General features: G+C 65.1%; 56 protein-coding genes and 1 riboswitch (1 of these 57 only partly in view). Of the genes, 16 read left to right on the top strand and 40 right to left on the bottom strand.

The features are described 5' to 3' along the window. The 5 genes in view from cobD to cobO are tightly spaced (each overlapping or abutting the next) and all read right to left on the bottom strand, a layout consistent with a single transcriptional unit that may run on beyond the window. Window positions 1-350, bottom strand: partial view of a threonine-phosphate decarboxylase CobD gene (gene cobD, locus CFE50_RS10910; protein ID WP_286733446.1) — the beginning only. 640 nt of this gene lie to the left of the window's left edge; the window shows 350 of its 990 coding nt (coding positions 1-350); it begins with the start codon at window positions 348-350; its stop codon lies off the left edge, out of view. Next, entirely contained in the window at window positions 343-1,251 is a 909-nt protein-coding gene (gene cbiB / locus CFE50_RS10905; RefSeq protein ID WP_027596930.1) for an adenosylcobinamide-phosphate synthase CbiB, read from the bottom strand. The genes cobD and cbiB overlap by 8 nt, the downstream gene beginning before the upstream one ends. Next, window positions 1,248-1,898 carry a 5,6-dimethylbenzimidazole synthase gene (gene bluB, locus CFE50_RS10900; RefSeq protein WP_027602691.1) on the bottom strand — a complete coding sequence of 217 codons (651 nt, stop codon included), beginning with the start codon at window positions 1,896-1,898 and terminating at the stop codon, window positions 1,248-1,250. Before bluB ends, cbiB begins: the two co-directional genes overlap by 4 nt. Continuing rightward, window positions 1,895-3,193, bottom strand: coding sequence for a cobyrinic acid a,c-diamide synthase CobB (locus CFE50_RS10895; RefSeq protein WP_286733441.1), 1,299 nt, complete (start codon window positions 3,191-3,193; stop codon window positions 1,895-1,897). Before CFE50_RS10895 ends, bluB begins: the two co-directional genes overlap by 4 nt. Further along, entirely contained in the window at window positions 3,187-3,813 is a 627-nt protein-coding gene (gene cobO, locus CFE50_RS10890; protein WP_007159228.1) for a cob(I)yrinic acid a,c-diamide adenosyltransferase, read from the bottom strand. Before cobO ends, CFE50_RS10895 begins: the two co-directional genes overlap by 7 nt. A 96-nt stretch (window positions 3,814-3,909) precedes the next feature. Then, a riboswitch (cobalamin riboswitch) is annotated at window positions 3,910-4,105 on the bottom strand. A gap of 97 nt (window positions 4,106-4,202) precedes the next feature. Between cobO and CFE50_RS10885 the strand changes: the two genes are divergently transcribed. The 4 genes from CFE50_RS10885 (at window position 4,203) to CFE50_RS10870 (ending at window position 6,717) form a co-directional block, all read left to right on the top strand. After that, complete coding sequence (locus tag CFE50_RS10885; protein WP_077172171.1) at window positions 4,203-4,532, top strand: four-helix bundle copper-binding protein; 330 nt, start codon at window positions 4,203-4,205, stop codon at window positions 4,530-4,532. 165 nt (window positions 4,533-4,697) lie between these two features. Beyond that, window positions 4,698-5,066: a YggL 50S ribosome-binding family protein gene (locus CFE50_RS10880; protein WP_007159230.1), complete on the top strand. Its 369-nt coding sequence runs from the start codon at window positions 4,698-4,700 to the stop codon at window positions 5,064-5,066. 69 nt (window positions 5,067-5,135) lie between these two features. Next, a complete protein-coding gene (locus tag CFE50_RS10875) occupies window positions 5,136-5,969 on the top strand; it encodes a metallophosphoesterase family protein (RefSeq protein ID WP_286733435.1) in 834 nt (277 codons plus the stop codon). Between the two features lie 130 nt (window positions 5,970-6,099). Then, on the top strand, window positions 6,100-6,717 hold the full coding sequence (locus tag CFE50_RS10870) for a DedA family protein (RefSeq protein ID WP_042135867.1): 618 nt from the start codon (window positions 6,100-6,102) through the stop codon (window positions 6,715-6,717). Here CFE50_RS10870 and CFE50_RS10865 read toward each other — a convergent pair. The 9 genes from CFE50_RS10865 to ttcA all read right to left on the bottom strand — a co-directional run bounded on the left by CFE50_RS10865 (window position 6,714) and on the right by ttcA (window position 14,947). Next, entirely contained in the window at window positions 6,714-8,960 is a 2,247-nt protein-coding gene (locus CFE50_RS10865; RefSeq protein ID WP_286733432.1) for a xanthine dehydrogenase family protein molybdopterin-binding subunit, read from the bottom strand. The genes CFE50_RS10870 and CFE50_RS10865 overlap by 4 nt on opposite strands. Continuing rightward, complete coding sequence (locus tag CFE50_RS10860) at window positions 8,957-9,439, bottom strand: (2Fe-2S)-binding protein (RefSeq protein WP_042135871.1); 483 nt, start codon at window positions 9,437-9,439, stop codon at window positions 8,957-8,959. Before CFE50_RS10860 ends, CFE50_RS10865 begins: the two co-directional genes overlap by 4 nt. A 2-nt stretch (window positions 9,440-9,441) precedes the next feature. Next, window positions 9,442-10,668, bottom strand: a complete 1,227-nt coding sequence (locus tag CFE50_RS10855) for a cytochrome c (RefSeq protein ID WP_286733429.1) — start codon at window positions 10,666-10,668, stop codon at window positions 9,442-9,444. Window positions 10,669-10,947: 279 nt separating this feature from the next. Beyond that, window positions 10,948-11,268, bottom strand: a complete 321-nt coding sequence (locus CFE50_RS10850; RefSeq protein ID WP_007159236.1) for a hypothetical protein — start codon at window positions 11,266-11,268, stop codon at window positions 10,948-10,950. 54 nt (window positions 11,269-11,322) lie between these two features. After that, window positions 11,323-11,859 (bottom strand): C40 family peptidase, encoded by a 537-nt coding sequence (locus tag CFE50_RS10845; protein ID WP_286733425.1) that lies wholly within the window; start codon window positions 11,857-11,859, stop codon window positions 11,323-11,325. Between the two features lie 96 nt (window positions 11,860-11,955). Next, complete coding sequence (locus tag CFE50_RS10840) at window positions 11,956-12,594, bottom strand: C40 family peptidase (RefSeq protein WP_081875203.1); 639 nt, start codon at window positions 12,592-12,594, stop codon at window positions 11,956-11,958. Window positions 12,595-12,690: 96 nt separating this feature from the next. Next, a complete protein-coding gene (locus CFE50_RS10835; protein ID WP_241808123.1) occupies window positions 12,691-13,455 on the bottom strand; it encodes an SIR2 family NAD-dependent protein deacylase in 765 nt (254 codons plus the stop codon). Continuing rightward, window positions 13,452-14,123 (bottom strand): DNA-3-methyladenine glycosylase I, encoded by a 672-nt coding sequence (locus CFE50_RS10830; RefSeq protein ID WP_286733421.1) that lies wholly within the window; start codon window positions 14,121-14,123, stop codon window positions 13,452-13,454. The genes CFE50_RS10835 and CFE50_RS10830 overlap by 4 nt, the downstream gene beginning before the upstream one ends. After that, complete coding sequence (gene ttcA / locus CFE50_RS10825) at window positions 14,123-14,947, bottom strand: tRNA 2-thiocytidine(32) synthetase TtcA (protein WP_027602682.1); 825 nt, start codon at window positions 14,945-14,947, stop codon at window positions 14,123-14,125. The genes CFE50_RS10830 and ttcA overlap by 1 nt, the downstream gene beginning before the upstream one ends. A 97-nt stretch (window positions 14,948-15,044) precedes the next feature. Here ttcA and CFE50_RS10820 point away from each other — a divergent pair, with 97 nt between their 5' ends. Both CFE50_RS10820 and CFE50_RS10815 read left to right on the top strand, forming a co-directional pair. Beyond that, complete coding sequence (locus CFE50_RS10820) at window positions 15,045-15,653, top strand: DNA-J related domain-containing protein (RefSeq protein WP_144945968.1); 609 nt, start codon at window positions 15,045-15,047, stop codon at window positions 15,651-15,653. A gap of 31 nt (window positions 15,654-15,684) precedes the next feature. After that, complete coding sequence (locus CFE50_RS10815) at window positions 15,685-16,185, top strand: SprT family zinc-dependent metalloprotease (RefSeq protein WP_255211827.1); 501 nt, start codon at window positions 15,685-15,687, stop codon at window positions 16,183-16,185. Window positions 16,186-16,232: 47 nt separating this feature from the next. Here CFE50_RS10815 and CFE50_RS10810 read toward each other — a convergent pair whose 3' ends face one another. Both CFE50_RS10810 and htpG read right to left on the bottom strand, forming a co-directional pair. Beyond that, on the bottom strand, window positions 16,233-16,970 hold the full coding sequence (locus CFE50_RS10810; RefSeq protein WP_286733419.1) for a dienelactone hydrolase family protein: 738 nt from the start codon (window positions 16,968-16,970) through the stop codon (window positions 16,233-16,235). A 55-nt stretch (window positions 16,971-17,025) separates the two neighbouring features. Then, window positions 17,026-18,930: a molecular chaperone HtpG gene (gene htpG / locus CFE50_RS10805; RefSeq protein ID WP_027596948.1), complete on the bottom strand. Its 1,905-nt coding sequence runs from the start codon at window positions 18,928-18,930 to the stop codon at window positions 17,026-17,028. A gap of 200 nt (window positions 18,931-19,130) precedes the next feature. On the opposite strand from htpG, the gene CFE50_RS10800 reads away from it, so the two are divergent. Further along, on the top strand, window positions 19,131-19,412 hold the full coding sequence (locus CFE50_RS10800) for a hypothetical protein (protein WP_027596949.1): 282 nt from the start codon (window positions 19,131-19,133) through the stop codon (window positions 19,410-19,412). A gap of 55 nt (window positions 19,413-19,467) precedes the next feature. On the opposite strand, the gene brnQ is transcribed toward CFE50_RS10800, so the two are convergent. From brnQ to sdhC, 10 genes are all read right to left on the bottom strand, one after another. Then, window positions 19,468-20,811: a branched-chain amino acid transport system II carrier protein gene (gene brnQ / locus CFE50_RS10795; RefSeq protein WP_286733415.1), complete on the bottom strand. Its 1,344-nt coding sequence runs from the start codon at window positions 20,809-20,811 to the stop codon at window positions 19,468-19,470. A 205-nt stretch (window positions 20,812-21,016) separates the two neighbouring features. Next, a complete protein-coding gene (sucD, locus tag CFE50_RS10790) occupies window positions 21,017-21,904 on the bottom strand; it encodes a succinate--CoA ligase subunit alpha (RefSeq protein WP_027596951.1) in 888 nt (295 codons plus the stop codon). Next, window positions 21,904-23,070 carry an ADP-forming succinate--CoA ligase subunit beta gene (sucC, locus tag CFE50_RS10785; RefSeq protein WP_007159249.1) on the bottom strand — a complete coding sequence of 389 codons (1,167 nt, stop codon included), beginning with the start codon at window positions 23,068-23,070 and terminating at the stop codon, window positions 21,904-21,906. Before sucC ends, sucD begins: the two co-directional genes overlap by 1 nt. Before the next feature lie 184 nt (window positions 23,071-23,254). Beyond that, complete coding sequence (lpdA, locus tag CFE50_RS10780; RefSeq protein ID WP_286733411.1) at window positions 23,255-24,691, bottom strand: dihydrolipoyl dehydrogenase; 1,437 nt, start codon at window positions 24,689-24,691, stop codon at window positions 23,255-23,257. 80 nt (window positions 24,692-24,771) lie between these two features. Then, entirely contained in the window at window positions 24,772-25,992 is a 1,221-nt protein-coding gene (odhB, locus tag CFE50_RS10775) for a 2-oxoglutarate dehydrogenase complex dihydrolipoyllysine-residue succinyltransferase (protein WP_007159251.1), read from the bottom strand. Between the two features lie 42 nt (window positions 25,993-26,034). Then, a complete protein-coding gene (locus CFE50_RS10770; protein WP_286733407.1) occupies window positions 26,035-28,866 on the bottom strand; it encodes a 2-oxoglutarate dehydrogenase E1 component in 2,832 nt (943 codons plus the stop codon). A gap of 185 nt (window positions 28,867-29,051) precedes the next feature. Continuing rightward, window positions 29,052-29,756, bottom strand: coding sequence for a succinate dehydrogenase iron-sulfur subunit (locus CFE50_RS10765; RefSeq protein WP_007159253.1), 705 nt, complete (start codon window positions 29,754-29,756; stop codon window positions 29,052-29,054). An 11-nt stretch (window positions 29,757-29,767) separates the two neighbouring features. Next, window positions 29,768-31,540 (bottom strand): succinate dehydrogenase flavoprotein subunit, encoded by a 1,773-nt coding sequence (gene sdhA / locus CFE50_RS10760; protein WP_027602679.1) that lies wholly within the window; start codon window positions 31,538-31,540, stop codon window positions 29,768-29,770. Between the two features lie 3 nt (window positions 31,541-31,543). Beyond that, window positions 31,544-31,912, bottom strand: coding sequence for a succinate dehydrogenase, hydrophobic membrane anchor protein (gene sdhD, locus CFE50_RS10755; protein ID WP_027596955.1), 369 nt, complete (start codon window positions 31,910-31,912; stop codon window positions 31,544-31,546). Then, entirely contained in the window at window positions 31,906-32,292 is a 387-nt protein-coding gene (gene sdhC, locus CFE50_RS10750; RefSeq protein WP_026083585.1) for a succinate dehydrogenase, cytochrome b556 subunit, read from the bottom strand. The genes sdhD and sdhC overlap by 7 nt, the downstream gene beginning before the upstream one ends. A 347-nt stretch (window positions 32,293-32,639) precedes the next feature. Between sdhC and gltA the strand changes: the two genes are divergently transcribed. Beyond that, window positions 32,640-33,920: a citrate synthase gene (gene gltA / locus CFE50_RS10745; protein WP_027596956.1), complete on the top strand. Its 1,281-nt coding sequence runs from the start codon at window positions 32,640-32,642 to the stop codon at window positions 33,918-33,920. A 134-nt stretch (window positions 33,921-34,054) separates the two neighbouring features. Here the strand turns inward: gltA and CFE50_RS10740 are convergent, their stop codons facing one another. The 6 genes from CFE50_RS10740 to ppsA all read right to left on the bottom strand — a co-directional run bounded on the left by CFE50_RS10740 (window position 34,055) and on the right by ppsA (window position 40,512). Beyond that, a complete protein-coding gene (locus CFE50_RS10740; RefSeq protein WP_007159258.1) occupies window positions 34,055-35,110 on the bottom strand; it encodes an OmpA family protein in 1,056 nt (351 codons plus the stop codon). 100 nt (window positions 35,111-35,210) lie between these two features. Then, window positions 35,211-35,795 carry an RNA polymerase sigma factor SigX gene (gene sigX, locus CFE50_RS10735; protein ID WP_007159259.1) on the bottom strand — a complete coding sequence of 195 codons (585 nt, stop codon included), beginning with the start codon at window positions 35,793-35,795 and terminating at the stop codon, window positions 35,211-35,213. 55 nt (window positions 35,796-35,850) lie between these two features. After that, window positions 35,851-36,675 carry a mechanosensitive ion channel family protein gene (locus CFE50_RS10730; protein WP_027596957.1) on the bottom strand — a complete coding sequence of 275 codons (825 nt, stop codon included), beginning with the start codon at window positions 36,673-36,675 and terminating at the stop codon, window positions 35,851-35,853. After that, on the bottom strand, window positions 36,676-36,939 hold the full coding sequence (locus tag CFE50_RS10725) for a CrfX protein (RefSeq protein WP_286733400.1): 264 nt from the start codon (window positions 36,937-36,939) through the stop codon (window positions 36,676-36,678). A gap of 48 nt (window positions 36,940-36,987) precedes the next feature. Then, entirely contained in the window at window positions 36,988-37,989 is a 1,002-nt protein-coding gene (gene cmaX / locus CFE50_RS10720) for a divalent cation transporter CmaX (RefSeq protein ID WP_074584430.1), read from the bottom strand. Window positions 37,990-38,142: 153 nt separating this feature from the next. Next, window positions 38,143-40,512, bottom strand: coding sequence for a phosphoenolpyruvate synthase (gene ppsA, locus CFE50_RS10715; protein WP_007159263.1), 2,370 nt, complete (start codon window positions 40,510-40,512; stop codon window positions 38,143-38,145). A 126-nt stretch (window positions 40,513-40,638) separates the two neighbouring features. On the opposite strand from ppsA, the gene ppsR reads away from it, so the two are divergent. Then, on the top strand, window positions 40,639-41,457 hold the full coding sequence (ppsR, locus tag CFE50_RS10710; protein WP_007159264.1) for a posphoenolpyruvate synthetase regulatory kinase/phosphorylase PpsR: 819 nt from the start codon (window positions 40,639-40,641) through the stop codon (window positions 41,455-41,457). A 49-nt stretch (window positions 41,458-41,506) separates the two neighbouring features. After that, the gene (locus CFE50_RS10705; RefSeq protein ID WP_027596959.1) at window positions 41,507-42,136 is read left to right on the top strand and encodes a LysE family translocator; all 630 of its coding nucleotides are present in this window, start codon (window positions 41,507-41,509) and stop codon (window positions 42,134-42,136) included. Between the two features lies 1 nt (window position 42,137). Here CFE50_RS10705 and CFE50_RS22815 read toward each other — a convergent pair whose 3' ends face one another. From CFE50_RS22815 to CFE50_RS10675, 6 genes are all read right to left on the bottom strand, one after another. Next, window positions 42,138-43,202, bottom strand: a complete 1,065-nt coding sequence (locus tag CFE50_RS22815) for a hypothetical protein (protein ID WP_502694697.1) — start codon at window positions 43,200-43,202, stop codon at window positions 42,138-42,140. A 102-nt stretch (window positions 43,203-43,304) separates the two neighbouring features. Beyond that, on the bottom strand, window positions 43,305-43,805 hold the full coding sequence (locus CFE50_RS10695) for a GNAT family N-acetyltransferase (protein ID WP_286733396.1): 501 nt from the start codon (window positions 43,803-43,805) through the stop codon (window positions 43,305-43,307). A gap of 84 nt (window positions 43,806-43,889) precedes the next feature. Then, complete coding sequence (locus tag CFE50_RS10690) at window positions 43,890-46,292, bottom strand: TonB-dependent siderophore receptor (RefSeq protein WP_286733395.1); 2,403 nt, start codon at window positions 46,290-46,292, stop codon at window positions 43,890-43,892. A 389-nt stretch (window positions 46,293-46,681) separates the two neighbouring features. Beyond that, window positions 46,682-48,679, bottom strand: a complete 1,998-nt coding sequence (locus tag CFE50_RS10685; RefSeq protein ID WP_286733394.1) for a CHASE2 domain-containing protein — start codon at window positions 48,677-48,679, stop codon at window positions 46,682-46,684. A gap of 10 nt (window positions 48,680-48,689) precedes the next feature. After that, on the bottom strand, window positions 48,690-49,322 hold the full coding sequence (locus tag CFE50_RS10680; protein WP_286733393.1) for an OmpA family protein: 633 nt from the start codon (window positions 49,320-49,322) through the stop codon (window positions 48,690-48,692). Next, window positions 49,319-49,768, bottom strand: coding sequence for a FecR family protein (locus tag CFE50_RS10675; RefSeq protein ID WP_241808107.1), 450 nt, complete (start codon window positions 49,766-49,768; stop codon window positions 49,319-49,321). The genes CFE50_RS10680 and CFE50_RS10675 overlap by 4 nt, the downstream gene beginning before the upstream one ends. 267 nt (window positions 49,769-50,035) lie before the next feature. Here CFE50_RS10675 and CFE50_RS10670 point away from each other — a divergent pair, with 267 nt between their 5' ends. Then, window positions 50,036-50,602 (top strand): histidine phosphatase family protein, encoded by a 567-nt coding sequence (locus CFE50_RS10670; RefSeq protein ID WP_286733390.1) that lies wholly within the window; start codon window positions 50,036-50,038, stop codon window positions 50,600-50,602. Between the two features lie 6 nt (window positions 50,603-50,608). On the opposite strand, the gene CFE50_RS10665 is transcribed toward CFE50_RS10670, so the two are convergent. Then, window positions 50,609-50,995, bottom strand: coding sequence for a DUF1090 domain-containing protein (locus tag CFE50_RS10665; RefSeq protein ID WP_286733388.1), 387 nt, complete (start codon window positions 50,993-50,995; stop codon window positions 50,609-50,611). A gap of 48 nt (window positions 50,996-51,043) precedes the next feature. Next, window positions 51,044-51,853: an inositol monophosphatase family protein gene (locus CFE50_RS10660; RefSeq protein WP_286733386.1), complete on the bottom strand. Its 810-nt coding sequence runs from the start codon at window positions 51,851-51,853 to the stop codon at window positions 51,044-51,046. 305 nt (window positions 51,854-52,158) lie between these two features. On the opposite strand from CFE50_RS10660, the gene CFE50_RS10655 reads away from it, so the two are divergent. The 5 genes from CFE50_RS10655 to CFE50_RS10635 form a co-directional block, all read left to right on the top strand. Continuing rightward, window positions 52,159-52,599 (top strand): hypothetical protein, encoded by a 441-nt coding sequence (locus CFE50_RS10655; protein ID WP_241808103.1) that lies wholly within the window; start codon window positions 52,159-52,161, stop codon window positions 52,597-52,599. 152 nt (window positions 52,600-52,751) lie between these two features. Beyond that, on the top strand, window positions 52,752-52,997 hold the full coding sequence (locus CFE50_RS10650; RefSeq protein ID WP_241808102.1) for a hypothetical protein: 246 nt from the start codon (window positions 52,752-52,754) through the stop codon (window positions 52,995-52,997). Window positions 52,998-53,140: 143 nt separating this feature from the next. After that, complete coding sequence (locus tag CFE50_RS10645) at window positions 53,141-53,455, top strand: hypothetical protein (RefSeq protein WP_027602668.1); 315 nt, start codon at window positions 53,141-53,143, stop codon at window positions 53,453-53,455. Between the two features lie 215 nt (window positions 53,456-53,670). Continuing rightward, window positions 53,671-54,996 (top strand): ABC transporter substrate-binding protein, encoded by a 1,326-nt coding sequence (locus CFE50_RS10640; protein ID WP_027602667.1) that lies wholly within the window; start codon window positions 53,671-53,673, stop codon window positions 54,994-54,996. A 122-nt stretch (window positions 54,997-55,118) separates the two neighbouring features. Continuing rightward, window positions 55,119-55,866 (top strand): carbohydrate ABC transporter permease (locus tag CFE50_RS10635; RefSeq protein ID WP_286733380.1); only part of this gene is annotated, 748 nt, incomplete at its 3' end.

Here is a 55,866-nt window from a genome sequence, read left to right as displayed (position 1 = left end):
CCTGGCTCGTCCCACTCCAGCACCTCGTGCCCGGCGCGACGCCAGGCCAGGGCATGCTCGGCATAACAGGGCGCCAGCACCGCGACCCGCGCGGATGGGCGCAGGGTCGGCAGCGCCTGGATGGCGGCCTGGGAGCCGGCCACCGGCAGCGCCGCGCTGGCCCGGTAGCAGGCGCAGGCGGCTTCCACCAGGCCGTCGTCGGGCTCGGGCAGCCGTGCCCAGGCACTGGCGGGAATCTCCGGCAGCGGCCAGGGCCAGGGAGCCAGGCCGGTGGACAGGTCCAGCCAGTCACCCAGGGGAATGTCGTAGGTACGCGCCGCGCGCCTCAGGCGACCGCCGTGCTCAAGCAAGCAGCAGTCCTCCCAGGGCGATCAGCGCGGTCCATAACCAGGCGCCACGGCGGACCAGTTTCAGGGCGCGGGTGATGGCCAGGAAGGTCGGCGCCGGACCGCGGCCCAGCACCGGGCGCTCGTGCCACTCGCCGTGGTAGCGGGCCGGACCGCCCAGGCTCACGCCCAGGGCACCGGCACCGGCTGCCATCACCGGGCCGGCGTTGGGGCTGTCCCACAGCGGCGCCTGAGTCCGCCAGCTCTCGATGGCGCTCCAGAAGCGGCCGAGGCCGGCATAGGTCAGGGCCACCAGCCGCGCGGGGATATAGTTGAGGACATCGTCCAGGCGCGCCGCGGCCCAGCCGAAACGCTCCAGGCGCGGCGTGCGATAGCCCCACATGGCGTCCAGGGTATTGGCCAGGCGATAGAGCACCACGCCCGGGGCGCCGAGCAGGGCGAACCAGAACAGCGCGGCGAAGACGGCATCGCTGCCGTTCTCCAGCACCGATTCGGTGGCGGCGCGGGCCACGGCGGTCTCGTCCAGCTCGCTGGTTTCGCGACTGACCAGATAGCCGACCCGGCGCCGCGCCTCGGGCAGGTTGTTGCGTTGCAGGGCGCGCGCCACCGGCTCGGCGTGCTCGCCCAGGCTGCGCAGTCCCACGGCCAGATACAGCGCCAGGGGCTGGATGATCCAGGCCAGCCAGCCGATCTGGCAGAGCAAGGCGGTGAGCAGCACCCAGGGCAGCACGGCGAGGCTCCAGGCCATCACGCCATGGCTGCGCCAGCCGCGCCCGCCGGGATTGAAGCGGGCCTCCAGGCTGTCGGCCAGGCGCCCGAACAGGACCAGGGGATGGGCGCGGCGGGGTTCGCCGAGCAGCAGGTCGAGCAGCATGCCGCCGACGACCGCGAAGGCCAGCATCATGGCTTCTGGCCCCAGCGGTTCTCGAAGACCAGCTCCTCCAGTGGCCGCCCCTGACGCCAGCCCTCCTCTTCCAGCATGGGCCGCGGATAGAAGGCTTCCACCGGCCCCAGGCAGAGGATGGCCGCCGGCTGGGCGCCTTCCGGCATCTCCAGCAGGCTGCGCACGGCTTCCGGTTCGAACAGCGACACCCAGCCCATGCCCAGGCCTTCGCAGCGGGCCGCCAGCCAGAGATTCTGGATGGCGCAGGACAGCGAGGCGAGGTCCATCTCCGGCAGGGTACGGCGGCCGAAGACGTGGGCTTCGCGGCCGTCCATCAGCGCCGCCACCAGCACCTCGGCGCAGTCGAGGATGCCCTGCACCTTGAGCTTCATGAAGTCGTCGCTGCGCTCGCCCAGGGCCTCGGCGGTGGCGCAGCGCTCTTCTTCCACCAGTTCGTGCAGGCGCTGGCGCAGGGCCGGATCGCTGATGCGCAGGAAGCGCCAGGGCTGCATCAGCCCGACGCTGGGCGCCTGGTGCGCGGCACCGAGCAGACGGGCGAGTTGTTCGGGAGGCACCTCGCCACCGCAGAAATGGCGCATGTCGCGGCGCTCGGCGATGGCTCGGTAGACGGCGGCTTGTTCGGCGGGGGTATAGGGGGTCGTGGTCACGGCTTGAGCATCGCGGCGGCCGCGGCGGGTGCCGACGGCATGTAGAAGTGAATATAGCTGGCGGTGAGGCGACCGTCTCGGTAGACCGCCTCGGCCACAGCCTTGCCGTTGGGGCACAGCCCGCGCGCCCAGGGCGTCTCGGGTGACTCCAGGGCGGAGTGGTGATAGGTGTGGCCGCGCAGGGTGCCCTGTGCGAAGTCCACCGACTGCAGGGCCAGGGCGGTGAGTCGCGCCTGCATCCGCGCGCTGCCCGGCAGCAGCCCGAGCAGGCTGGCGGATTCGCCGGCCTTGTCGGTCAGTTCGTCGAGCAGATAGAGCATGCCGCCGCACTCGGCGAGGATCGGCTTGCCCGCCGCGTGGTGGGCGCGGATGGCCGCGCGCATGCCCAGGTTGTTGGACAGCGTCTGCAGGTGCAGCTCGGGATAGCCGCCCGGCAGATAGAGGCTGTCCACCGCCGGCAGCGTCGTGTCGGCCAGCACGGAAAAGAACTTCAGCTCGGCGCCCAGGGCGTGCAAGAGATCCAGGTTGGCCTGGTAGATGAAGGCGAGCGCCGCATCCCGGGCCACGCCGATCCGCACCCCGGCCAGCAGCGGCTCGACCGCGGTCGGCTCCGGCGCGGTGAAGGCCACCAGCGGCGGCAATTCGATGTCGGAACTGGCGCCCAGGGCATCGGCCGCCATGTCCAGACGGCGATCCAGGTCGGTGACCTCGTCGGCCTGGATCAGCCCCAGGTGACGACTCGGCAACTCGATGCCGGCATCGCGCGGCAGACTGCCGAAGAAGGTCATGTCCGCCGGCAGGCTGCCGCGGATCAGCTGGGTCTGTCGCGGACTGCCGCTGCGGTTGGCCAGCACCCCGGCGAAGGGCAGGCTCGGCCGGTAATGGGCGAGGCCATAGGCCAGGGCGCCAAAAGTCTGCGCCAGACCGGCGGCGTCGATCACGCCCAGCACCGGTACGCCAAAGCGCTCGGCGAGGTCAGCGGCCGAGGGCTGACCGTCGAACAGCCCCATGACGCCTTCGATGAGGATGAGATCCGCCTCCCCCGCCGCTTCCCACAGCAGGCGCCGGCTCTCGGCCTCGCCGATCATCCACAGATCGAGCTGGTAGACCGGCGCGCCGCTGGCGCGGGCCAGGATCATCGGATCGAGAAAGTCCGGGCCGCACTTGAACACCCGTACCCGCCGCCCCTGGCGGGCGTGCAGCCGGGCCAGGGCGGCGGTGACGCTGGTCTTGCCCTGACCGGAGGCCGGGGCGGCGATCAGCAGCGCCGGGCAATGCCGCGTCTCGCCTACCATTCGATACCCTGCTGGGCGCGGACGCCGGCCTGGAAGGCGTGCTTGACCAGGCTCATGTCGGTCACGGTGTCGGCGGCCTCGACCAGCGCCGGCGGCGCACCGCGGCCGGTCACCACCACGTGCTGATGGGCCGGACGCCCGGCCAGGTCGGCCAGCACCTGGTCGACCTCCAGATAGCCGTGCTTGAAGGCGATGTTGAGCTCGTCCAGCAGCACCAGGCCGATGGCCGGATCGCGCAAGAGTTCCACCGCCACCGCCCAGGCCGCGGCCGCCGACTGCAGGTCGCGGGCCCGGTCCTGGGTGTCCCAGGTGAAGCCCTCGCCCATGACGTGATAGCGCACCTCGTCCGGAAAGCGCTTGAAGAACAGTTGCTCGCCGGTATCGCGGCGGCCCTTGATGAACTGCACCACCCCCACCTTCATGCCGTGGCCGAGGGCGCGCGCCGCCATGCCGAAGGCGGAGCTGCTCTTGCCCTTGCCGATGCCGGTATGGACCAGCAGTAGGCCGCGTTCGTCCTGGGCTTCGGCGATGCGGGCGTCGATCACCGCCTTCTTGCGCACCATGCGCGCGCGGTGGCGCTCGTCGCGCTCGGGGCTGGTCGAATCGGGGGTGTCGGTCATGGATGGTTCTCCGGGTGCGGGCGCGGCGGAGAAACGGGCAGAGACGCCGCCCGCGCAAGGCAGGTGGCGACGCCGCGCGACGCCCTCCGCATCGCCGAGATGAACGCAAGCGTGGCCGGTCTCCGGGCTGGTGAGCCGATGCCCTAAGGGCATCCGCTGCGCCCCTTCCCGGCCAGGGCCAGTGGGCATCGCGCAGCTACTGCTCAACTACCGTTGCGGGGGCAGCGCCGGCTCGACCGGCTTCCCTGTTTCACCCCGCTCCAGGCGGGGCACCACGTGCAAGGGCGCAGGGTACGGACTAGCCGGGAGAGCGTCAATCGATGGCGCCGCCCGAACTCGACGTCGCGCGGACGGGTCCACCCTAGACACCCACCGCCAGGAGCTACCGGATGAACGATGCCACCCTCGCCGCCTGCATCAAGGCCTGCCTCGATTGCGCCGCCGCCTGCGAAACCTGCGCCAGCGCCTGCCTGGGCGAAGCCAATCTGGACATGATGCGCGACTGCGTCCGCCTGGATCGCGATTGCGCCGACGCCTGCCGCCTGGCCGCCACCTTCATGCAGCGCGGCAGCGACCGCATCGCCGAAGCCTGCGCCCTGTGCCTGGCCACCTGCCGTGCCTGCGCCGCCGAATGCGGCAAGCACAAGGCCGAACACTGCCAGGCCTGTGCCCGGGCCTGTGAGGCCTGCGCCGACGCCTGCGCGGCCATGGCCGCCTGAGGTGGTTGCCGATAACCGCATCCGCTGAGCGCCAGCTCCAGTGCTGCGCGCTCTGGTCGCAGCCGAATCCCGCACAGGAAGCCGCCGCTCGGGCGTTCGGCATTGGCATTACCCGGCGACGCCAGGGATAATGCCCGCCCTTTCATCGATATCCAGGCCTTCGCCATGACCGATACCAACCAAGATCCCCGTTTGAGCCGCATGAAGCGTCGCCTGCGCAAGAAGCAGTACCTGGGCGAATTCCAGGAACTGGCCTTTGAAATCAAGGTGAGCTTCAAGAACGAACTCAGCGAAGACGATCTGGACACCTTCCTGGGCGACTTCATCGACTACGTCGAAGAACGCAAGCTGGACTACATCGGCGGCTTCGACAACGCATGGGTCGAAGGCACCATCATGGCCAACAAGCGCTACACCTCGCCCACCGCGGAAGACCGTACCGCGCTGCTGGACTGGCTCAAGGCCCGCGCCGAAGTCGGCGAAGCCAATGCCTCCGAGCTGCATGATGCCTGGCATCACGACGGCGAAGTCTAACTAGCCCTCGCCGGATAGCTTGGCGTCCGTTGCGGTCGTAAAGGGGAATCCGTTGGAAACCAGGTCCTCATGACGACCCTCCTGCAAATCTCCGATACCCACTTCGGCACCGAGCAACCCGCCGTGGTCGCGGCCCTGGAAGCCCATGTCCGCGAACACGGCGCTGATGTCCTCATCCTTTCCGGGGACATCACCCAGCGCGCCCGCCGCGAGCAATTCGCCGCCGCCAAGACCTTCGTCGAACGCCTGGAAAGCTACGGCATTCCCCGCACCCTGGTGATCCCGGGCAATCACGACCTGCCGCTGTATAACATCTTCGCCCGCTTCCTGACGCCCTATGGCAACTATCGCCGCCATTTCGGCCAGGACCTCGAGCCCAGTTTCGAAAACGACGAGCTCTTGCTGGTCGGACTCAACACCACCGCCCCGCAACGCCACAAGGATGGCTCGGTGAGCACCGCGCAGATCGAACGCGTGGCCGAGCGCCTGCGCCGCGCCGGTCCAAGCAAGCTGCGCATCGTCATCGCCCACCAGCCCTTCGGCGCCCTCGAACTCAGCGACCTGAGCAATCTGCAGCACAATGCCGATCACGCCCTGGCCACCTGGGCCGATGCCGGCCTGGATCTGGTGATGGGCGGCCACATCCACCTGCCCTATGTGCTGCCGCTGAGTCGCCAGTACCCCAGCCTGCCCCGCGAGGTCTGGATCGTCCAGGCTGGCACCGCCCTCTCGTCGCGCGTGCGCGGCACCTCGCCCAACTCCTTCAATCGCCTGCTGGTCGGCGAAGGGGCGGAAAAGACCGTGGACGTGGAGCGTTGGGACTTCCAGGGCGATCGCTTCGTCGTCGGCGAGCGTCACGCACTGCGCTGGCAGGCCGCACAGGACGCCCTGGCAGAAGGGTGAGGCGTCCGATCGGGACGCCGATGCGCGCTCCTGCGCACTTCCAGCAATGGAAATTGATTCAAGCTGTTGAAACGGCTGGCAGGCCACGGGCGCCGCGTAGTCTTAGGACTTTCGGCAAGAGTGGCCTCCCATGGAATCCCTGACGCAATCGCTGCTTGGCTTTATCGAAACCCACCAGGCCTGGGCACCGCTGCTCGTCGGCCTGCTCGCCTTTGGCGAGTCCCTGGTGCTGCTGGGCGTCTTCATTCCGGCCACGGCCCTGCTGCTGGTGGTCGGCGGCCTGGCCGGCTCCGGGGTGCTCTCGCCGGTGCCGCTGGTACTGGCCGCCATCGTCGGCGCCATCCTCGGCGACATCTGCTCCTATATCATCGGCCGCTGGCTCGGTCCCAGCATCGTCCACCGCCCGCCCTTTCGCCGCTATCGCAAGCAGGTGGCCAGGACCCGACTGTTCTTTCGCCGCTATGGCTTCTTCGCGGTCTTCGGCGGGCGCTTCCTGACCATGATCCGCAACACCGTGCCCCTGGTGGCCGGGATGATGGCGATGAACCAGCTGCGCTTCCAGTCGGCCAACGTGCTCTCGGCCATCGTCTGGGCGCCACTGATGATGGGCCCGGGTTATCTGGCGGCCAAGGGCGCCAACCACTTCAGCTTCGCCGGCAACGAGTCGCTGTGGATCGGCGCGGCGGTGGTCGCCGTGCTGGGCGCCGGCGCCGCGCTGTTCTTCAAGCAGCGGCTGAAACGCGCCTAGCGACGGGCGGCCAGCGCCTCGCGCAGACGCTGGCGATTCAGCGGTACCTCGCGCAGGCGCAGACCGGTCGCCGCCGCCACGGCATTGGCGATGGCCGCGGGGATGGCGGCGGTGGTGGCCTCCCCGGCCCCCACTGCCGGCTCGTCCGGCCGATCGATCAGCTCCAGTTCCAGCTCGGGCAATTCGTTGAAGGTCAGCGGCGGATAGGCGCCCCACTCCAGGCTGGTCACTCCCTGGTGATCGAAGCGCACCGCCTGCTTGAGGGTCCGGGCGATGCCCTGTACTACGCAGCCTTCCAGCTGATTGCGCAGGCCATCCGGATTGACGATCAGCCCGCAATCGTGGGCCACCACCACCCGGGTGACGCGGATCCCCGCCGCCTCGCTCACCGCCACCTCGACCACCGCGGCGACATAGGCGTTTTCGTTTTCATAGCGCAGGAAGGCCAGGCCCTGACCTTTCGCCAGGGCGCCGTCCCAGGCCTTTTCCTGCCGGGCGGGCGGTCGCCAACCGGCCTTGGCGGTGGCGGCCTGCAGCACCGCCCGCGCACGAGGATCCTGCAGATAGCGCAGGCGGAATTCCAGCGGATCGACCCCGGCCGCCAGGGCCAGCTCGTCCATGAAGGATTCGTTGGCGAAAGTATTGCCGACCGCCCCCAGGGCGCGCAGGGCCGAGGGTCGCAGCGGCGAATCCCCGGCTTCCAGCCAGTGGGTCGCCACCTGGACATTGAGCAGGTCGTAGTCCAGCGGCGCATTGCGATTGCCACCGCCCCGCCCACCCTTGAGCGGCAGGTTGTAGGCCAGTTGCCCGGCGAGCAGCGCCGCCTTGCCGGTCTGGCCGTTGGGCCGGGTCAGGTGGGTGGGCGTCCAGTTGGTGAAACGCCAGGCCAGCAGATCGCCGGCCGCGCTCAGGCCGCCGGCCAGACGCATCAGCATGGCCGGCCCCTTGGGATTCCAGCCGTGTTCGTCGGCGCGACTCCATTGCACCCGCACCGGACGGCCACACAATTTGGACAGCAGCGCCGCATCGGCTGCTGCGTCATCGGCGCCGTTATGGCCATAGCAGCCCGAGGCCTGCTGGTAGATGACATGGATGCGGTCTTCCGGCAGTGCCAGCAGATCCGCCAGCGCCGCCCGGAGCTGATAGACGCCCTGGGTACCGCTCCAGACGGTGGCGCCGTCGGCACGCACGTCCGCCACCGCGCAGGAGGGACCGATGGAGTCGTGATTCTGGTAGGGCCAGCGATACTCGGCGTCCAGGCGCCGGGCGGCGCTCGCCAGCTCCCCCGCGACATCGCCGGCCTCCTGCTGGAGGTCGGCCGGTCCGGCCTTGGCTTCCAGCAGGGCATAGAGTTCGCCCGGTAGCGGCAGGTCCGGCACCAGGCTCCAGTCCACCCGCAGCGCCGCCGCGCCCTGGCGCGCCAGCCAGGGCTGCTCGGCCACCACCGCGACGAAGGCGCCCTCGTACACCAGCTGAGCGCCCGCCGGCAGCGCGCTGGCATCGATACCGCGACCACTCACCCCCGCCAACCGCGCCGAGCCGATGCAGGGCGGCCGCACCACGCAACCGTGCAGCATGCCGGGAAGGCGCAGGTCGTGGACGTAATCAAAGCTGCCAAACAGCTTGGCCGGGATGTCTTCCCGCGGCACCGAGGTCCCGACCAGGCGATAGTCCTTGACGGCGCGGGTACGCACCGCCTGGTTGACCAGCCGCCCCAGCGGCCGTCCGCCCACCAGCTCGCCATAGCTGACGAAACGCCCGGTGGGATCGCCACGATAGACCACCCGGCCATCCACCGTGTCCACCACCGCCAGATCCAGCCCCAGGCGCCGCGCTCCTTCCAGAAACAGGAATTGCCGCGCGCTGGCGGCGGCCTTGCGCAATTGGGCGCCGCCCACCTGCAGGCTCTTGCTGCCGGCGGTGATGCCCTGGTCGGGTGTCAGCCGGGTATCGCCCTGGATCAGCCGGGTGGCGGCAAAGGCCACGCAGAGTTCCTCGGCCACGATCTGCCGCAGCGCCGTGCTGACCCCAGTACCCAGTTCCACCTTGCCGCTGTAGACAATGACCTGGCCCTGGGCATCCACCGCCAGCCAGGCATCCAGTTGGCGCTGATCGAGGGTCTTGGCCAGACTCGCAGTGTCAGTAGGTGCGGGCAATACCTGGGCGGCGACCGGTCGCTGCAGGCTGAAGCCCAGCAGCAGCACGGCGCTGCCGCCGAGAAAGGTGCGGCGGGACAGCGTCATGCCGGGGCCTGCCCGTCGCGCAAGAGCACCGCCGCCCGTTTGACCGCGCGCAGGATGCGATAGTGGGTCCCGCAGCCACAGAAATTGGCCGCCAGCGCCTGGCGGATCTGCGCATCGCTGGGATCCGGCACCCGGGCGAGCAGCGCCTGGGCGGTCATCACCATGCCAGGAATACAATAGCCGCACTGCGCCGCCTGCTCTTCGATGAAGGCCCTTTGCAGCGCGTGCGGCGCCGCTGGCGTGCCAAGGCCTTCCAGGGTCAGCAGCTCGCGACCGGCAAAGGACGCCGCCGGCAGCAGACAGGCACGCACCGGCTTGCCATCCGCCAGCACCGTACAGGCACCACACTCGCCCAGGCCGCAGCCGAATTTCGGCCCCTTGAGGCCCAGCTCGTCGCGCAGGGCGTCCAGCAGAGGCATGCGTGGATCAACGTCGAGCTGTCGCGACTCGCCATTGACCTTGAGTTCGAGGACCGCCACCGCTAGTGCTCCCGTTCGCGCGCCGCCGCCACGTCCTCGGGACGAATATCAGCGGCGTGACCACCAAAGCGGCGGCCGATGTAGGTGGCCAGATCGGCCAGTTGCCTATCACTGAGCAACGCCCGATAGGCTGGCATGAAGGCGTGCTCGGTACGCCCCTGGCGGTCGAGCCCGTCGAGCAGCACGCGCACCAGGTTGGTCCCCGCCGGATCGCGCACCGCCGAATAGTTGCTGAAGGAGCGCGGATAGGGACCGGCCGGCCCCCTGTCGTCCGGCGCATGACAGCTGGCGCAGGCGGATTGCAGCAAGGCCGCACTCTCCGCCTCGGCGGCGGTGAGCGGTCCGGCCTCCCCAGGCGGCTGCACCTCGGCACGCGCTGGCACCGCTCCGGGCTGCGCCGGCAAGGTCCGCAAATAGGCGATCAGGGCCCCGAGATCCGCATCGTTCAGATGGCGGGTACCGCCGCTCACCACCTCGGCCATGGGTCCCGCCGCCACGGCTTCGCCGCGCTGATGCCCTTCGCGCAGATAGCTGGCGAGCTTGGCATCGCCCCAGCCGCCGAGGCCGCGCGGATCCGCGGTGAGATTCCAGGCGGTCCAGCCCTGCTGGGTCGCACCGGCATAGGCCCGGCCGCTGTCGAGCCCCTGACTCCAGGTCCGCGGCGTATGGCATTCCTGGCAATGCCCGACCGCCTCGGCCAGGTAGGCGCCCCGCGCCACCTGCGCATCGGCAGTAACCGGTAACGGACCCGGCGTGAAGTTGAGCCATTTCCAACCGCGGATCAGCGCGCGCTGATCGAAGGGAAAGCGCAGGGCGTTGGCGGGCGGCGCATAGGGCACCGGTCGCTGGATCTGCAGATAGGCGAAAATGGCGGCGACGTCCTCGTCGCTCAAGCGGGTAAAGGCCGTATAGGGAAAGGCGGGATAGAGCTGCTCACCATCGCGCCCCAGCCCGTCGTGCAAGGCTCGGCGAAACTCGTCCGCCGTCCAGTCGCCCAGGCCGTGCTCGCGATCCGGCGTGATATTGCTTGAGTAAAGACGGCCAAAAGGCGTATCGAAGGCGACACCACCGGCGAAGGGTGCACCGTCGGGACGGGTATGACAGCCCTGGCAGTTGCCCAACCGGGTCAGGTATTCGCCCCGCGTCAGGGTCGCCTCGTCGGCGCGCACCGGCGCGGCCTTGGACAGGAGCAGCATCCCCGCCAACAGGGGCAGGGCCAGGGATCTCATCAGCTCTCCTCTTGAGGTCGAACCGGACGGGCGGATTCCGCCGTGGCGTTGCCGTCATCCTAATCGCAGCGGCAAGCGCCCGTGGCGTTCGCCCCTGGAGGTGAGATGCAGGCGACAGTTTCGGCCCGCACGTCAACTGCGGCCTTTACAATCCTGCTCCATTCCGGCTGCGCCCTGGCGCGAGAGCTGTGAGTCGCCAGCAACCACCGATTCTGATTACCCGCACTCAGGACAGGAAGGAAGACCTCCCACGCCCAAGCACTATAGGGGTGGTATTACTCAACGCTTGGGCACGAAGCCATCGGGCTTGGCCGCCAGCCAGTCGACGAACTGGCGAATGCGTGCATCGCTGAGCAGCAACTCGCGGCTGTTGTATTCCAGCGCCAGGGTCTTTTCGTCGAAGGTCTGGTGGATATGGTTGTGGCAGGGTCGGCAGACCCAGAGGGTGGCGGTGATCCGGCTGACGCGGTCGAATCTCTTGCGCACGTAGGCCTTGTCGTGCAGCGAGCGAGGGATCAGGTGATGGCGGGTGAGCGGCGCCGCCCTACCACACAGCTCGCAACGAGCCGGCTGGGGCGGCAGACGTATCGCCTGGGGCATGATGGGCTCCGCACGGGCTGGATGCCTATTCGAGCGGCCCGGGCGGAACGGGGTTCAATAGCCGCCGGCGAGACTCGGCGTGACCAGCACGCGCTTGGCCTGCAGATAGCTGTTCTGCCAATAGGGCTTGGCCAGGCTGTCCAGGCGCACCGTCCCGCCAGTGCGCGGTGCATGGACGAAGCGCCCTTCCCCGACGTAGATGCCGGCATGGCTGACCTGACGTCCACCGGCGGTGGCGAAGAAGATCAGATCACCGGGCTGCAGGGCATTGCGCGCCACATTGGGCGAGCCGAGGGTGATCATCTCGCGGGTCGAACGCGGCAGGGTCACCCCGGCCGCATCGCGATAGACGTAGCCGATCAGGCCGCTGCAATCGAAGCCACCCGCCGGGGTATTGCCGCCGTAGCGATAGGGAGTGCCGACCAGGCCAATGGCCCGAAAGAGCACATCGTTGGCGGCCTGGGCCTGACTTTCCAACAGGGGGCGAGAAACGACCGGGGCGACCGGTGCGGGTGCCTGGGGCGGCCTGCCGGCACAGGCGGTCAGCAGCACGAAGGCGCAATACAATCCGAGGCGAGCCGCATGCGGCATTGGAGACATCCTTAGTTATCCATCGATCACCGTCGGCCTGCCACGCAGCCTCGACGGGTCCTCGAAGCGCACCGGCGAAGATCGCGGCGACACGCCTCAGCGCAATACGCGCTTGCCTTCCAGGAAACTCACCTTCCAGTACTGGTCGTCCAGGCTGTCCACCCGCACCCCGCCACTGCGGCGACTGGAGGAATGGATGAACTTGCCCTCGCCCATGTAGATACCGGTGTGACTGACCCGGCCACGGCCGTTGCTATTGAACAGCAACAGATCGCCAGGTTCCAGATCGTTCTTGCTGACTACCGGTACTTCGAGATCGATGATCTCGCGGGTGGAACGCGGCAGGGTCATGCCGGCCCGCTCGCGAAAGACGTAATTGACGAAACCGCTGCAATCGAAACCGGCCAGGGTGCTGCCGCCGCGGCGATAGGGCGTGCCCACCAGCTGGGTGGCACGATTGAGGATCTGGTCCGCCAGATTCGGCAGCGCCTGACGCGGACCGACCTCGCGATCCCAATCCAGTTGATGCGGCGACTGGGTATGGGGGAAGACCGGACGTTGCTGAGCGCTCTCGGTCTCCACCGCGGCGGAACCGTTGCCAGCACCACCCAGACCATGCAGCGAGGCGGTCTGGAAGGTCCGGGAGGTAGAGGACTGATCAGGGGCAACGGCGATGTCAGGACTTTGCGGCGCACTCGCACAGGCGGCGAGCAGACAGACAAAAGACAGGGGCACGAGGGGTGCGAAGCGTTTCCTTGGCATGGGCACGACCGTGTCGTTTTCTCAAAGTATCGACACCTTGCCGACCTGGATCACAGATGGCAAGTTTTTTTAGCCTTCGATGTGACTCAAAAGCCGAGGAAGGACGTCTACGGCCCTTTTTTTGATCTGAACGGTCGCCAAGCCGCTCAGCGACGAGCGGTCCGGATTGATTTCGATGAGGTCACCACCCTGCGCCAGGGTCTGGTCAATCGGCGCCTGAATATAGCCGAAGGCGGCCGTGGTGCCGACGGCGATCACCAGGTCGAAGCCCTCCTCCATCGCCTCCTGCAGACGTTGCAGCTCAGTGGCCGGCAGGGCTTCCTCGAACAGCACCACCGGTGGCCGCAGGATGCCGCCGCATGCGGGACAGCGCGGCGGCAGCGGACCGGCCAGGTGATCTTGGGCATCCGCGACCGTCTGCGCGCAACTCATGCAGGCGAGCGGCTCCAGTTGTCCATGGATCTCGATCAGCCGCTCTGGCGGAAAGCCTGCCTGCCGATGAAAGCCGTCGATGTTCTGCGTCAGCACCCAGCTGCCGGGGTGACTGACACCGAAGTCGGTGATCGCCTGGTGCGCCGCATTGGGCCTGGCCGCAGCGCAGGCCCGGCCGAGTTGCGCCAGGTAGCGCCAGCAGAGCTCCGGACGCTGCCGGAGCATGCTGCCCGAGAGCGCCGCCTCGATGGGGATGCCCTCTTCGGTGAGGCCGTTGTACAGCCCGCCCAGGCCCCGATAGGTCGGCAGTCCCGAATCGGCGGACAGCCCCGCCCCGGTGATGAACAGCACCCGACCGGCCCGCTGCAGCAGGCCTTGGGCACGCACCAGGGCGTCGGTCAATGATTCACCGTCAGGGCCAGCATCACCGACAGCTGGCAGAGCGGGCGGCCGCTCTGTTCCTGCCAGAGGTTGAAGGCCTCCTGCATCTTCTGCCGATCGCGCTTGGCGGTGGGCGCCTTGTCGAGGATGTTCTGCGCCTTTAGCGCCGTCACCACGTCGTCGGTCGCCAGAAAGGTGTCCTTGCCGGCCATGCGCAGGAAGTGCTGCGCCGACAGGCCACCCAGCTGATTGCCACGCTTGGTCAGCAGCTCCCAGAGGCCGACGATGTCCTGGGTCGGCCAGTCGGCCAGCAACTGGCCGAAGCTGCCGCGACTGCGCTGGAAGTCCAGCACCATCTGGGCGTTGATCGGCACGCTGCGCAACTTGCCCAGGTGGCGGATCAGCCGGGCGTCCTGCATCAGCCGTTCCAGACGCTCGCCGCCCATGAGCACCACCTTCTCCGGATCGAAGCCGAAGAAGACCTCCTCGAAGGCCGGCCACTTGGCGTCCACTAGGCTATGCTTGAGTCCGGCGCGAAAGATGCGCCGGGTCAGCAGCGACAGATAGCGGTCATCGCCCACGGCCGCCAGGCTGGCGGCGTCCACCGGTTGCGGCAGCCGCGCCTCCAGGGCCGCGCGGGAGCCGCAGCGATTGAGAGCGTATTCGAGCAGCCAGGCGTAGTCCCGCATCAGAGATTCATCACCTGGACGAAACGCGGCGTGGCGCTGTCATCGATCCTGAGACTGGCGAAATCGAACAGCTCGCGATCGGCCAGTTGCGAGGGCACCACGTTCTGCAGGGCGCGGAACATGATCTCGGTACGCCCCGGCGTCTTGCGCTCCCACTCCAGCAGCATCTCCTTGACCACCTTGCGCTGCAGGTTCTCCTGGGAGCCGCAGAGGTTGCAGGGAATGATGGGGAATTCGCGCAGGACGGCGTAGGCCTCGATGTCCTTCTCGTTGCAATAGGCCAGCGGTCGGATCACCACGTTGCGCCCGTCGTCGGCGCGCAGCTTGGGTGGCATGGCCTTGAGCGTGCCGCCATGGAACAAATTGAGGAAGAAGGTTTCTACCATGTCGTCGCGATGATGGCCGAGCGCCATCTTCGTCGCGCCGATCTCGTCGGCGAAGGTGTAGAGGATGCCCCGCCGCAGGCGCGAGCACAGCGAACAGGTGGTCTTGCCCTCGGGAATCTTTTCCTTCACCACGGAATAGGTATCACGTTCCAGAATGTGGTACTCGACCCCCAGCTCCTTCAGGTACTGAGGTAAAACGTGTTCAGGAAAGCCCGGCTGCTTCTGGTCGAGGTTGACCGCCACGATCTCGAAGCGAATCGGTGCGACCTTCTGCAAGTAGAGCAGCATGTCGAGCAGGGTGTAGCTGTCCTTGCCACCGGACAGGCAGACCATGACCTTGTCGCCGTCCTCGATCATGTTGTAGTCGGCGATGGCTTCGCCGGTAAGACGGCGCAGGCGTTTCTGCAGCTTGTTCTGGTTGACCGAAAGGGTGCCCATGGATGAATCCGCGAAAGGAAAAAACGAAAGGCGGGCATTTTACGCGCAAAGCGTCCGCCGCCCTACCCCAAACGTCAGTCCATGGCGACCGGCAGCCATGAGCGAAGCCCAGGCGCTCATGACGGCGCTCCACCAGGAACTGCTCAGGGCCCAGTCCAGCCTGTCGGAGTACGAATTGCTGCAGGCCTTGCGCCGGGCGGGATCACCGCTGATCCCACCGCGCCCGGTGACCGACAACTACGAACTCTTCCGCCTGCACTTTCGCGTGTTCAACGCCCTCTACCGGCTGCGCGATCAACTCCGCGCCGAGCAACGCGCCGAACTGGTCATCAGCGCCCTGCGCATCGAATTGCGCCCCTATCTGCGCGCCCGTGCCGGGCTGGTGGTGGCCGATCCGCTACGCGCCTACTACCTCGATGTCACCCAGCTGGAGACCACCACTCCGGAAGACGTGGCCAACCTGCTCAATCACTTCTGGGCCCTGGTCAACGGTGAGTCCGAACTGCTGGAGGCCCTGCGCCTGCTGGGACTCGATCGCTCGGCGGACTATGGCCAGATCCGCCGCCGCTATCGCCAGCTCGCCAGCCGTCATCACCCCGATCACGGTGGCAGCACCGGCCGACTGCAGGCCATCAATGCCGCCATGGATACGCTGAGGCGGCACTACGGCCACCAGCCGACCGCGGACGCTAGGGCGCAGGCATGAGCTTCGGCATAATCACCCGCCTCGCCAGAGGTTGCCCATGCCTGAACAACTCACAGCCCGGGTCGAAGACTGCTATCGGCAGGCCGAGGCCTTCTTCAAACGCCGCTTCCCTCGCCCCGAGGTCAGCCTGGCCCTGCGTGGCCAGCGCGCCGGTGTCGCCCATCTCACCGAGAATCGGCTGAGATTCAACCGGCAGCTCTATCAGGAAAATCGCGCCCACTTCCTCGAGCAGACCGTCGCCCACGAGGTGGCGCACCTAGTGGCGCATCAGCTGTTCGGTGGCGGCATCCGCCCCCATGGCGAGGAGTGGCAGCTGATCATGCGCGGGGTCTATGGCCTGCCGCCGGATCGCTGCCATACCTACGAATTGCCGCAACGGGCGCGCACCCTGTACCTGTATCGCTGCAACTGCCCCGACGGCCGCTTCGAATTCACCGCCCAGCGTCACGCGCTGGTGCGCAAGGGACGGCGCTATCTGTGCCGGCGCTGCCGCGGTCCGCTGGACTTCACCCAGGAAGTCATCCGCGGCTGATCCTGCCGGCTCCGATCCGGGTTCCGGCAGGCAGGCTGCAGAAGCCCTCAGCCCTGGGCGAAGACTTCGTCGAACAGGTTGTGCATCGCCAGGAAGGCGCGCTTGGCCACCACCGGGTGGTACTGCTGCTTGCCCGGATTGTTGGCTTCGGGATCGGTGAAGGAATGCACCGCGCCACCATAGCTCAGCAGTTGCCAGTCCACCTGGGCAGCATCCATCTCCTGGCGGAAACCGGTGAGTTGCTCGTCCGGCACCAGCGGATCGGAGGCGCCGTGCAGCACCAGCACCGGGCCGGTGATCCGGGCGGCATCAGCCGGGTTGGGCGTATCCAGATTGGCGTGGAAGGTCACCACGGCGCTCAGCGCCGCGCCGTCACGGGCCAGTTCAAGCGCCGCGCAGCCACCAAAGCAGAAGCCGATGGCGGCGATCTGATGGACATCCACCGCCGCCGTCTCGGCCTGGGCGATCAGGGCCGCATAGGCCGCCTGCATGCGCTGGCGCAGCAACGCACGATCGCCGCGGATCGGCGTCATGGCCGCCAGGGCTTCGTCGGCATTCTGCGGACGCACGTTGCGACCATAGAAATCCACCACCAGGTAGGCCAGGCCGTCGGCCTCGGCCAGGCCCTTGGCCTGCTCGACGGCGCCATGGGACACCCCCATCCAGTTGGGCGCCAGGAGCACGCCCGGGCGGGTGGGATTGCCGCTGGTGGCATACACCAGCTGGCTCTCGAACGGTTGGCCATCGATTTCGTAGGCGACGGGTTTTACAGTGACTTCGACCATGGGGTCCTCCAGAAGGTGGATAGAAAGAAGCCCGCCGAGGCGGGCTTCTTCGTTGTTAAGCGGACAATTCCACCAGCAGTTTGTTTAACCGGCGGACATAGGCGGCGGGATCCTTGAGGCTGTCGCCCGCGGCCAGCGCTGCCTGATCGAACAGGATGTGCGACAGGTCGGCGAAGCGGTCCTCGTCAGGCTCGCCATCGAGTTTCTCGATCAGCGGGTGCTGCGGATTGATCTCGAAGATCGGCTTGGAATCCGGGGCCTTCTGGCCGCTGGCTTCCAGGATCCGGCGCATCTGCAAGCCGAGGTCCTGCTCGCCGATGGCCAGGATCGCCGGCGAATCGGTCAGGCGATGGGAGACGCGGACTTCGCTGACCTGGGCCTCCAGGGCCTGCTTGAGGCGCTCGACCAGGCCTTCCTTGGTCTTGGCGACCTCTTCCTGGGCCTGCTTGTCTTCTTCGCTGTCCAGCTTGCCGAGATCCAGATCGCCACGGGCGACGTCGACGAAATGCTTGCCGTCGAATTCGGTGAGATAGCTCATCAGCCACTCGTCGATGCGATCGGTCAGCAGCAGCACCTCGACACCCTTCTTGCGGAAGACTTCCAGGTGCGGGCTGTTCTTGATCTGCGCGTGGCTCTCGCCGGTCAGGTAGTAGATCTTGTCCTGACCTTCCTTCATCCGGCCGATGTAGTCGGCCAGGGACACGTTCTGGGCATCGTCGCCGTTGTGGGTCGAGGCGAAGCGCAGCAGGCCGGCGATCTTCTCGCGGTTGGCGAAGTCTTCCGCCGGACCTTCCTTGAGCACCTGGCCGAAGTGGCCCCAGAACGACTGGTACTTCTCCGGCTCGCTCTTGGCCAGCTTCTCCAGCATGTCCAGCACGCGCTTGGTCAGCGCCGACTTCATGGAGTCGATCACCGGATCCTTCTGCAGGATCTCGCGGGAGACGTTGAGCGACAGGTCGTTGGAATCCACCACACCCTTGATGAATCTCAGGTACAGCGGCAGGAACTGGTCGGCCTGGTCCATGATGAAGACGCGCTGCACATAGAGCTTGAGGCCCTTGGGCGCTTCGCGCTGGTACAGATCGAAGGGCGCGCGGGCCGGCACGTACAGCAGCGAGGTGTATTCGAGCTTGCCCTCGACCTTGTTGTGGCTCCAGGTCAGGGGATTCTCGAAATCATGGCCGACGTGCTTGTAGAACTCCTGGTAGTCCTCGTCCTTGAGTTCGGTACGCGGACGGGTCCAGAGCGCGCTGGCGCGGTTGACGGTTTCCCACTCGGCTGCGGCCGGCTGCTCGTCCTCGCCACCCTGCTGCTCCTTCGGCAGCTCGATGGGCAGGCCGATGTGGTCGGAATACTTCTTGACCACGTTGCGCAGGCGCCAGCCATCGGCGAATTCGATTTCCTCGGGCTTGAGGTGCAGCACGATGCGGGTACCGCGCTCGGGCTTGTCGATGGTCGCGACCTCGAACTCCCCTTCCCCCTTGGACGACCAGTGCACGCCCTCGGCGGCCGGCTGGCCGGCGCGACGGGTGTAGACATCCACCTGGTCGGCGACGATGAAGGCCGAATAGAAGCCCACGCCGAATTGACCGATGAGGTTGGAATCCTTCTTCTGGTCACCGCTGAGATTCTTCAGGAAATCGGCGGTGCCGGACTTGGCGATGGTGCCGAGATGAGCGATCACCTCTTCGCGGCTCATGCCGATGCCGTTGTCTTCGAGGGTGACCGTGCCGGCCTCCTTGTCGAAGCTCAGGCGAATCTTCAGCGTATCCCCGCCTTCGAGCAGTTCGGGCTTGGACAGGGCCTCGAATCTGAGCTTGTCGGCCGCGTCGGAGGCGTTGGAAATCAATTCGCGCAGGAAGATTTCCTTGTTGGAATACAGCGAGTGAATCATCAGGTGAAGCAGCTGCTTCACTTCGGTCTGGAAGCCTAGGGTTTCCTTTTGAGTCTCCACACTCATGCTACGAACTCCGCTATCGATAGGTACGCACCAGATGCCTGGCGATGTCGCGGAGATGGGGGCGCGCGGTGACATTTCAACCTTGGCGCGCTCGGTTCGCGATGCAGGTAGGAATTTGCGCGATGCTCGGGCTAGACGCGGAACTTAACTTTTAACGGTGCGCTCGAACAGCTGTCGTGTAGTTCATAAGGAGAAAACACATGAAAAAGCCCTTCGCCATCGCCCTGCTCTTCACTGCCGCCTTCGGCCTCGCCGCCTGTGACAAGCCTTCCGAAAACAAGGCTCAGGATGCTGCCAAGACCGAACAGAAAGCCCAGGAAAACCTGAACAAAGCCGCTGAGCAGAGCAACAAGGCTGCCGAGCAGCGCAACGAAGCTGCCAACGAAGCTGCCAAGGAGCAATCCAAAGGCGAAGCCACTTCGGTCAGCCCGGCCACTGGCACCACCAACGGCACCGCGCCGGCTACCCAGCCCAAGCCGTAAGCCGATCGGATATGAAAAAAGCCCGCTGTTGCGGGCTTTTTTATGGGCGACTGATTCAGAAGCGCGAGGGATCCGGCTCGGCTTCAGCCTCGGGCGCGCGCCCGCCACGTCTCACACTTTCTAGGGCCAGGGCGACGAGCCCCACCACTACGGCCGGCAACAGCCAGCCCAGCCCCGAGTCAGCCAGCGGCAGCCACTGCACGGCACCACTCAGGTAGGGCACCGTCAGGTGCGCGGCCTGCAGGCCATCGAGGATACCGAAGGCCAGGGCCACCAGCAGCACCGGGCCGAGGATGCGCCCGGGCGCCGCCCAGCGGGCGGTAAAGAAGCTCAGCACCACCAGGGCAATGCAGGGCGGATAGATGGCGGTGAGGATCGGCACCGAGATCTGGATCAGCTGCGTCAACCCCAGGTTGGACACCAGCAGCGAGAAGGCCGCCAGCAGGACCACCAGACTGCGATAGCTGAACGGCAGGAATTCACTGAAGAATTCCGCGCAGGCGCAGGTCAGGCCCACCGCCGTGACCAGACAGGCCAGGGTGATCAGTACCGCCAGGAAGTCGCTGCCGACGCTGCCGAAGGTATGCTGCACATAGGCATGCAGCACCTCGGCGCCATTGCTGGCATGGGGCACCAGCACCCCGCTGCCGGCGCCGAGCTGGAACAGACTCAGGTAGACCAGCACCAGCCCGACGCCGGCGATCAGGCCGGCGATGATGGTGTAGCGCGTCAGCAGCTGCGGCGCGGTCACGCCCCGGGCGCGAATGGCGTTGACGATGACGATGCCGAACACCAGGGCACCCAGGGTATCCATGGTCAGGTAGCCGTTGACGAAGCCCTGGGACAACGCCCGCGAGGCGTAGTCCGGCGCCGCCGTGACAGGTCCGCCCGCCGGCCAGAACAGCGCCGCACCGCCCAGTACCGCCAGCGCCAGGATCTTCAGCGGACCGAGAAAACGGCCCACGGTGTCGAGCAGGCGTCCCGGATAGAGCGAGACCACCAGCACCACCAGGAAGTAGGCCAGGCTGTAGAGGAACAGCGGGATCGGGCCATTGCCCAGCAGTGGCGCGACGCCGACCTCGAAGGACACCGTGGCGGTACGCGGCGTGGCGAACAGCGGACCCACCGACAGATAGCAGACGATGGCCAGGGTGCGCGCGGCGGTCTGGCCGAGCGGCTTGCTCAGGGCGTCCATGCCGCCGCCGACTCGCGCCAGGGCGATCAGCGTCAGCACCGGTAGGCCGACCGCGGTCAGCAGGAAGCCCAGGGCGGCGCTCCAGACGTGCTCGCCGGCCTGCAGGCCGACGATCGGGGGAAAGATGATGTTGCCCGCGCCGACGAACAACGCGAACGTCATGAATCCAAGGGCCAGGACATCCCGGCTTTGCAAAGCTTTCATGGAAGGCAGTACCAGCAATGAGGAAAACGAGGCAGCCCGCCCTCATGGGAGCAGGTCTTGGTGGGGCCACGGCGTGGCCGTTGGAGCGGAAGGTTGCCATCCTAACGAATTACCGGCGAAAAGGCAGCCGGCAGCTGATGAGGCGTCATGGCGGCGCCCATGAAAAAGGCCGCCCGAAGGCGGCCTTTTCTGCAGTCAGTCAGGCTCAGGCCTTCTTGACTTCCCAACCGGTCAGCTCGGCCAGGGCCTTGCCGATGTCGGCCAGGGAACGCACGGTCTTCACACCAGCGTCCTGCAGGGCGGCGAATTTCTCGTCCGCAGTGCCCTTGCCGCCGGAGATGATGGCGCCGGCGTGGCCCATGCGCTTGCCGGGCGGTGCGGTGACACCGGCGATGTAGGACACCACCGGCTTGGTCACGTTGGCCTTGATGAAGGCCGCGGCCTCTTCTTCAGCGCTACCGCCGATCTCGCCGATCATCACGATGGCTTCGGTCTGCGGATCTTCCTGGAACAGCTTCAGGATATCGATGAAGTTCGAGCCCGGGATGGGGTCGCCGCCGATGCCCACGCAGGTGGACTGGCCGAAGCCGGCGTCGGTGGTCTGCTTCACGGCTTCATAGGTCAGGGTGCCGGAACGCGACACGATACCGACCTTGCCCGGCAGGTGGATGTGACCGGGCATGATGCCGATCTTGCACTCGCCGGGGGTGATGACGCCGGGGCAGTTCGGGCCGATCAGGCGTACGCCCAGCTCGTCGCACTTCACCTTGGCATCCAGCATGTCGAGGGTGGGGATACCCTCGGTGATGCAGACGATCAGCTTGATGCCGCCGAAGGCCGCTTCCAGGATGGAGTCCTTGCAGAAGGGAGCCGGAACGTAGATCACCGAAGCATCGGCGCCGGTGGCTTCTACGGCTTCCTTGACGGTGTTGAACACCGGCAGGCCGAGGTGGGTGGAGCCGCCCTTGCCGGGGGTCACGCCGCCGACCATCTGGGTGCCGTAGGCGATGGCCTGTTCGGAGTGGAAGGTACCCTGGCTACCGGTGAAGCCCTGGCAGATGACCTTGGTGTCTTTGTTGATCAGGACGCTCATTACTTACCCTCCGCGGCCTTGACGACCTGCTGGGCAGCGTCGGTCAGGCTGGTTGCCGCGATGATGTTCAGGCCGCTTTCGGCCAGGACCTTGGCACCGAGTTCGGCGTTGTTGCCTTCCAGGCGAACCACGACCGGCACCTTCACGCCGACTTCCTTCACGGCACCGATGATGCCTTCGGCGATCATGTCGCAGCGCACGATGCCGCCGAAGATGTTCACCAGAACGGCCTTCACGTTGCTGTCGGACAGGATGATCTTGAACGCTTCGGTCACGCGCTCTTTGGTCGCGCCGCCGCCGACGTCCAGGAAGTTGGCCGGCTTGCCGCCGTGCAGGTTGACAATGTCCATGGTACCCATGGCCAGACCGGCACCGTTGACCATGCAGCCGATGCTGCCTTCCAGGGCCACGTAGTTCAGTTCCCACTTCTGCGCATGGGCTTCACGGGCGTCGTCCTGCGACGGGTCGTGGAAGGCGCGCAGCTTGGGCTGACGGTAGATGGCGTTGCTGTCGATGTTGATCTTGGCATCCAGGCAGTGCAGGTTGCCGTCCTTCTTGATCACCAGCGGGTTCACTTCCAGCAGGGCCAGGTCGTAGTCCTGGAACAGCTTGGCCAGACCGACGAAGATCTGGGTGAACTGCTTGATCTGGTCACCTTTCAGGCCCAACTGGAAGGCCAGGTCGCGACCCTGGTAGGGCTGAGCGCCCACCAGCGGATCGATGGTGGCCTTGAGAATCTTTTCCGGAGTGTCGTGAGCGACCTTCTCGATGTCCACGCCACCTTCGGTGGACGCCATGAACACGATGCGGCGGCTGGAACGATCGACCACGGCGCCCAGATAGAGCTCCTTGTCGATGTCGGTGCAGGATTCGACCAGGATCTTGCTGACCGGCTGACCGTTGGCGTCGGTCTGGTAGGTCACCAGACGCTGGCCCAGCCACTTGGCGGCGAATTCCTTGGCTTCTTCCTTGCTCTTGACCAGCTTCACGCCACCGGCCTTACCACGGCCACCGGCATGTACCTGGGCCTTGACGACCCACTCGTCGCCGCCGATACGGCCGCAAGCCTCGTAGGCCTCCTGGGGGGTGTCGACAGCGTAGCCTTTGGAAACGGGCAGGCCGTATTCAGCGAACAGCTGCTTACCCTGATACTCGTGGAGATTCATGCTTGTCTACCGTCTTCGTTGGGTATTGCGCATTAGACGCTGTGCGTTATCCGTGCCGTCCTCCGGACGGTCGCGGGCACCGCGCCACCTGTGACCCCTGCCCTCGCAAGGGTCCGAGGTGCCTTCCTGCGGTGGAGCCCTGGAGCTCCACGGCGGTCGGCGACCCCGTGGTTCCGTAAATCTCTTACCGCTTCTTGCGATTCACTGCGTGGATCGCATGACCGTTCACCGCCAGGGCCGCTTCGTGCAGCGCCTCGGACAGCGTCGGGTGCGAGAACACCATCATGCCCAGGTCTTCGGCGCTGGTGCCGAATTCCATGGCGATGGCGCCTTGCTGCACCAGCTCCGCCGCGCTCGGGCCGACCACATGGACGCCCAGGACGCGATCGGTCTTGGCATCGGCCACGACCTTGACGAAGCCGGCGGTGTCGTTGGCCGCCAGGGCACGACCGCTGACCGCGAAGGGGAAGGTGCCGACGTTGACTTCGACGCCTTCGGCCTTCAGGGCCTGCTCGGTCTTGCCGACCCACGCGATTTCCGGGTGGGTGTAGATCACCGAGGGGACCAGATCGTAGTTCATCTGGGCCTTGTGGCCGGCGATGCGCTCGGCGACCATCACGCCCTCTTCCGAGGCCTTGTGGGCCAGCATCAGACCGCGGACGCAGTCACCGATGGCGAACACGCCCGGCACGCTGGTGGCGCAATGGTCGTCGACGTAGATGTAGCCACGCTCGTCGCTTTCCACGCCGCTGTCGGAGGCCAGCAGGTCGGTGGTGACCGGACGACGGCCCACGGCGACGATCAGACGATCGAAGGTGATCTGCTTTTCTTCACCGGCTTCGGTGTAGTGCACGGTGACTTCTTCGCCGTTGACCCGGGAACCGGTCACGCGCGCACCCATGCGGATGTTCAGACCCTGCTTGGAGAGGATCTTGTAGGCTTCCTTGGACACCTGCTCATCGGCGGCGACCAGGAACTTGTCCAGGGCTTCCAGCACGGTGACTTCGGCGCCCAGGCGGGCCCAGACCGAACCCAGTTCCAGACCGATGACGCCGGCACCGATCACGCCCAGACGCTTGGGCACGCTCTGGAATTCCAGGGCGCCGGTGGAATCGACGATGACCTTCTGGTCCACCGGAGCCGGCGGGATGTCGATGGGACGCGAGCCGGACGCCAGGATGACGTTCTCGGCCTCGACCACCTGGACGTTGCCGTCCAGACCGGTGACTTCGACCTTCTTGCCGGACAGCAGCTTGCCGTTGCCTTCCAGCAGGGTCACGCCGTTCGCCTTGAACAGGGTGGCCACGCCGCCGGTGAGGTTCTTCACGATCTGGTCCTTGCGGCCGATCATGGTGGGCACGTCGATGGTGACGTTCGGCGCGTCGATGCCGTGGACCTTAAAGCCCTCGTGGGCCTCGTGGTACTTGTAGGAGCTGTCCAGCAGCGCCTTGGAGGGAATGCAACCCACGTTCAGGCAGGTGCCACCCAGGGCGACCTTGCCTTCCTTGCCCTTGTAGCGCTCGACACAGGCCGTCTTCAGACCGAGCTGCGCGGCGCGGATGGCGGCCACGTAGCCACCAGGGCCGGCGCCGATCACCACTACGTCGAATTTGTCGCTCATACACTAATCCCCTTGGAGCAGCTTCAGGCAGGAAAACTTGAAGCGGTGCGCGGCCCCTGCCCCGCACCGCGAGAGCCGGATCAGATGTCCAGCAGCAGACGAGCCGGGTCTTCCAGCAGGTCCTTCATGGTGACCAGGAAGGTCACGGCTTCCTTGCCATCGATCAGGCGATGGTCGTAGGACAGCGCAAGATACATCATCGGCAGGATCACTACCTGGCCGTTCACCGCCATGGGGCGTTCCTGGATCTTGTGCATGCCCAGGATCGCGGTCTGCGGCGGGTTGACGATGGGAGTGGACAGCAGCGAACCGAAGACACCACCGTTGGAGATGGTGAAGGTGCCGCCCTGCATGTCTTCCATGGTCAGCTTGCCGGCCTTGGCCTTCTTGCCGAAGTCGGCGATGGTGCCTTCCACTTCCGCCAGGCTCATGAACTCGGCGTTGCGCAGCACCGGAACCACCAGGCCACGGTCGCTGGATACGGCCACGCCGATGTCCTGATAGCCGTGGTAGACGATGTCGTTGCCGTCGATGGAGGCGTTGACGCCCGGCTGACGCTTGAGCGCCTCGGTAGCGGCCTTGACGAAGAAGGACATGAAGCCCAGGCGCACGCCGTTGTGCTTCTTCTCGAACATGTCCTTGTACTTGGAGCGCAGGTCCATGATCGGCTTCATGTTGACCTCGTTGAAGGTCGTCAGCATGGCCATGCTGGACTGGGCTTCGACCAGGCGCTCGGCGACCTTGGCCCGCAGGCGGGTCATGGGCACGCGCTTCTCGGTGCGGTCGCCAGCGGCGGTCACCACCGGAGCGGCAGCGGCAGCGGGCTTGGCAGCCGGAGCGGCGGCGCCGGACTTCTTGGCCTCGACGGCGGCGACGGCGTCTTCCTTGGTGATGCGACCGCCCTTGCCGGTGCCGACCAGGGTAGCCGGGTCGATACCGTTCTCTTCGGCGATCTTGCGCGCGGCGGGGGCCAGGATCGGATCCTCTTCACCACCGGCAGCCGGGGCGGCGGCGGGAGCGCTGGCAGCGGCCGGCTGGGCAGCCGGAGCGGCGGCGGCAGCGGCGCCCTCTTCCACGCGAGCGATGACTTCTTCGCTCAGCACGGTATCGCCTTCGTTCTTCAGGATTTCGGCCAGCACGCCATCGGCAGGTGCCACGACTTCCAGCACGACCTTGTCGGTCTCGATGTCGACCAGCAGTTCGTCACGCTTGACCGCTTCGCCGGGCTTCTTGTGCCAGGTGGCGACGGTGCCGTCAGCGACCGATTCCGGGAAGGTAGGGGCTTTGATCTCGATAGCCATTCTATGAATTTCCTTAGTGATCTCTAGTAGTCGCGTGGCGAATCAAACGGAGAACGCATCTTGCAGCAGTTTTTCCTGCTGCTCGGCGTGCATGGAGGCATAGCCGCAGGCCGGCGCGGCGGACGCATCGCGACCGGCGTATTCCAGACCCAGGCCCTGCTTGTAACCGGACACGGCGCGGCGCATGTGATGCTGGCTGCAGTACCAGGCGCCCTGGTTCATCGGCTCTTCCTGGCACCAGACAACGCGCTCGAGGTTCGGATAGCCGGCCAGTACCTCGGCCAGGTCGTCTTCCGGGAACGGATAGAGCTGCTCCAGACGCACGATGGCGATGTCCTGGCGATTCTCGCTGCGGCGCTTTTCCAGCAGGTCGTAATAGACCTTGCCGCTGCACAGCACCAGGCGCTTCACCTGCTGGGCATCGAGCTGATCCAGTTCGTTGATCACGGCCTGGAAGGAGCCATGGGCCAGGTCTTCCAGGGTCGAGATGGCCAGCTTGTGGCGCAGCAGCGACTTGGGCGTGAGCACTACCAGCGGCTTGCGCAGCGGGCGGATCACCTGGCGACGCAGCAGGTGGTAGATCTGTGCCGGCGTGGTGGGTACGCAGACCTGGATGTTCTGCTCGGCGCACAGCTGCAAATAACGCTCCAGACGGGCCGAGGAGTGCTCCGGACCCTGGCCTTCGTAGCCATGGGGCAGCAGCATGGTCAGGCCGCAGAGACGACCCCACTTGATCTCGCCGCTGGTGATGAACTGGTCGATGACGACCTGGGCACCGTTGGCGAAGTCACCGAACTGGGCTTCCCAGACCACCAGCGCATTGGGCGTGGTGGTGGCATAGCCGTATTCGAAGCCCAGCACCGCTTCCTCGGAAAGGAAGGAGTCGTAGATCTCGAACGACGGCTGATCCTCGGCCAGGTGTTGCAGGGGCACGTAGGGGACGGCGTCCTTCTGGTTGTGCAGCACCGCGTGACGGTGCGAGAAGGTGCCACGACCGACGTCCTGACCGGTGATGCGGATCGGATGGCCTTCGTGCAGCAGGGTGGCGTAGGCCATGGTCTCGGCGAAGCCCCAGTTCAGCGGCAGGCCGCCGGCGGTCATCTTCTGCCGATCCTCGAGGATCTTGCCGACCTGACGCTGGACCACGACCCCTTCCGGAATCTGCAGCAGCTTGTTGGCCAGGTCCTGCAGGGTCTTGAGGTCGAAGCCGGTGTCGTGACGCGCGGTCCAGGCATGGCCCAAGTAGGGTTTCCAGTCGACGAACAGGTCGCGATTGGGTTCCTTGACCAGGCTGGCCACCACGTGACGACCCTCGTCGAGGGCGCCGCGATAGGCTTCGAACTGCGCCTGGACCTGCTCGGCGGTAACGACGCCAGCCTGAGTCAGGGCATCCGCATAGAGATCGCGGGTGGTGCGCTGCTTGGCGATCTGCTGGTACATCAGCGGCTGGGTGCCGCTCGGCTCGTCGGCCTCGTTGTGGCCACGGCGGCGGTAGCACACCAGGTCGATGACGATGTCACGCTTGAACTGCATGCGGTAGTCGACCGCCAGTTGGGTGACGAACAGCACCGCCTCGGGATCGTCGCCGTTCACGTGGAAGATCGGCGCCTGGATCATCTTGGCGACGTCGGTGGCGTACTCGGTGGAGCGCGCATCTTCCTGGCGGTTGGTGGTGAAGCCCACCTGGTTGTTGATGACGATGTGCAGGGTACCGCCGGTCTTGTAGGCCCGGGTCTGCGACATCTGGAAGGTTTCCATGACCACGCCCTGGCCCGCGAAGGCGGCATCGCCGTGGATGGCGACCGGCACGACCTTGTCGCCGGTGCGATCGCCGCGGCGATCCTGGCGGGCACGGACCGAACCTTCCACCACCGGAGAGACGATCTCCAGGTGCGAGGGGTTGAACGCCAGGGCCAGGTGGACTTCGCCGCCCTGGGTCATGACGTTGGAGGAGAAGCCCTGGTGGTACTTGACGTCACCGGAGCCCAGCTCGACCAGCTTCTTGCCTTCGAACTCGTCGAACAGATCGCGCGGGTTCTTGCCCAGGGTGTTGACCAGCACGTTCAGGCGGCCACGGTGGGCCATGCCGATCACCAGCTCCTTGACGCCATAGGAACCGGAACGCTGGATGATCTCGTCGATCAGCGGAATCAGGCTCTCGCCCCCTTCCAGACCAAAACGCTTGGTGCCCGGGTACTTGGTGCCCAGGTATTTTTCCAGGCCCTCGGCGGCGGTCAGGCGCTCCAGCAGATGGGTGCGGACTTCCGGCGAATACTGCGGGCGGCCACGGACGCTTTCCAGGCGCTGCAGGAACCAGCGGCGCTCCTCGGAATCGACGATGTGCATGAACTCCGCACCGACCGTGCGGCAATATGTCTCTTGCAGCGCATCCCTGATTTCGCGGAGAGTTGCTTCCTCTTTGCCGATGAACAATTCACCGGTACGGAAGGTGGTATCCAGATCGGCGTCGGTCAACCCATAGTGGTTGAGCAGCAGATCGGCAGGCGGCTGACGCTTCCACAGACCCAGAGGGTCGAGCTGGGCAGCCTGATGGCCCTGCAGACGGAACGCCTGGATCAGACGCAGGACTTCGACCTGCTTCTTCTCGTGTTCGGAACTGACGGTACCGGCCGAGACCGGTTGAGCTCGCCGCTGGTTCTTGCCCAACAGCACGAAATGGTCGCGGATCGCGGAATGCGCGACGTCCGGCGAATTGCCAGTGACCGCAGGCAGCTTCTGGAAGTAGGTGCGCCACTCTTCCGGCACAGCGTTGGCATCGTGCAGAAACAGCTCATAGAGCTCTTCCACATAGGCAGCATTACTGCCGGACAGGTGAGCGCTGTCCCACAGTTGCTGCATCTGACTTTCGTGCATCTAGTTCACCCCTTCGGCAGAGATAGCATCAGCCGATGACCCGTCTCGACGCGAGACCTGGCCTCACTACGGCTGCGCCAATGCCCGGATCGTGTTCCGGGTATCCCTGAATGGACATTGGTTGAATCAAGCTATCAAGGTCGCTAACGAACCCGCCCGGCACAACAGGCCGGGCGGGACGTGGATCAGGTACCGCTCTGCAGCAGCATCGCCCGCACATGGCCGATGGCCTTGGTCGGGTTCAGCCCCTTGGGACAGACCGCCACGCAGTTCATGATCGACCGGCAGCGGAACACGCTGAACGGATCGTCCATGGCGGCGAGGCGCTCCTGGGTCTTGGTGTCACGGCTGTCGGCCAGGAAGCGATAGGCCTGCAGCAGCGCAGCGGGGCCAAGGAACTTGTCGGGGTTCCACCAGAAGGACGGGCAGGACGTCGAGCAGCAGGCGCAGAGAATGCACTCGTACAGACCGTCGATCTTCTCGCGGTCTTCCGGGCTCTGCAGGCGCTCGATGGCCGGGGCCGGAGTCTCGTTCTGCAGGAACGGCTTCACCTTCTCGTACTGCTTGTAGAAGATGCTCATGTCGACGACCAGGTCACGGATGACCGGCAGGCCGGGCAGCGGGCGCACGACCAGCTTGTCGTTCTTGACCACGGCCGACAGCGGCGTGATGCACGCCAGGCCGTTCTTGCCGTTGATGTTCATGCCGTCGGAACCGCACACGCCTTCGCGGCAGGAACGACGGTAGGAGAAGCCTTCATCCTGCTCTTTGATCAGAGCCAGGACGTCCAGCACCATGAGGTCCTTCCCACCGGTATCGACCTGGAACTCCTGCATGGACGGCAGGCCGTCCTGATCCGGGTTGTAACGATAAACGCTGACTTTCAACATGGTGGTCACCTTTAGTAAGTCCGAACCTTGGGTTCGAACATCGGTACGGTCTTGGGCGCGAAGTTGACTCCACGCTTGCTGACCCGCTTTTCACCGGGGAAATAGAGGGTGTGGCACAGCCAGTTCTCGTCGTCACGCTCTTCGAAGTCTTCACGGGCGTGAGCACCACGGGACTCCTTGCGGTTTTCGGCGGCGATGGCGGTCGCTTCGGCCACTTCCAGCAGGTTCTGCAACTCGAGCGCCTCAATACGGGCGGTGTTGAAGCCCTGGCTCTTGTCGTTGATCTTGACCTTGGCGATGCGCTCGCGCAGGTCGGCGAGCTCGGCGATGCCCTTCTGCATGTACTCGCCGGTGCGGAACACCCCGAAGTAGTTCTGCATGCAGGTCTGCAGTTGCTTGCGCAGGCTGGCGACGTCGTCACCGGTGGTGCGCTCGTTGACGCCGGACAGGCGCTGCAGCGAGGCTTCCAGGTCGCTTTCGGAAGCACCGCGGTGCTCGATGCCTTCCTTGAGCGCCTTCTCCAGGTGCAGACCGGCCGCACGCCCGAAGACCACCAGGTCCAGCAGCGAGTTGCCACCCAGACGGTTGGCACCGTGCACGGACACGCAGGCCACTTCGCCCACGGCGAACAGGCCTTCGATGATCTTGTCGTTGCCGTTGGCGTCCTGAGTGATGGCCTGGCCATGAATGTTGGTGGCGATGCCGCCCATCATATAGTGGCAGGTGGGGATCACGGGCACCGGTGCGACGACCGGATCGACGTGGGCGAAGGTCTTGGACAGTTCGCAGATGCCGGGCAGACGGCTGTGCAGCACGTCTTCACCCAGGTGGTCCAGCTTCAGCAGCACGTGGTCGCCGTCCGGACCGCAACCGTTGCCGGCCAGCACTTCCTTGACCATGGAACGGGCGACCACGTCGCGGCCGGCCAGGTCCTTGGCGTTGGGCGCATAGCGCTCCATGAAGCGTTCGCCGTGCTTGTTGATCAGGTAGCCACCCTCACCGCGGCAACCCTCGGTGACCAGTACCCCGGCGCCGGCGATGCCGGTGGGGTGGAACTGCCACATCTCGATGTCCTGCACCGGCACGCCGGCGCGCAGCGCCATGCCGACACCGTCACCGGTGTTGATCAGGGCGTTGGTGGTGGAGGCATAGATACGACCCGCACCGCCGGTGGCCAGCACGGTGGCCTTGGACTTGACGTAGACGGTCTCGCCGGTCTCGATGCAGATGGCGATGACGCCGACCACGACGCCGTCCTGGTTCTTCACCAGATCCACGGCGTACCACTCGTTGAGGAACACCGTGTTGTTCTTCAGGTTGCCCTGATAGAGGGTATGCAGCAGGGCGTGACCGGTACGGTCGGCCGCGGCACAGGTACGCGCGGCCTGGCCGCCCTTGCCGTAGTCCTTGGACTGACCGCCGAAGGGACGCTGATAGATGCGGCCCTGCTCGGTGCGCGAGAACGGCAGACCCATGTGCTCGAGTTCGAAGACCGCTTCCGGGCCTACGGAGCACATGTATTCGATGGCGTCCTGGTCACCGATGTAGTCCGACCCCTTGACGGTGTCGTACATGTGCCAGCGCCAGTCGTCGTTCGGGTCGGCCGAGGCGATGGCGCAGGTGATGCCGCCCTGGGCGGACACGGTGTGGGAACGGGTCGGGAAGACCTTGGTGATCACCGCGGTCTTGTGACCGGACTGGGCCAGTTGCAGCGCAGCGCGCATACCGGCACCGCCGCCACCTACGATGATGGCATCAAACGAAATATGACGAATTGTGGACATAGATCAAACACCCCAGAAGATCTGCACGCCCCAGACGAAGAACGCGAACATCGCGAACCCGCATACCGCCTGGAAGAGGAAACGCACGGCGGTAGCACCCTTGCCGATCGCCATGGTGGTCAGGTAGTCGGTGGAGATGGTCCACATACCAACCCAGGCATGAACGCAGATGGACACCAGCGCCAGCAGGCTGAAGATGCGCATCAGGGTGTGGGAGAACAGGCCGTGCCATTGCTCGAAGGTGAGCCCTGGGTGAAGGATCAGGTAGCCGATGATAAAGAGGAAGTAGACCGCGAGGACGACTGCCGAGACCCGTTGAGCCATCCAGTCATAGAGACCGGAACGCGAAAGATTGGTGACGTTGGTTACCATACCCAAACCCCTGCCAGAATGATCAGAACTGCGGAAATGACCAGCACGAGCTGCGCACCCAGCTTGCCGCCCTGCAGGGTTTCGCCGGCGCCACCATCCATGATCAGGTGCCGAATGCCGGCGACCAGGTGGTAGAGCAATGCAGACAGCAGACCCCAGATCACGAGCTTGACCAGCGGATAGGCCAGAAAAGCTTTCACTTGGCCGAAGCCTTCCGGGCTACCCAGCGACAGGTGCAGGCCATAGAGCATGACTGCGATGCCGAGGAAGAGGATGACGCCGGAGATACGGTGAAGAATCGAGGTATAAGCTGTGATAGGTAGTTTGATGGTCCTGAGATCTAGGTTTACAGGTCGTTTGCTATTCACGGCTTCTTTCACACTGAGGGCCCAATTGCGGTCGGGCTAGTTATAGGAGATTCCACATCTGCTACACGCTTCCTGTCGGAGGCGTCTCGACCGCTCGGCATCAGCTCGCCGACCCGGTACGGTCGGGCGAGAATTATAGACAGTTAGCCTACTCATGACAAACGCGGATGCCCGATTCCGACGTCGCCAGCTGATATTCAGAAGCCTGCGTGTTAATGTCTTTTCGCCGCACAATCCGCTCAGAAAGAGCCTTTAGGGTGATATTTTCGTAAATTGACTTTCAAATTTATCCCTCTATAGTGGGCGAGGCCCTGAGTGGAGGGTTTATTGATGATTTCAAAGCAAAATAAGGAGGCCTAATGGCTGACAAGAAAGCGCAGTTGATCATCTCGGGAGCGGATCCGGTTGACCTGCCCGTTATGTCCGGCACCCTTGGCCCGGACGTGATCGATGTTCGCAACCTCACCTCCACTGGTGTGTTCACCTTCGACCCGGGCTTCATGTCCACCGCCTCGTGCGAGTCCAAGATCACCTACATCGATGGTGACAAGGGCATCCTGCTGCACCGCGGCTACCCGATCGAGCAATTGGCGGAGAAATCCGACTACCTCGAGACCTGTTACCTGTTGCTCAAGGGTGAATTGCCGAACGCGCAAGAGAAGGCGCAGTTCGTGGACACCATCAAGAACCACACCATGGTTCACGAGCAGTTGAAGAACTTCTTCAACGGCTTCCGTCGCGATGCGCACCCCATGGCCATCATGTGCGGCGTGGTCGGCGCCCTGTCGGCCTTCTACCACGACTCCCTGGACATCACCGATCCGCAGCACCGCGAGATTTCGGCGATGCGCCTGATCGCCAAGATGCCGACTCTGGCAGCCATGGTGCACAAGTACTCCATGGGTCAGCCGATGATGTATCCCCGCAACAACCTGGGATACTCGGAAAACTTCCTGCACATGATGTTCAATACCCCGTGCGAGGAGAAACCCATCAGCCCGGTGCTGGCCCGCGCCATGGATCGCATCTTCATCCTGCATGCCGACCATGAGCAGAACGCCTCCACTTCCACCGTCCGCCTGGCCGGCTCTTCCGGTGCGAACCCCTTCGCCTGTATCGCCGCCGGCATCGCCGCCCTCTGGGGTCCGGCGCACGGGGGTGCCAACGAAGCCGTACTGAAGATGCTGGACGAAATCGGCGATGTCGCCAACATCGACAAGTTCGTGGCCAAGGCCAAGGACAAGAACGATCCGTTCAAGCTCATGGGCTTCGGCCATCGCGTCTACAAGAACTTCGATCCGCGCGCCACTGTGATGAAGCAGACCTGCGACGAAGTCCTGGCCGAGCTCGGCATCAACGATCCGCAACTGGAACTGGCCATGCGCCTGGAAGAACTGGCCCGCAAGGACCCCTACTTCGTCGAGCGCAACCTCTATCCGAACGTGGACTTCTATTCCGGCATCATCCTCAAGGCGATCGGCATTCCGACCAGCATGTTCACCGTGATCTTCGCCATGGCGCGGACCGTCGGCTGGATCTCGCACTGGCAGGAAATGCTGTCCGGTCCCTACAAGATCGGCCGGCCGCGTCAGCTGTACACCGGCGTCGCCCAGCGCGACATCCCGGACGATCGCGGCTGATCGATCCGCCAGGAAGAACCCCGCCTCGGCGGGGTTTTTTTATGCCTGCAGCACCCGGTTGGAGTCGGGCAAGAAATGCCAAGCATGAAAAAGCCCGCACTAGGCGGGCTTTTTTGGAGTCTGGATCAGGCGGATTACTTGGCCTGAGCTTCGACTTCGGCTTCTACGCGACGGTTGACGGCGCGACCGGCTTCGGTGGCGTTGTCAGCAACCGGGCGGGACTCACCGTAACCGACAGCGTTCACGCGGCTGCCCTGCACGCCGTACTGGTTGACCAGGACGTTACGCACGGCATTGGCACGACGCTCGGACAGCTTCTGGTTGTAGGCGTCGGTGCCGACGGAGTCGGTATGGCCTTCAACGGTGGTCGAGGTCTGCGGGTACTGCTGCATGAAGTCAGCCAGGTTCTTGATGTCGGCGTAGCTGTTGGGCTTGACCACGGCCTTGTCGAAATCGAACTTCACGTCCAGCTCGACGCGAACGGTTTCGGCGGCAGCCGGGCAGCCGGTAGCGTCAACGGTGACGTTGGCCGGGGTGTTCGGGCACTTGTCGACGTTGTCGCAAACGCCGTCGTTGTCGGAATCGGTGCAGACGTCAGCAACGGGGGCCGGAGCCGGAGCCGGAGCGACTTCTTTCTTGGTGGAACCACCGAAGTTCAGACCAACACCTACAGCAGCGCTCCACTCGGTGTCGCCGTAGTCGATGTTGTAGTTGGCTTGTACGCCGGTACGGGCATACAGGTTCTCGGTGAAGTAGTACTTCAGGCCGGCACCCAGGTTGGCGTAGGTGGAGTGATCACGACCACCTTCGTTGATGTCGCGGTTGCTGATGGACTGGTGAGCGAAGCCACCGGATACGTACGGACGCAGGCCGACGCCGGGCTGACCGAAGTGGTAGTAGGCGTCCAGAGCGGCCAGGCTGCCCTTGATGTTCTTGTGGCCCAGGTCGTGGTCGCCACGGGCGTTGTGGTACTCGCCGTAGGACAACGCCAGCTCAACGTCGTCGGTCAGGAAGTAGCCAACGGAACCGCCGTACAGGTCAGCGTTGGTCATGTTGCGCTGGCTGTCGGTGAACAGACGGCTGCCGAACAGCTCGGTCTCGACGGCGCCTTGACCTTGTGCCAGGGCGCTCAGCGAGGCGCTTGCCAGCAGGGAGCCGATCACGACGCCCAAGGTGCTCTTCAGTTTCATCCTTTGTATCCCCATTTTAGTGGTACTAATTCCGGCAATCTCCGGAGGCTTCGACAACAAGTTTTCGTGAAGTTCAAAAACTTACGGCTGACACATCCGGTCAGCCCTCAACTTCAGCTGCGAACTTGTCACGCAGTTTGTCGAGTGCCCGCTTGTATCGCATCTTGGTGGCGCTGAGACCCATGTGCATGATGTCGGCGATCTCCTGGAACTCCAGCTCTGCGACGAAGCGCAGCACCAGGATCTCCCGATCGACCTGACCCACATGGACCAGCCAGCGATCCATCCCTCCCTTTTCTTCCAGCTTCGGCGCCCTTTCCTCGGAGGCTTCCTCCATCGGATCCAGACTTAATGCCTCCACCAACCGCCGCTTGCGGCGTTCCTTGCGGTACTGAGTGATGCACTCGTTGTAGGTGATGCTGTACAGCCAGGTCTTGAATTTCGATTTCCCCTCGAAATTCTTCAAACCGTAAAGCACCTTCAGCATGATCTCCTGGCAGACATCGTCTGCGTCCCGGTCGTTCCCCAGGTAGCGGGCACAGACGTTGAACAGGGTGCGCTGGTAACGGCGCATCAGTTCTTCGTAGGCTCGCGTCACGTGGAAGAGTTCACCATGCGCGCGCTGGACCAGCTCTTCGTCACTGAGCGTGGTCGGGTCGTAGGCATGAGGGGCAGGCTTGTTCAAGACGGAGTTGGCTACCAAAAAGTGGCGGGCATGATAGCCATCTCCGCGGCGCCTGTCAGCGGCTGCGCACCTGGGCCTCCAGCAATAGACGGTTCGGGACAGAAACGATATCGCCCTCTTCGGTCATGATAAGAGTCTTGGCGGTGCCGATTTCCTCGATCTCGCCTTCGACGTCCGCCAGGGTCACCCACTGGCCGACTTCATAGAGTTCGCGCACATAGATGCCGGCCAGGATCTGCGACACCAGTCCACGGCTGCCGAGCCCCAGGGCCAGGGCCGCCGCCAGGGCGAAGGCGGTGAGCACGATGGCGATGACCAGGTTCAGCAGTTCGGTCTTGATCTCCAGCTGACCGACCGCGACCGAGATCGAAATGATGATGACCAGCCCCTGGGCCAGCCGCCCCAGGCCGGCCGCGTAATCCAAGCCGACGCCTTCGGCGGCGCCATGCACCAGACCGCTGACCAGTTGCGCCAGCAGCACGCCGACGATGAGCACCAGGGCGGCGCCAAAGATCTTGGGCACATAGAGCGCCATGACGTCCAGGGTCGAGGACACGCGCTGCAGGCCCAGGGACTCGGCGGCCGAGACCAGGAACACCAGCAGGACGAACCAGTAGACGATCCGGCCGATCAGAGTGGTGACCGGCATGCGGATGCCGATCTTGGCCAGTTGCTTGGTCACCCCGGCTCCGGCGAGAACGCGATCCAAGCCGAGCTTGGCGAGGACCTTCGACAGCACGGTGTCGAGAATCTTGGCGACGGCGAAGCCGGCGAGGATCACCACCAGGGCGCCGAAGACGTTGGGAATGAAGCCGGCCACCTTGCTCCACAGGGTGGTCATGGCGGACAGCAGACTCTGGGTCCAGATATCGAATTCCATCTACTTCAGGATCTCCGGGAGAGATTCGCGACGCGTGGTACGGCGCGTGCGCGGCTTCAGGTGAGGGGCGCCATTGCCCAGTGCCAGCAGCAGCGCCGAGGCCCAATGCCGTCCGATCAGATCGAACAGCGCACCCGCGCCAACCTGACGGTTGGCGGTCTTGAGCACGCGATGCAAGCGGGCCTGGTCGTCGCCCTCCTCGTCCTGAGCATTGGCCGGGGTATTGAGGAGCGCCTTGAGGGACGCTTCGAAGGGATCGTGCATAAGCACCTCGCTGGTCGTTTCCTCTTGACGCAGCGAGGTGGGGACGGGTCACAGCCAGCGCAGTCGACGGAACAGCCAGACCTGGAAGACCGCCACCGCGCCGATCACCAGGCAGGCGGCCACAAAGCCGAAGGCGGATGACGAACCCGGCATGCCACCCATGTTCATCCCGAGCAGACCGGTGATGAAGCTGATGGGCAGGAAGAAGCCGGTGATGATGGCCAGCAGATAGAGGGTGCGATTGGTCTTTTCGGTAGTCGCCCGCTGCTCGGCGTCCTGCAGCAGCGCGACCCGCTCGCGCATCACCTCGAGTTCTTCCAGGTTGCGCACCAGGCTGTTGTGCAATTCGCTCCAGTAGCCCTGGCTGGCCGCCTCGACGAACCAGGCGGGCTTGCCGCGGGCGAGATCGCCATAGATGTCGCGCTGCGGAGCCAGGTACCGGCGCAGCCCGGTCGCGCGGCGCCGGAGGGTCAGCACCTGGGCGTGATCGGGCAGGCTGCCCTCGTCCTGGTCGACCTGTTCCTCGAGGCCGTCGAGCTGATCGGAGAGACCACGTACCAGGTCGTCGACCCGACTGGTCATGTAGCTGGCGAGGTAGAGCACCAGGTCTTCGGCACTCTGGGCACCGATGCCCGCCTCCAGGTCCTCCTGGACCTCGGCGGCGGCCTTCATGGGTCGCATGCGCAGGGAGATCACCCGACGTTTGTCGACGAAGACCCGCAGCGACACCATGTCCTCGGGCACGGCGCCGGGATTCAGATTCACCCCGCGCAGGAACAGCAGCAGGCTGTCGTCGGGCTGATTGACCAGGCGCGGGCGGGTCGCCTCTTCCAGCAGCAGGTCACAGGCGAATTCGCTCAGGCCGCTGGATTGGCGAAGCCAGGCCTGGGCTTCGGGGACGCTACGGTCCCAGTGCAGCCAGAGCACCTCGCTCGGGCTCGGCTCCACCTCCGCCAGCTCGCGACGACTCAGGCGTCGTCCGCCACCGCGACCATCGAGGAGATAGCCATAGATGAGGCCTTGTTCCACATCGCTGTCGTACTGCTGCATCTGGGGTCTCTTGCAGGGATCGCGACCACGGTGGCCAGGCGATCCGGCGAAGGTGGCCCGAGACAGGGCGCAGGCGCTACCTTCGTGGGGAATGAGAGGGATTAATCCTGGAAAGGATCACCCCGCCGCTGGCCGGCGGGGCGATCCCTGGCCTCAGGCGTTGCCTTCGGCCAGGAAGAACCAGGTGTCGAGCACGGAGTCGGGGTTGAGCGAGACGCTCTCGATGCCCTGTTCCATCAGCCACTTGGCCAGATCCGGATGATCCGAAGGACCCTGGCCGCAGATGCCGATGTACTTGCCGGCCCGGTTGCAGGCGGCGATGGCATTGGCCAGCAGCTTCTTGACCGCCGGATTACGCTCGTCGAACAGGTGGGCGATGATGCCGGAGTCGCGATCCAGGCCCAGGGTGAGCTGGGTCAGGTCGTTGGAGCCGATGGAGAAGCCGTCGAAGTGCTCGAGGAATTCGTCCGCCAGCAGGGCGTTGGAGGGCAGTTCGCACATCATGATCACGCGCAGGTCGTTCTCGCCGCGCTTGAGACCGTTCTCGCCAAGCAGCTCGACCACCCGCGCCGCCTCGTCCAGGGTGCGCACGAAGGGCACCATGAGCTCGACGTTGGTCAGGCCCATCTCCTCGCGCACCTTTTTCATGGCGCGGCATTCCAGCTCGAAGCAGTCGCGGAAGTTCTCGCTGATGTAGCGGGAAGCGCCGCGGAAGCCCAGCATGGGGTTCTCTTCCTCGGGTTCGTAGAGCTTGCCGCCGATGAGGTTGGCGTATTCGTTGGACTTGAAGTCCGACAGGCGCACGATGACCTTTTTCGGCCAGAAGGCGGCGGCCAGGGTGGAGACCCCCTCCACCAGCTTCTCGACATAGAAGCCGACCGGATCCGAGTAGCCGGCGATGCGCTTGTCGACGCTCTCCTTAACCTCGAAGGGCAGGCTGTCGTAGTTGAGCAGCGCCTTGGGGTGCACGCCGATCATGCGGTTGATGATGAATTCCAGGCGTGCCAGACCCACGCCGGCGTTGGGCAGCTGGGCGAAGTCGAAGGCACGGTCGGGGTTGCCGACGTTCATCATGATCTTGAACGGCAGCTCGGGCATGGCATCCACCGAGCTCTGGCGGATGTCGAAGTCCAGCTCGCCTTCGTAGATCAGGCCGGTGTCGCCCTCGGCGCAGGAGACGGTGACGGTCTGGCCATCCTTGAGCAGGCTGGTGGCGTTGCCGCAGCCGACCACCGCCGGAATGCCCAGCTCGCGGGCGATGATGGCGGCGTGGCAGGTACGACCGCCGCGGTTGGTGACGATGGCGCTGGCGCGCTTCATCACCGGCTCCCAGTCGGGATCGGTCATGTCGGAGACCAGTACGTCACCGGGCTGGACGCGATCCATCTCGCTGACGTCGCGGATGATCTTGACCTTGCCGGCGCCGATGCGCTGGCCGATGGCGCGGCCTTCCACCAGCACCTGGCCCTTGTCCTTGAGCAGGTAGCGCTCCATGACGGTGGCGCTGGCGCGGCTCTTCACGGTCTCGGGACGGGCCTGGACGATGTAGAGCTTGCCGTCGTCACCGTCCTTGGCCCACTCGATGTCCATCGGGCGACCATAGTGGCGCTCGATGATCAGCGCCTGCTTGGCCAGTTCGGTGACCTCGGCGTCGGTGATGGAGAAACGCGCGCGATCCGCCGGCTCGACATCGACGGTGCGCACGGAGCGACCGGCCTTGGCTTCTTCGCCATAGACCATCTTGATGGCCTTGCTGCCCAGATTGCGCCTGAGGATGGCCGGGCGACCGGCTTCCAGGGTGGGCTTGTGAACATAGAATTCGTCCGGGTTGACCGCGCCCTGCACCACGGTCTCGCCGAGACCGTAGGCGGCGGTGACGAAGACCGCGTCGCGGAAGCCGGATTCGGTGTCCAGGGTAAAGAGCACGCCGGCGGCGCCGGTCTCGGAACGCACCATGCGCTGCACGCCGGCGGACAGGGCGACCAGCTTGTGATCGAAGCCCTGGTGGACGCGGTAGGCGATGGCGCGGTCATTGAAGAGGGAGGCGAAGACTTCCTTGGCCGCGCGAATGACGTTGTCGACGCCGCGGATGTTGAGGAAGGTTTCCTGCTGGCCGGCAAAGGAGGCATCCGGCAGGTCTTCGGCGGTCGCCGAGGAGCGCACGGCCACGGCGAGATTGGGGTTGCCCGCCGAGATCTCGGCGAAGGCCCGGCGGATCTCGGCGTCCAGGCGCTCGGGGAAAGGCGCGTCCATGACCCACTGGCGGATTTGGGCGCCGGTCTTGGCCAGGGCGACGACGTCGTCGACATCCAGCGCGTCGAGGGCCGCGTGAATGCGATCGTTCAGGCCGCTCTGCTCGAGGAAGTCGCGATAGGCCTGGGCCGTAGTGGCGAACCCGCCGGGTACGGAGACGCCCGCGCCGGCCAGGTTGGCGATCATCTCGCCGAGGGATGCGTTCTTGCCGCCCACGCGCTCGACGTCGTGCACGCCAAGCTGTTCCAGTGAAATTACATACTCGTCCAAGGTCTTCTCTCCATCTTGTGTCTTTGTGGGAAAGCAGTACGCCTCGGCGCTCGCCCCATGGACAGTGGACGGCGGTAGGTTACAGTGCAGCGATCCCTGCCCCGTACGCCACCAGGACGTCCCTCCATGCAACGAACCGCCTTTTTCATTTCCGACGGTACCGGCATCACGGCCGAAACCCTCGGTCAGAGCCTCCTGGCCCAGTTCGGGGACATCACCTTCAGAAAGGTCACCCGCCCCTACGTGGATACGCTGGACAAGGCCAGGGCGATGGTACAGCAGATCAATGCCGCCGCCGTCCAGGACGGTGCGCGACCCATCATCTTCGATACCATCGTCAACCGTGACATCCGGGCCATTCTGGACCAGTCGAACGGGTTCATGATCGACATCTTCTCCACGTTTTTATCCCCGCTCGAAAGGGAACTTTCCGCCGAATCTTCGTATTCGGTAGGGAAGTCACATTCGATCATGCACAATAGTCACTACATGGAGCGGATCGAGGCCGTCAATTTCGCACTCGAAAACGACGACGGCGCCCGCACGACCCACTATGCGCAGGCCGATCTGATCCTGGTCGGGGTCTCGCGCTGCGGCAAGACGCCCACCTGCCTCTATATGGCGCTGCAATACGGCATCCGCGCGGCGAACTATCCGCTGACCGAAGAGGACATGGAGCGCCTCCAGCTGCCTGCCTCGCTGAAGACCTACAAGGACAAGCTGTTCGGCCTGACCATCGACGCCGAGCGCCTGGCGGCGATCCGCCACGAGCGTCGGCCCAACAGTCGCTATGCGAGCTTCGCCCAGTGCGAATTCGAACTGCGCGAGGTGGAGAGCCTGTTCCGCCGCGAGAACATCTCCTTCATCAACACCACGCATTTTTCCGTGGAGGAAATCTCGGCGAAGATTCTGGTGGAGAAAGGCGTGGAAAGACGGTTTAAATAGTCGGCCTCCCCTCCTCTTCGGCGCCCGTGCGGCGCACCAGGCGACCGCCATGAACCTCGTCGATGCCCTGCTGTTCTTTCCGGTCGCCCTGCTCATCGCCCTGACCCCCGGCCCCAACAACTTCTGCTCGCTCGGCAACGGCATCCGCCATGGCGCGGTGACGGCGGGACTGGCAGCCCTGGGGCGCGACGTGGCCTTCGTGATCTTCCTGGTGATTTCGGCGGTGGGCCTGGGCGCCATGCTGCTGGCTTCGGAGACGGCCTTTACCGTCATCAAGTGGGTCGGCGCGCTCTACCTGCTCTACCTGGGCGTGAAGAGCTGGCGCAGCCGGGCCTTCGACGGCCTGGACCTGGCCGAGACCGGCGCGGCGCAACCGCGGGCGCTGCACCGGCTGATGCTGCAGGAATTCCTCATCGGCATCAGCAATCCCAAGGCGATCCTGCTGTTCGCCGCGGTCTTTCCGCAGTTCATCGATCCCACTCAGCCGACGACCCAGCAATTCGTCTACCTGGGTGGCACCCATCTGTTCGCGGAGCTGGTCGCGGCCGTGATCTATGGCCTGTTCGGCCGCCAGATCCGCCGCTTCATCCGCGGACCCCGTGGGGTGCGCCGGCTCAATCAGGCCACCGGGGCCTTCTTTGCCGGCGCAGGCGGTCTGTTGCTGACCGCCCACCGCTGATTCAGGACGACACCAGACCGGACTGGGCGGCGCCCAGCTTGGCCAGGGCCGCTTCGATCGCCGACCAGGGCTGTTCCCTGGGCGCTAGCGACGTGTCCACCCCGGCCTGGCGTGCGGTTCGCACCAGGGTGTTGAATTCGGCAGTCAGTGCCGCGGCCTGGATCGTGTCGACAGCTCCGGAAAAGGCCGCGGGCGACAGCCAGAGGCGTTCCTGCAAGCGCTCGCCGACCTGACGGGCGAATTGCAGCCGCCGCTGCTGGCCGATCGGCCGGGCTTCGGCGTCTTCCACCAGACCCAGCGACAGCGTCTTGTAGGCCGGCAGCCGATCGAGCAGCCCCTGCTGGGCCTGAACCGACCGCGGCCAGTCGACATGCAGCCCCTCCACCGGCAGACCGGCAGCCAGCCCCAGGTTGTCGAGCAACTCGCCCTGACGCACACCCAGCAGCTTCTTCAGCGGTTCGCGTTGCAGCAGGTTGTAGGCCCTCTCGAAGGCGGTGCGCCAGGCCAGCGGCAGTTCCAGCGTCAGCAGAGGCTCATCGAGCTGGACCCATTCCACGCCCTGGGCGGCCAACCGCGCGAAGATTTCGCCATAGACCGGTAGCAGCGCTTCCAGCAATTCGAGGCGGTCGAAGGCCGGATCGAGCGAGCGACCGAGCCATAGATAGCTCAGGGGTCCGAGGATCACCGGCTTGGCCACCAGACCGAGCGCCTGGGCCTCGGCGACCTCGTCGAACAACTGCTCCCAGCCGATGGCAAAGGACTGGTCCGCGGTGAATACCGGGACCTGACAGGGACCGGCGAATAGATGATCGTCTGCCGCCTCGGTGCGAGCGGCGGCGCCGACCAGATACGAATGCGCCAGAACCCGATCGCCCCAGCCGAAGTCGCCTACCGCGAGCCACTCACAACCCGCGGCCTGCTGGGCGCGCCAAGCCTGCTGACGCTGCTGGCGCCCCTGGGCGATCAGGGCGGTCCGGTCGCAATCGTCGAGAGACGCCAGCGTCGCCAGGGACGCGTCACCCTGTTGCGCGCGCCGCGCGGAACCCTGGGAATGAATCTTGACCATTGCACACCTCCACCTGACAGGATGGAGATTGTCGTCGCGCATGAACCATGAAACAAACTCAGGTTTCTTGTGATGAACTCAAGTTTCTCTCATACACCGCTATCAGGGTTTGAAGCGCGCCATGCTGTAGGCGTCGACGAACACCCCATCGCGCAGGGCATAGCGACGCAGCAGCCCTTCCTCTTCGAAACCCAGCTTGCGATAGAGCGCCAGGGCTGGCTCGTTGTCGCTGAAGACGGTCAACTCGACCCGCTGCAGATTCATCCAGTTGTCGGCGAGGTCGAGCAGGGCCGTCAGCAGCTGGGTGCCTATGCCCTGCCCCTGGCAATCCAGGGCCACGCCCATGCCAAGGGTGCCACAGTGCTGGCGGCGAATGCGCTGCTGCTGTTCGAGACTGGCGCTGCCCACCACCCGCCCCTGCTGCAGGGCGACCAGTCCTATCCGCCCTTCGCGTTCGCCGCTCAGACGCTGCCGCCATTGTTCGGCGCTCTGATAGGGTATCTGCAGCACCTGCCGCGCCACGGCCGGATCGCCATAGAGGGCAGCGAGGCCCTCGGCATGGCGGTCGGCATAGCGTTCCAGATGGACGGTGGAACTGGACATGGGCGGCACTCCTTGGCGGAAGTCCGCAGCTTCGCCCAGGTCCGGGGGTCCGGACAAGGGCGAAGCGCAGGCGTCACGCGCCGGTTACAGCGTCCACTTCAGGCTGAGCATGACGTTGCGGGGATCGCCGTAGGTGCCGAAACCCGTGCCGCTGGGAATGCCCTGCCAGTACTTCTCGTCGAAGATGTTGTTGAAGTTGACGCGGCCATCCCAGTGGTCGTTGAAGCGGTAGCCCGCCATCAGGCCGACCACAGAATAGCTGTCCTGCTTGGCCTCGCCGTTACCCACCCGCTTGAAGGTCTCGCTCTGTGCCAGCACATCAGCACCGATGCGCCACTTGCTCAGATCCCCGGTCAGTTGATAGCTGGTGGCAGCCTTAAACAGATGCTTGGGCTGCTCCGGAGCGAAGCGGCGGTCTTCGTAGATCAGATCCTTGGTGTACTCGCTCAGCACCAGGGTATAGGCCGCCGACGCCTGCCAGTTGGGCGCCAATTGCCCGGAGATCTCTGCATCGATGCCACGGCTGCGTACTTCGCCGGCGGTGTCGTAGCAGGTACGGCTCTGCCGGGTGCACTCGATCGGCTGCGGGGACAGCTCATAGGCGCGGCCCTCCTGAATGGTCTCGAAGAGCGCTACGGAGGCATTCAGGGCACCGTCGAAATAGGCGCCCTTCAGGCCAATCTCGTAGCTCTTGCCGGTCATGGGCGCGAGCACGGAGTTACCGGTGTTCTGCTGGCTCTGCGGTTTGAAGATATCGGTGTAGCTGGCGTAGACCGAATAGGTGTCGTTCAGATCGTAGATGATGCCGGCATAGGGCGTGAATTCACGCGTCGCCTTGTAATCATCATCGCTGTAGAGATTGTCGAAGTCATACCAGCTGACCCGGCCGCCGACGATGACGTGCAGCGGGTCTATGGGGTTGAAGCGCGCCGCCGCGTAGATCGCCTCTTCGGTCGTGGTGTTCTTGCTGGCATAGGGCGTCAGGCTGTCCTTGGCCGGCTTGGGGATGCTGCTGGGGCGGAAGTTGTAGATATCGATCGGTGTAGCACCCGAGTAGCCGCCACGCTGATAGAACTTCTCCTGACGGCGACTCACCCCGGCCATCAATTCGTGCTCGCGACCCAGCAACTGGAAGGGACCACTGACCGAGGCGTCGATGTTGAGCTGGTCGGAATCGGTACGGTAGGCACCGGACGCGGTACCGAGATCGGCCACCGTGTTGTAGGCGTAGTTGTTGCTCGGCAGGGTGGTGACGTAGTTGGAATAGGTATCCGAATTCGCCCAGACCTGCTGCGCCGCCAGCTTGGCCTTCCAGCCGTTGTCGAAGGTGTGGGTGATGTCCGAGAACAGGGTGTAGTTGTCCTGATCCCAGTAGGCCCAGTCGCCGCTCAGGAAGGTGGAACGCGACAGGTGCAGGTTTTCGCCGTTGGGACCGCTGGGCAGGCTGCCCCAGTCGGAGGTCTTGTCTTCACGCTGCTTGGACGCGCCGATGGTCCAGGTGGTGGCGTCGCTGAGATCCGCTTCGAGGACGCCATAGAAGGTCTGGCGCTTGCGCTCGCGTACGTCCTGGAAGCTGTTGCCGTCTTCGTAGGCGGCTACGACGCGACCGCGCAGGGTGCCGGCTTCGTTGAGCTTGTTGGAGGCGTCGACCTCGGTACGGTAGCGGTCCCAGCTGCCGGCGCTGGTGGTGACGCTGACCTGAGGGAAGGCGGTCGGGCGCTTGCGCACCAGATTGAGGGTGGCCGAAGGATCGCCGGCGCCGGTCATCAGGCCAGTGGCGCCACGCACCACCTCCACCCGGTCGTAGATGGACAGGTCGGCCGAGGACAGGGTGTCGAGGGTGAAGGTCCCGGCCGTGGTGGGCAGGCCGTCGTACATGATGTTGTCGATGCGGAAGCCGCGGGAGAGGAATTCCTGGCGGTCGCCGCCGAACTTGTTCAGCGTCACGCCCGGGGCGTAGCGGACCACATCGTTGAGATCGGTCATGCCCTGGTCTTCCATGCGCTGCCGGGTGATGACGCTCACCGACTGGGGCGTTTCGCGGATGGACAGCGGCAGGCCGGTGGAGGTGCTCATGGCGCCGGTGGTGTAGGAGCGGGTCCCTTCGGTGGTCGTCCGGCCCGTCAGGGAGCCATCGTCCGCGCTGATGGTGGTGGCATCCAGGGCCACGCTGCCGGCCGCGGCCTGGGTGGCCACCGGGGCGACGGTCGCGACCGAGCCGCTGACCGAGGCCGCCAGGCCGCTGCCCGCCAGCAGGCGCTGCAGGGCGACATCCGGCTCCATCCGCCCCGCCAGTGCCGGCGCCCGCTTGCCCACCAGGGCGGCGGGATCGTAATTCACCTGGAGGCCGCTGGCGCGCGCGAAGCTCTGCAAGGCATCGGCCAGCGGCTGCGCCGGTTGCGACAGCGCCACGGGAGCGGCCTGGGCGAGGGTCGCCACGCCCAGGGAAACGGAAAGCGCGATGAGGCGAAGGGAGAAGAGCTGCATGTCGTTGGTCGTCCTCTAGGGAAACACCGACCCGTCCGTACCCCACGTAAGGACTCGCTGGAGATTTTCCAGGGACCGGTATCCGATGCCGTCTTGCGCGGCGGAACGCAGGCTATGCAACCCGGATGCATCTGTAAATGCAAATTAATATCATAAGCGACCGCAAACTCATGCTTTGCCCGCACGAAGCCGTCAAGGACGGGGATTTGCAGACGCCAGCCTTCCATCGCTCTGATTCGCCGATTTTCGAGGGAATGTTTCAAGAAATGAGCGGCTGCTCTTCCCGCCTTGTGCAGCAGTAGGCAAACCAGCCGGATGACGAGCTGGATGCCGGCGAGAGGAAGAAGGCACCAGGGATTGAGGAGCGAGGCGGCAGGAAGAGGAAGGATTCAAACCAGACGCCGGGTCCCGCCCACCCCTTCATCGTGAAAGCGCTGGGCGATGGCGCAGATCTGCGGCTCGATGGCCAGGAAGGCGTCTAGCACCAGGGGATCGAAGGTGCTCCCGCGCATCTCGCGCATCATCTGCAGCGAGTCTTCGTGGCTGAACGGCTCCTTGTAGCAGCGCCGGCTGATCAGGGCGTCGTAGATATCGGCCACCGCCATGATCCGCCCCGCCAGCGGGATGCCGGTACCGGACAGTCCGTTGGGATAGCCGCTGCCATCCCACTTCTCGTGGTGGGTGCTGGCGATCTCGGCAGCCAGGGCCAGGAAGTTGTCATCCTCCAGATGGCTGGCCGTACTGAGGATGATCTGCCGACCGAATTCGGCATGCCGCTGCATCACCTGCATCTCCTCCGGCGTCAGCCTCCCGGGCTTGAGCAGGATGGCATCCGGCACCCCGACCTTGCCGATGTCGTGCAGGGGCGCGGACAGGAACAGCAGCTTGATGTAATCCGGCGTGAGCAATTCCGGCGCCTGGCCGGCACGGCGCAGCTCTTCGGCGATGGCGCGAACATAGTGCTGAGTGCGCTTGATATGGGCACCGGTCTCGGGATCCCGGGTTTCGGCCACCGCCGCCATGGACTCGATGGTGACCTGGCGCGAGCGTTCCAGTTGCCGCCGCCAGCGCTCTTCGTGCTGGCGCGCCAGGATGATCCGCGTGACCAACGCCAGGGCCGCGAGCAGCGCAACCAGTACCAGGGGCGCGGCCAGCGGCAGGAAGACGTCATGGCGAACGAACAGCCAGGCGCCCAGCAGCTGCGGCAGGACGATCGAGGCCGCCGCCAGCAGGACGAAGCGCCGCTGGCTGCGGTTGAAGAAGAAGCCGGCGGACAGCAGCAGACCGCCCAGCAGGCACAACGCCAGTTGCAGCACGCCGGAAAACTGAGGGACCCGTACCAGGGCGTCGTCCAGCAGGTCCTGGGTCAGGGCCGCCTGCAGCCTGACGCCGGAAAAGGTCTGCCCCAGCGCCGTCGCGTGCAGGTCGTTGAAACCTGCCGCCGAGACGCCGACGAAGACCACCTTACCCTTGAGCGTGGCCGGTGCCACCGCGCCGCTGAGCACCGCCACGGCCGAGACCTCCGGATAGTGCTCGGCCGCGCCGTGCAGCCGCAGCAGCGCCTGGCCTTCGCGGTCGAGCGGCAGGCGGTGCTCGCCAAGCCGCAGCACCGGACCCGCCAGGCCGGTCTCCACCACGCCCTCGTTCAGCCCCAGGGCGCGCAGGGTGGCGGCCAGCGCCAGACTCGGATGGATGATGCCCTTATAGCTGAGCAGCAGGGGTACGCGCCGCAGGATGCCGTCGCTGTCCCGCTGGCTGTTGATGAAGCCGCTGAAGCGCGTCTGGCTGGCGATGGGAGCCACACTGTCCAGCGCGCCGCTGGCCTCGGGCAGCCTGAGGGCGTCGAGGGCGCCGCTGAAGCCCACCCCTGGCCGTAGCCCAGCCGCGACGGGTTGCTGCAGATCGAGGAAAAAGAAATGGGCGCCGACGGCGCCCGTCTGCCCCATGACGTAGCCGAGATAGCCGTCGTTGTCCTGCAACTCCGGCGGCACACCGGAAAAGCTCAGGTGCATGCCGAAGTCGTCCTGGAAACTCTGTTGCAGGGCCTTGAGCGAGGTACGGTCCGGCTCGCTGAACAGGACGTCCACGGCGATCGCCGCCGGCTCGGCCTCGGCGATCCGGGAGAGCAGCTGGGCCACCCGATAGCGCGGCCAGGGCCACTGCCCCAGCGCCGCAAGGCTGGCTTCGTCGATGCTGACCACCTGGACGTCGCGGGCGTCCTCGTTGCTGGCCGCCAGGCGGCTGAGCTGGTCGTAGGCCAGGCGATCGAGGTATTGCAGCGGCGGCCATTGCAACAGCGCGGCGAGGCCGAAGGCCAGCGACAGGCCCAGGCTGACCAGGAACATCCAGGGCGCGCCCCGGCGCAGCAGGGTCGCAACGGAGTTCATGCCCGCGACCCTAGAGAATCAGGATTTCGACACGCCGATTGCGCGGCTCGGACTTGCCGGGACGGGTCGGTACCAGGGGCACGGTATCGCCGAAGAATTCGACGTTGATGCGCAACTTGGGATCGAGTCGCTGCAGCAGACCGGCCACCTTGCGGGCACGCTGCCCCGAGAGGTCGAGGTTGTAGGAAGGCGCACCTGAGCCGTCCGCATGGCCGAATACCGAAATCTCGGTGGGGATGCGCTGCCGGGCCGTTTCCAGCACCTCGGGCAGGAGCGCCTTGGACTGCGGCGTGAGCTCCATGCTGTCGGAGAGGAAGTTGAGGATGAAGGTCTTGGGCGGCGACGGCTGTGCCGCCAGTACCTGCCGATGCTGCTGCTCGAAAAGGGGTTGGGCCACCGCCTGCACAGGGGCCGGCGCCTGCCCAGGGCCGGCCACCGTGACCTCGGCGAAACCCTGGTCGATGGCTTGGCGACCCGCCGCGCTGGTCACCGAAACGGCGCCGACATGACCGTCTTCATCGGGCATCAGGATGACTCTTGTCTGCGGTGGCGGAGGGCTGGCACAGCCGCCCAGCAGCAGCGCGTACAGCAGCACGCTCAGCAGCAGACGGCCAGGGGACGCGACAGCGACCAGGGCACTCATTGGGCCTGCACCAGGAAGCGGGTGCCGCGCACGCCGATAGTGGCGGTCGGCGTTTCGATCTTGACCGTGTCGGGTGCGACCTTGCCGATCTTGCCAGACGAATAGATGGCGGAGCCCTTGGTCAGGTACAGCGAGAAGCCGTACCGACTACGCTTGGGTTCGAAGAGATAGTCACGCAATTGCACGTCGGCGCCGTTACCCAGGGTGAGCAGGGTACCGTCGAGAAAGACGATGGCCGCAGTGGCGTCCGGGCCGGCCTGTAGGCGATCGGCCACCTGCAGGGTAGTACCGGCCTGGGCGTCCAGGCTGGCGGTCTGCCGCAGCACCTTGACGTTGCCCGAGACGCTCTTGATCAGGGCCACGTGCGCCTCTTCCGCGGCCATGACTTGCGGAGATCCCAGCAGCTGCAGCCCGAGCAGCGCCAATGCGAACAGTGTTGTCTTCATGCGTTCCTGGTCCCTGGATGGAAGGGCGTGGCCGTCTCTGGGACGACGGATTGCCGACAGGATCTCGGATGGCATCCTGAAGCGGCCTGCTGCGCAGCGGTCAGGGCTCCAGACTCGTGAACCCAATCACCTTCTACCAGATAAACAAGCCAGGCGGCACGCAAAGTAGTACGAATGGCAACTGGCCACCATTCATGCCATCACGACTCAGCGAGACGAACGGCACCGGCAGTGGTCTAGTGAGCATCTTTCCCAGGTTACCTTTTCATGCAGATCATTCTGGTGCGTCACGGCAAACCCGATCTTTCCAGCAAAGCCCACTGCACCCCTAGGGAGATGAAGGACTGGGTCGCGCGCTACCAGAAGGCCCCAGTGCCCGCAGGTCTGGAGCCTGCAGAGACGCGGCGACTGGCGCAGGAAGCGGGCTATGTGGTGAGCAGCCCCCTCGGCCGTTGCGTGCGCTCGCTCGAATACCTGCTGGGATGCTCCGGCAGCCCGGTCGATGACCGCTACGCCGAAGCCCATCTACCCTATCTGGAGCTGAATGCGCCGCGCCTGCCGGTCAAGGCCTGGCGACTGCTGTTCAGATCCGCCTGGTTCCTGGGCTTCGCCGCCCATACCGAGTCCATCGGCAGCTCATCAATACGCGCCGGCCAGGCGGCCGATCGCCTCATCGAACTGGCCGAACGCCATGGTTCGGTGCTGCTGCTGGGGCACGGCATCATGAACGTGCTGATCGCCTGGCAGTTGCGCAAGCGCGGCTGGCGCGGGCCGCTGCATCTGCTGCTCAAGGACTACTGGAAGCCGAGTATCTATCGCAAAGAGAGACGCTGAGCTCGATCAGCGGTTCGCCTTGGCGCGGGCCTCTTCCAGTTCACGGCGCGCCTCGGCCAGCTTTTTGCTCCGCACCCGGATCTTGTCGGCGTCGCCCTTGGCCTGGGCGCTGCGCAGGTCCCGCTCGCGCTCGGCCACCTCGCGGCTCCGGGCCTGGATGACGTCCAGCCGCTGCTGACGCAGGCCGGCGTCGGTGCAATGCGCCTGCACCGCGGTAAGAGCCCGCCGCAACCCGGCCAGCCGCCCTGCATCGCCTTGCGCCTGCGCCTGCGCCTGGGCGATCTGCCGCTCCAGCGTCGGGCGCTTCGCCGCGCAGCCTCCGTCGGCTGCCACAGCCAGGCCGGGCAGCAACAGGGTGGTCGCAAACAGCACTGTCCTGGTTCGATTTTTCATCGGCATTCCTCTGAGCATTGAAAGGCGAGAGCTTCCGGGCCGTTTCGCTCAACCGTCCAGCGACGGCCCGACCAGCGCGGCGAGCTGGTCGTAGACCCCGGGCGCTGCCACCAGCAGGGGATTGCCATTGACCAGGCCGTCGTTGCGCAGGAAGGCATTGTGGCGACCACCCGCCTCGCGGATCAGGACCAGGCCCGCGAGACAGTCCCAGCCATGGATCAGGGTCTCGTAGTAGCCGATCAGCCGGCCGGCGGCGACGTAGGCGGTCATCAGCGCGCCCGAGCCATTGCGGAAGAATTGCCCGCCTTCGGCCAGCAGACCGGCCACGAACGGCAGGAAGTGTTCCTTGCCGCGTCTGTGGGTAGTGCCCAGTCCGGTCAGCCCCTGGCGGATCTCGGTGGCCGCATGGACGCGCAGCGGCTGGTCGTTGACGAAGGCGCCGTGCCCGCGCAGGCCATGGAAGAGTTCGTCGTGATTCGGATCCATGATGGCGCCGAGCAAGGGCTCGCCCTCGTGCATCAGGCCGATGGACACGCACCAGTTGTGCAGGCCGTTGAGAAAGGGTGCGGTGCCGTCGATGGGATCTATGACCCAGAGGTAGGGCGCCGAGAGATCGGTAGCACCGCCCTCCTCGCCCAGCAGACCATCTTCCGGAAAGCGCTCGCTCAGTCGCAGCCGGATGAGGTCCTCCAGCGTCTTGTCGGCGATGCTCACCACGTCCTGCAGATCGCTGCCCTTGTGGTCCACCTGCAGCGCCGCGCGCCGACGATAGAAGTCGAGGCCGAGCTGCGCCGCCTCCCGGGCGATGTCCTGGACAGCACGGTAGCGTTCAGCGATGGCGGGGACGATGGCGGTCATGGGCGCTCCTGGAACGGGGAAAAGGCGCCAGGGTGCCAGTTCCGCCTGCGGAAAAGAATAGTCGCGGTCTTGCCCGTCTGCGCCATTGCCACTGACCCCGGCGGTCAGGCCGCGGCCGTCCGCTGGCCAAATCCTGCCGATTCCGGCAAAGGTCCGACTAGAAGCCTCTGGTCATGGTCGTGTCATCTCGGCAGCGCAGGCTGTCGGGTATTGGCATTCAGGACAGCGAAATGCAGCGGCGGACCGCACCAAATCCGCCCGCCGCCGTCAGAACAGTTGAGTGCTCGTTGTACCGGGAGGACGCCATGACCGCACAAACTTCGCTATTCCACGGCAATGGTCAGCTGCAGCAGTTGCGGCGACTGATTCCCAGACAGCATTTCGAATGTCTGGAGCGGCACCTCGAGTTGCTATCGCGCGAATTTCCGCTGTTCGATCATCCGCCGCTGAGCATCGACTGCGCCGTCGCCGAAACCCTGGAGAACCTTGGAATCCGCGCCTTCCAGTGGCAGGGCCTGTGCAACCTGCCGCAGCGGATGGCGCTGGGCAGCGCGCTGATGGGCGAGGGATTCATGGCCCAGTCCAGTACCCCCGAATACACCCTCTATCTCAATGCACGGGGTGAAAAGGTGCTGTTGCGACAAGAGCCCGCCGCCGGCCAGACCCTGGTCAGCCTGGTGTCGGATTGTCCGCCGCTGTTCGCCTATCTGGCGGCCAAGCACCACGACGCGGTACCCGTCGCCTGAGCCACGCGCCCTTGCCTTGCCAGAGGTGTGATCCGCTCGCATGCAGGATGACGAACAGGATCACAATTGCGCTTTAACGTCAGACTAACCGGGAACCAAATAGGCAGTGGAATGGTAGATTCGCGCTTCGGATCTACCAGGAGACCCAAGGAATGGGAATTCGTATTCTGGCCAGCGTCATCGTGACCTTTGTCGCCTTCAATGGCGAAGCCGCCCCCCTCCCCGCGATACCCCCGCTCAAACTGGCGGACCTCACCCTTCAGGTCCCCCTTTTGAGTACTGATGCCATCCCTACCAAGATTGACGCCCAACTGCGTAACAGTCGGCAGCCAGTCAATAGCGCTCGTTGGCTGAATGAACATCAGACCTTTGCTCAAGAGCAACGCTGGGTATTCTAGTCCGTTAGATTGATGTCGACGGATGGCTTCCCTTTCGTATGCTTTTTGATACCGCCCGGGGAATGAATCGCTTTTTTGCAGGTCCGTCTGGTTCTACGGGCAGCTCAACTCCTCTGCCCTTTCAACCTGCACGCGGAGCCGTCATGAAACGCCTGTCCTTTCTCCTGTTCGCCGCCCTATCGGCCTGCAGCTCGGCTCCCACCCCGCCCCCGGCCGATCCGTCGCAATTCGGCGGCCGTACCCAGGAACAGCTCCGGCAGAGTTTCGGCGCACCCCAGCGGGTCGCGCAGCTCGATCGCCTGATGGTCTACGAATACCGCAACCTGCGCGCGCCGGGCAGCGCGACGCCGGTCTATTCCTTTCTCATCGAAAACGAACGGGTGATCGAATCCACGCCCGGAACCTTGCAGCTTTATCGCGAAGACGGCATCACCAAGGTCAAGGCGGAAAGCCTCTAGGCAGAGCCCCTGGCCGTGGCGGCGGTCCCGCGCAGCCCTGCAGGGATGTGCAAAAAAATACCGATTTTGGTGTCTTCCAGCATTTGTTTCCCGGGCGGCAACGGGCTGTAATCGGTCCGTGGCTTCCGCTGCAAAGGCCGTCACAGCCGGCCGGGTGGTGGGTTACAACAACAAGAAAAGCGTCTGCTGCAGTTGCACAGGACGCGGAGTGCAAGATGAAAACAACACCAAAAGCGCTTTTATTGTCCGCTGTTACCCTCTCTGCAGGCCTGACCTTCTCGCTGGCCCTCCAGGCCGCCGAAACGGTCACCATCGCCACCGTCAACAACAGCGACATGATCCGCATGCAGCGGCTGTCCAAAACCTTCGAAGACCAGCATCCCGACATCAAGCTCAACTGGGTGGTGCTCGAAGAAAACGTGCTGCGCCAGCGCCTGACCACCGACATCGCCACCCAGGGTGGCCAGTTCGACGTCCTGACCATCGGCATGTACGAGACCGGCCTCTGGGGCGCCCAGAATTGGCTGGAGCCCATGAAGGACCTGCCCGCCAACTACGACCTGGACGACCTCTTCCCGTCGGTTCGCGAAGGCCTGTCGGTCAAGGGCACCCTCTATGCGCTGCCCTTCTATGCCGAAAGCTCCATCACCTACTACCGCAAGGATCTGTTCCAGCAGGCCGGCCTGACCATGCCCGCTCAGCCCACCTGGACCCAGATCGCCGAATTCGCCGGCAAGCTGCACCAGCCGGACAAGGACCAATACGGTCTCTGTCTGAGAGGCAAGGCCGGCTGGGGCGAGAACATGGCCCTGGTCACCACCATGGCCAACGCCTTCGGCGCGCGCTGGTTCGACGAGAAGTGGCAACCGGAATTCACCGGTCCGGAGTGGACCGCGGCGGCCAACTACTACGTCACCAATATGAAGAAGTACGGTCCGCCCGGCGCCTCCAGCAACGGCTTCAACGAAAACCTGGCGCTGTTCAACAGCGGCAAGTGCGCCATCTGGGTCGATGCCAGCGTCGCCGGCTCCTTCACCATGGACAAGAGCCAGAGCAAGGTCGCCGACAGCGTCGGCTTCGCCGGCTCGCCGCGCGAGGTCACCGACAAGGGTTCGTCCTGGCTGTATGCCTGGTCGCTGGGTATCCCCACCTCCTCCAAGCACAAGGACGCCGCCAAGACCTTCGTGACCTGGGCCACCTCCAAGGACTACGCCAAGCTGGTCGCGGACACTGACGGCATCGCCAACGTGCCGCCGGGCACCCGCAAGTCCACCTACAGCCAGGCCTACATGGACGCGGCGCCCTTCGCCAAGGTCTCGCTGGACATGCTGCAGCACGCCGACCCGGCCCATCCCTCGGCCAAGCCGGTGCCCTACGTGGGCATCCAGTACGTGACCATCCCCGAGTTCCAGGCCATCGGCACCTCGGTGGGCAAGCTGTTCGCCGCGGCCCTCACCGGGCAGATGTCGGTCGAGCAGGCCCTGCAGGCGGCGCAGCAGTCCACCGCCCGGGAAATGAAGCGCGCCGGCTATCCCAAGTAGCGCTGGAGCCCGGGGTCCGCACCGCGTGGATCCCGGCCTAGCGGCTTTCCCTGCCTGATCCGTCGCTGGCGTCGCGAGACGCCAGTGCCTCGTCACGGCCCACTGCCTTGCGGAGCATCGCCATGCAGACCTCCACCCTCAAGACGCCCGTCGTCGAATCCCCTGCCGCTCCCGCCCGTCGTCAACGCCGTCGCGCCGGTCCCGGCTGGTTCCTGATCAGTCCTTCGGTGGCCCTGCTGCTGGTGTGGATGCTGGTGCCCCTGGGCATGACCATCTGGTTCTCGCTGATCCGCTACAACCTGCTCTATCCTGGCGAGCACGCCTTCGTCGGCCTGGAAAACTTCGAATACTTCGTCACCGATGCCGGCTTCTGGCCCGGCATGACCAACACCCTGCTGCTGGTGGGGAGCGTGCTGCTGATCAGCGTGGTCTTTGGCGTGCTGATCTCGGCGCTGCTGGAGGCCAGCGAATTCTTCGGCCGCGGCATCGTCCGCGTCCTGCTGATCTCGCCCTTCTTCATCATGCCCACGGTCAGCGCCCTGATCTGGAAGAACCTGATCTTCCATCCGGTCTCCGGCATCCTCGCCGCGGTCTGGAAACTGTTCGGCGCCACCCCGGTGGACTGGCTGGCCACCCACCCGCTGCTGTCGATCATCCTGATCGTGTCCTGGCAGTGGCTGCCTTTCGCCATCCTCATCCTGATGACCGCCATGCAGTCGCTGGATCAGGAGCAGAAGGAAGCGGCCCGCCTGGACGGCGCCGGTCCGGTCGCCATCTTCTGGCACCTGACCCTGCCGCACCTGGCGCGTCCCATCGCCGTGGTGGTGATGATCGAGACGATCTTCCTGCTGTCGGTGTTCGCCGAGATCT

Source organism: Pseudomonas sp. PGPPP4 (genome assembly GCF_002256045.1).
In the GTDB taxonomy this organism is placed as follows: Bacteria; Pseudomonadota; Gammaproteobacteria; order Pseudomonadales; family Pseudomonadaceae; genus Chryseomonas; species Chryseomonas oryzihabitans.
This window is presented reverse-complemented; position numbering and strand designations above follow the sequence as displayed.

Coding starts and splice junctions, on each gene's coding strand:
- cbiB (WP_027596930.1), bottom strand. CDS start 1,251: ATGATGCTGGCCTTCGCGGTCGTCGGCGGCATGCTGCTCGACCTGCTG.
- CFE50_RS10895 (WP_286733441.1), bottom strand. CDS start 3,193: ATGGTAGGCGAGACGCGGCATTGCCCGGCGCTGCTGATCGCCGCCCCG.
- cobO (WP_007159228.1), bottom strand. CDS start 3,813: ATGACCGACACCCCCGATTCGACCAGCCCCGAGCGCGACGAGCGCCAC.
- CFE50_RS10885 (WP_077172171.1), top strand. CDS start 4,203: ATGAACGATGCCACCCTCGCCGCCTGCATCAAGGCCTGCCTCGATTGC.
- CFE50_RS10880 (WP_007159230.1), top strand. CDS start 4,698: ATGACCGATACCAACCAAGATCCCCGTTTGAGCCGCATGAAGCGTCGC.
- CFE50_RS10875 (WP_286733435.1), top strand. CDS start 5,136: ATGACGACCCTCCTGCAAATCTCCGATACCCACTTCGGCACCGAGCAA.
- CFE50_RS10870 (WP_042135867.1), top strand. CDS start 6,100: ATGGAATCCCTGACGCAATCGCTGCTTGGCTTTATCGAAACCCACCAG.
- CFE50_RS10865 (WP_286733432.1), bottom strand. CDS start 8,960: ATGACGCTGTCCCGCCGCACCTTTCTCGGCGGCAGCGCCGTGCTGCTG.
- CFE50_RS10855 (WP_286733429.1), bottom strand. CDS start 10,668: ATGAGATCCCTGGCCCTGCCCCTGTTGGCGGGGATGCTGCTCCTGTCC.
- CFE50_RS10850 (WP_007159236.1), bottom strand. CDS start 11,268: ATGCCCCAGGCGATACGTCTGCCGCCCCAGCCGGCTCGTTGCGAGCTG.
- CFE50_RS10845 (WP_286733425.1), bottom strand. CDS start 11,859: ATGCCGCATGCGGCTCGCCTCGGATTGTATTGCGCCTTCGTGCTGCTG.
- CFE50_RS10830 (WP_286733421.1), bottom strand. CDS start 14,123: ATGCGGGACTACGCCTGGCTGCTCGAATACGCTCTCAATCGCTGCGGC.
- ttcA (WP_027602682.1), bottom strand. CDS start 14,947: ATGGGCACCCTTTCGGTCAACCAGAACAAGCTGCAGAAACGCCTGCGC.
- CFE50_RS10820 (WP_144945968.1), top strand. CDS start 15,045: ATGAGCGAAGCCCAGGCGCTCATGACGGCGCTCCACCAGGAACTGCTC.
- CFE50_RS10810 (WP_286733419.1), bottom strand. CDS start 16,970: ATGGTCGAAGTCACTGTAAAACCCGTCGCCTACGAAATCGATGGCCAA.
- htpG (WP_027596948.1), bottom strand. CDS start 18,930: ATGAGTGTGGAGACTCAAAAGGAAACCCTAGGCTTCCAGACCGAAGTG.
- CFE50_RS10800 (WP_027596949.1), top strand. CDS start 19,131: ATGAAAAAGCCCTTCGCCATCGCCCTGCTCTTCACTGCCGCCTTCGGC.
- brnQ (WP_286733415.1), bottom strand. CDS start 20,811: ATGAAAGCTTTGCAAAGCCGGGATGTCCTGGCCCTTGGATTCATGACG.
- sucD (WP_027596951.1), bottom strand. CDS start 21,904: ATGAGCGTCCTGATCAACAAAGACACCAAGGTCATCTGCCAGGGCTTC.
- sucC (WP_007159249.1), bottom strand. CDS start 23,070: ATGAATCTCCACGAGTATCAGGGTAAGCAGCTGTTCGCTGAATACGGC.
- lpdA (WP_286733411.1), bottom strand. CDS start 24,691: ATGAGCGACAAATTCGACGTAGTGGTGATCGGCGCCGGCCCTGGTGGC.
- odhB (WP_007159251.1), bottom strand. CDS start 25,992: ATGGCTATCGAGATCAAAGCCCCTACCTTCCCGGAATCGGTCGCTGAC.
- CFE50_RS10770 (WP_286733407.1), bottom strand. CDS start 28,866: ATGCACGAAAGTCAGATGCAGCAACTGTGGGACAGCGCTCACCTGTCC.
- CFE50_RS10765 (WP_007159253.1), bottom strand. CDS start 29,756: ATGTTGAAAGTCAGCGTTTATCGTTACAACCCGGATCAGGACGGCCTG.
- sdhA (WP_027602679.1), bottom strand. CDS start 31,540: ATGTCCACAATTCGTCATATTTCGTTTGATGCCATCATCGTAGGTGGC.
- sdhD (WP_027596955.1), bottom strand. CDS start 31,912: ATGGTAACCAACGTCACCAATCTTTCGCGTTCCGGTCTCTATGACTGG.
- gltA (WP_027596956.1), top strand. CDS start 32,640: ATGGCTGACAAGAAAGCGCAGTTGATCATCTCGGGAGCGGATCCGGTT.
- CFE50_RS10740 (WP_007159258.1), bottom strand. CDS start 35,110: ATGAAACTGAAGAGCACCTTGGGCGTCGTGATCGGCTCCCTGCTGGCA.
- CFE50_RS10730 (WP_027596957.1), bottom strand. CDS start 36,675: ATGGAATTCGATATCTGGACCCAGAGTCTGCTGTCCGCCATGACCACC.
- CFE50_RS10725 (WP_286733400.1), bottom strand. CDS start 36,939: ATGCACGATCCCTTCGAAGCGTCCCTCAAGGCGCTCCTCAATACCCCG.
- cmaX (WP_074584430.1), bottom strand. CDS start 37,989: ATGCAGCAGTACGACAGCGATGTGGAACAAGGCCTCATCTATGGCTAT.
- ppsR (WP_007159264.1), top strand. CDS start 40,639: ATGCAACGAACCGCCTTTTTCATTTCCGACGGTACCGGCATCACGGCC.
- CFE50_RS10705 (WP_027596959.1), top strand. CDS start 41,507: ATGAACCTCGTCGATGCCCTGCTGTTCTTTCCGGTCGCCCTGCTCATC.
- CFE50_RS22815 (WP_502694697.1), bottom strand. CDS start 43,202: ATGGTCAAGATTCATTCCCAGGGTTCCGCGCGGCGCGCGCAACAGGGT.
- CFE50_RS10695 (WP_286733396.1), bottom strand. CDS start 43,805: ATGTCCAGTTCCACCGTCCATCTGGAACGCTATGCCGACCGCCATGCC.
- CFE50_RS10690 (WP_286733395.1), bottom strand. CDS start 46,292: ATGCAGCTCTTCTCCCTTCGCCTCATCGCGCTTTCCGTTTCCCTGGGC.
- CFE50_RS10685 (WP_286733394.1), bottom strand. CDS start 48,679: ATGAACTCCGTTGCGACCCTGCTGCGCCGGGGCGCGCCCTGGATGTTC.
- CFE50_RS10680 (WP_286733393.1), bottom strand. CDS start 49,322: ATGAGTGCCCTGGTCGCTGTCGCGTCCCCTGGCCGTCTGCTGCTGAGC.
- CFE50_RS10675 (WP_241808107.1), bottom strand. CDS start 49,768: ATGAAGACAACACTGTTCGCATTGGCGCTGCTCGGGCTGCAGCTGCTG.
- CFE50_RS10670 (WP_286733390.1), top strand. CDS start 50,036: ATGCAGATCATTCTGGTGCGTCACGGCAAACCCGATCTTTCCAGCAAA.
- CFE50_RS10665 (WP_286733388.1), bottom strand. CDS start 50,995: ATGAAAAATCGAACCAGGACAGTGCTGTTTGCGACCACCCTGTTGCTG.
- CFE50_RS10660 (WP_286733386.1), bottom strand. CDS start 51,853: ATGACCGCCATCGTCCCCGCCATCGCTGAACGCTACCGTGCTGTCCAG.
- CFE50_RS10655 (WP_241808103.1), top strand. CDS start 52,159: ATGACCGCACAAACTTCGCTATTCCACGGCAATGGTCAGCTGCAGCAG.
- CFE50_RS10650 (WP_241808102.1), top strand. CDS start 52,752: ATGGGAATTCGTATTCTGGCCAGCGTCATCGTGACCTTTGTCGCCTTC.
- CFE50_RS10645 (WP_027602668.1), top strand. CDS start 53,141: ATGAAACGCCTGTCCTTTCTCCTGTTCGCCGCCCTATCGGCCTGCAGC.
- CFE50_RS10640 (WP_027602667.1), top strand. CDS start 53,671: ATGAAAACAACACCAAAAGCGCTTTTATTGTCCGCTGTTACCCTCTCT.